This window comes from Streptomyces sp. NBC_01471 (assembly GCF_041438865.1).
GTDB lineage: Bacteria > Actinomycetota > Actinomycetes > Streptomycetales > Streptomycetaceae > Streptomyces.
In genome coordinates this window covers 5,705,597-5,762,360 of the sequence record NZ_CP109450.1, presented here as the reverse complement: position 1 = coordinate 5,762,360, position 56,764 = coordinate 5,705,597, and the positions used below count along the sequence as shown (strand labels likewise).

49 protein-coding genes and 2 pseudogenes (1 of these 51 only partly in view) are annotated in these 56,764 nt (G+C 71.3%); 21 read left to right on the top strand and 30 right to left on the bottom strand.

The features are described from left to right. Positions 1-65: 65 nt before the first annotated feature. Positions 66-941, bottom strand: a complete 876-nt coding sequence (locus OG285_RS25795; RefSeq protein WP_356825485.1) for an NAD(P)-dependent oxidoreductase — start codon at positions 939-941, stop codon at positions 66-68. Between the two features lie 63 nt (positions 942-1,004). After that, positions 1,005-1,499, bottom strand: a complete 495-nt coding sequence (locus OG285_RS25790) for a DUF3145 domain-containing protein (RefSeq protein WP_164260465.1) — start codon at positions 1,497-1,499, stop codon at positions 1,005-1,007. A 289-nt stretch (positions 1,500-1,788) separates the two neighbouring features. Here OG285_RS25790 and OG285_RS25785 point away from each other — a divergent pair, with 289 nt between their 5' ends. Further along, positions 1,789-2,685 (top strand): SGNH/GDSL hydrolase family protein, encoded by an 897-nt coding sequence (locus OG285_RS25785; RefSeq protein WP_371792371.1) that lies wholly within the window; start codon positions 1,789-1,791, stop codon positions 2,683-2,685. A 9-nt stretch (positions 2,686-2,694) separates the two neighbouring features. Continuing rightward, the gene (locus tag OG285_RS25780; protein WP_356825489.1) at positions 2,695-3,675 is read left to right on the top strand and encodes an aldose epimerase family protein; all 981 of its coding nucleotides are present in this window, start codon (positions 2,695-2,697) and stop codon (positions 3,673-3,675) included. 45 nt (positions 3,676-3,720) lie between these two features. Here OG285_RS25780 and OG285_RS25775 read toward each other — a convergent pair whose 3' ends face one another. Further along, the gene (locus tag OG285_RS25775; RefSeq protein ID WP_371792370.1) at positions 3,721-6,174 is read right to left on the bottom strand and encodes a glycoside hydrolase family 3 protein; all 2,454 of its coding nucleotides are present in this window, start codon (positions 6,172-6,174) and stop codon (positions 3,721-3,723) included. 191 nt (positions 6,175-6,365) lie between these two features. On the opposite strand from OG285_RS25775, the gene OG285_RS25770 reads away from it, so the two are divergent. Continuing rightward, positions 6,366-6,941, top strand: a complete 576-nt coding sequence (locus tag OG285_RS25770) for a TetR/AcrR family transcriptional regulator (protein ID WP_356825493.1) — start codon at positions 6,366-6,368, stop codon at positions 6,939-6,941. 21 nt (positions 6,942-6,962) lie between these two features. On the opposite strand, the gene OG285_RS25765 is transcribed toward OG285_RS25770, so the two are convergent. The 3 genes from OG285_RS25765 to OG285_RS25755 all read right to left on the bottom strand — a co-directional run bounded on the left by OG285_RS25765 (position 6,963) and on the right by OG285_RS25755 (position 9,572). Beyond that, positions 6,963-7,823 (bottom strand): EI24 domain-containing protein, encoded by an 861-nt coding sequence (locus OG285_RS25765; RefSeq protein WP_371792369.1) that lies wholly within the window; start codon positions 7,821-7,823, stop codon positions 6,963-6,965. 236 nt (positions 7,824-8,059) lie between these two features. Continuing rightward, on the bottom strand, positions 8,060-8,488 hold the full coding sequence (locus tag OG285_RS25760; RefSeq protein ID WP_356825497.1) for an organic hydroperoxide resistance protein: 429 nt from the start codon (positions 8,486-8,488) through the stop codon (positions 8,060-8,062). 64 nt (positions 8,489-8,552) lie between these two features. After that, on the bottom strand, positions 8,553-9,572 hold the full coding sequence (locus OG285_RS25755; RefSeq protein WP_371792368.1) for an NADP-dependent oxidoreductase: 1,020 nt from the start codon (positions 9,570-9,572) through the stop codon (positions 8,553-8,555). Positions 9,573-9,681: 109 nt separating this feature from the next. On the opposite strand from OG285_RS25755, the gene OG285_RS25750 reads away from it, so the two are divergent. From OG285_RS25750 to OG285_RS25735, 4 genes are all read left to right on the top strand, one after another. Then, positions 9,682-10,113: a MarR family transcriptional regulator gene (locus OG285_RS25750; protein WP_356825501.1), complete on the top strand. Its 432-nt coding sequence runs from the start codon at positions 9,682-9,684 to the stop codon at positions 10,111-10,113. A 67-nt stretch (positions 10,114-10,180) separates the two neighbouring features. Further along, on the top strand, positions 10,181-10,759 hold the full coding sequence (locus OG285_RS25745; RefSeq protein ID WP_356825503.1) for a hypothetical protein: 579 nt from the start codon (positions 10,181-10,183) through the stop codon (positions 10,757-10,759). 139 nt (positions 10,760-10,898) lie between these two features. Continuing rightward, a complete protein-coding gene (locus OG285_RS25740; RefSeq protein WP_356825505.1) occupies positions 10,899-11,936 on the top strand; it encodes a rod shape-determining protein in 1,038 nt (345 codons plus the stop codon). Positions 11,937-12,016: 80 nt separating this feature from the next. Continuing rightward, entirely contained in the window at positions 12,017-13,423 is a 1,407-nt protein-coding gene (locus OG285_RS25735) for a GAF domain-containing protein (RefSeq protein WP_356825507.1), read from the top strand. A 34-nt stretch (positions 13,424-13,457) separates the two neighbouring features. On the opposite strand, the gene OG285_RS25730 is transcribed toward OG285_RS25735, so the two are convergent. The 7 genes from OG285_RS25730 to OG285_RS25700 form a co-directional block, all read right to left on the bottom strand. Beyond that, on the bottom strand, positions 13,458-14,726 hold the full coding sequence (locus OG285_RS25730; protein ID WP_371792367.1) for an MFS transporter: 1,269 nt from the start codon (positions 14,724-14,726) through the stop codon (positions 13,458-13,460). 75 nt (positions 14,727-14,801) lie between these two features. Further along, positions 14,802-16,148: a hypothetical protein gene (locus tag OG285_RS25725; RefSeq protein WP_371792366.1), complete on the bottom strand. Its 1,347-nt coding sequence runs from the start codon at positions 16,146-16,148 to the stop codon at positions 14,802-14,804. A 25-nt stretch (positions 16,149-16,173) separates the two neighbouring features. After that, the gene (locus tag OG285_RS25720; RefSeq protein WP_356825513.1) at positions 16,174-16,821 is read right to left on the bottom strand and encodes a TetR family transcriptional regulator; all 648 of its coding nucleotides are present in this window, start codon (positions 16,819-16,821) and stop codon (positions 16,174-16,176) included. A gap of 206 nt (positions 16,822-17,027) precedes the next feature. Next, the gene (locus OG285_RS25715; RefSeq protein WP_356825515.1) at positions 17,028-17,414 is read right to left on the bottom strand and encodes a hypothetical protein; all 387 of its coding nucleotides are present in this window, start codon (positions 17,412-17,414) and stop codon (positions 17,028-17,030) included. 350 nt (positions 17,415-17,764) lie between these two features. Next, entirely contained in the window at positions 17,765-19,768 is a 2,004-nt protein-coding gene (locus OG285_RS25710) for an ABC transporter permease (RefSeq protein ID WP_371792365.1), read from the bottom strand. A gap of 141 nt (positions 19,769-19,909) precedes the next feature. Continuing rightward, entirely contained in the window at positions 19,910-20,719 is an 810-nt protein-coding gene (gene modA, locus OG285_RS25705; protein WP_356825519.1) for a molybdate ABC transporter substrate-binding protein, read from the bottom strand. A 172-nt stretch (positions 20,720-20,891) separates the two neighbouring features. Continuing rightward, positions 20,892-21,287, bottom strand: coding sequence for a molybdopterin-binding protein (locus tag OG285_RS25700; protein WP_371792364.1), 396 nt, complete (start codon positions 21,285-21,287; stop codon positions 20,892-20,894). Positions 21,288-21,466: 179 nt separating this feature from the next. On the opposite strand from OG285_RS25700, the gene OG285_RS25695 reads away from it, so the two are divergent. Further along, positions 21,467-21,886 carry a TOBE domain-containing protein gene (locus tag OG285_RS25695; RefSeq protein ID WP_356825523.1) on the top strand — a complete coding sequence of 140 codons (420 nt, stop codon included), beginning with the start codon at positions 21,467-21,469 and terminating at the stop codon, positions 21,884-21,886. Positions 21,887-21,916: 30 nt separating this feature from the next. Here OG285_RS25695 and OG285_RS25690 read toward each other — a convergent pair whose 3' ends face one another. From OG285_RS25690 to OG285_RS25680, 3 genes are all read right to left on the bottom strand, one after another. Further along, positions 21,917-22,411, bottom strand: a complete 495-nt coding sequence (locus OG285_RS25690; RefSeq protein ID WP_371792363.1) for a molybdopterin-dependent oxidoreductase — start codon at positions 22,409-22,411, stop codon at positions 21,917-21,919. Between the two features lie 173 nt (positions 22,412-22,584). Next, on the bottom strand, positions 22,585-25,557 hold the full coding sequence (locus tag OG285_RS25685; protein WP_371792362.1) for a molybdopterin-dependent oxidoreductase: 2,973 nt from the start codon (positions 25,555-25,557) through the stop codon (positions 22,585-22,587). Beyond that, a complete protein-coding gene (locus OG285_RS25680; RefSeq protein ID WP_371792361.1) occupies positions 25,554-26,378 on the bottom strand; it encodes a xanthine dehydrogenase family protein subunit M in 825 nt (274 codons plus the stop codon). The genes OG285_RS25685 and OG285_RS25680 overlap by 4 nt, the downstream gene beginning before the upstream one ends. Before the next feature lie 351 nt (positions 26,379-26,729). On the opposite strand from OG285_RS25680, the gene OG285_RS25675 reads away from it, so the two are divergent. After that, positions 26,730-28,280, top strand: a complete 1,551-nt coding sequence (locus OG285_RS25675; RefSeq protein ID WP_371792360.1) for a PucR family transcriptional regulator — start codon at positions 26,730-26,732, stop codon at positions 28,278-28,280. 65 nt (positions 28,281-28,345) lie between these two features. Here the strand turns inward: OG285_RS25675 and OG285_RS25670 are convergent, their stop codons facing one another. Further along, positions 28,346-28,741, bottom strand: a complete 396-nt coding sequence (locus tag OG285_RS25670) for a TOBE domain-containing protein (RefSeq protein ID WP_356825533.1) — start codon at positions 28,739-28,741, stop codon at positions 28,346-28,348. A 155-nt stretch (positions 28,742-28,896) separates the two neighbouring features. On the opposite strand from OG285_RS25670, the gene OG285_RS25665 reads away from it, so the two are divergent. Then, complete coding sequence (locus tag OG285_RS25665) at positions 28,897-29,493, top strand: helix-turn-helix domain-containing protein (protein WP_371792359.1); 597 nt, start codon at positions 28,897-28,899, stop codon at positions 29,491-29,493. A 135-nt stretch (positions 29,494-29,628) separates the two neighbouring features. Next, positions 29,629-30,537, top strand: coding sequence for a trans-aconitate 2-methyltransferase (locus OG285_RS25660; RefSeq protein ID WP_371792358.1), 909 nt, complete (start codon positions 29,629-29,631; stop codon positions 30,535-30,537). 112 nt (positions 30,538-30,649) lie between these two features. On the opposite strand, the gene OG285_RS25655 is transcribed toward OG285_RS25660, so the two are convergent. Next, complete coding sequence (locus OG285_RS25655) at positions 30,650-31,513, bottom strand: hypothetical protein (RefSeq protein ID WP_356825539.1); 864 nt, start codon at positions 31,511-31,513, stop codon at positions 30,650-30,652. A gap of 8 nt (positions 31,514-31,521) precedes the next feature. Further along, positions 31,522-32,199 carry a papain-like cysteine protease family protein gene (locus OG285_RS25650; protein ID WP_371792357.1) on the bottom strand — a complete coding sequence of 226 codons (678 nt, stop codon included), beginning with the start codon at positions 32,197-32,199 and terminating at the stop codon, positions 31,522-31,524. 405 nt (positions 32,200-32,604) lie between these two features. On the opposite strand from OG285_RS25650, the gene OG285_RS25645 reads away from it, so the two are divergent. Together OG285_RS25645 and OG285_RS25640 are read left to right on the top strand one after the other, a co-directional pair. Beyond that, complete coding sequence (locus OG285_RS25645; protein ID WP_371792356.1) at positions 32,605-35,565, top strand: AAA family ATPase; 2,961 nt, start codon at positions 32,605-32,607, stop codon at positions 35,563-35,565. Continuing rightward, a pseudogene (locus OG285_RS25640) lies at positions 35,562-36,430 on the top strand (methyltransferase domain-containing protein). Before OG285_RS25645 ends, OG285_RS25640 begins: the two are co-directional and overlap by 4 nt. Here OG285_RS25640 and OG285_RS25635 read toward each other — a convergent pair. Together OG285_RS25635 and OG285_RS25630 are read right to left on the bottom strand one after the other, a co-directional pair. Continuing rightward, complete coding sequence (locus OG285_RS25635; protein WP_371792355.1) at positions 36,411-36,833, bottom strand: hypothetical protein; 423 nt, start codon at positions 36,831-36,833, stop codon at positions 36,411-36,413. The pseudogene OG285_RS25640 and the gene OG285_RS25635 sit on opposite strands and share 20 nt — an antisense overlap. Before the next feature lie 79 nt (positions 36,834-36,912). Further along, positions 36,913-37,500, bottom strand: a complete 588-nt coding sequence (locus tag OG285_RS25630) for a TetR/AcrR family transcriptional regulator (protein ID WP_356825549.1) — start codon at positions 37,498-37,500, stop codon at positions 36,913-36,915. Between the two features lie 186 nt (positions 37,501-37,686). Here OG285_RS25630 and OG285_RS25625 point away from each other — a divergent pair, with 186 nt between their 5' ends. Then, positions 37,687-39,450, top strand: a complete 1,764-nt coding sequence (locus OG285_RS25625) for an FAD-binding protein (RefSeq protein ID WP_371792354.1) — start codon at positions 37,687-37,689, stop codon at positions 39,448-39,450. On the opposite strand, the pseudogene OG285_RS25620 reads toward OG285_RS25625, so the two are convergent. From OG285_RS25620 to OG285_RS25595, 6 genes and pseudogenes are all read right to left on the bottom strand, one after another. After that, a pseudogene (locus OG285_RS25620) lies at positions 39,416-40,294 on the bottom strand (PP2C family protein-serine/threonine phosphatase); the annotation flags it as partial. The gene OG285_RS25625 and the pseudogene OG285_RS25620 sit on opposite strands and share 35 nt — an antisense overlap. A gap of 16 nt (positions 40,295-40,310) precedes the next feature. Next, positions 40,311-41,324 carry a SpoIIE family protein phosphatase gene (locus OG285_RS25615; RefSeq protein ID WP_371792353.1) on the bottom strand — a complete coding sequence of 338 codons (1,014 nt, stop codon included), beginning with the start codon at positions 41,322-41,324 and terminating at the stop codon, positions 40,311-40,313. Beyond that, positions 41,321-41,785, bottom strand: a complete 465-nt coding sequence (locus OG285_RS25610; protein ID WP_356825555.1) for an ATP-binding protein — start codon at positions 41,783-41,785, stop codon at positions 41,321-41,323. The genes OG285_RS25615 and OG285_RS25610 overlap by 4 nt, the downstream gene beginning before the upstream one ends. Next, positions 41,769-42,176, bottom strand: coding sequence for an STAS domain-containing protein (locus OG285_RS25605; protein ID WP_356825557.1), 408 nt, complete (start codon positions 42,174-42,176; stop codon positions 41,769-41,771). The genes OG285_RS25610 and OG285_RS25605 overlap by 17 nt, the downstream gene beginning before the upstream one ends. Further along, the gene (locus OG285_RS25600; RefSeq protein WP_371792352.1) at positions 42,173-43,048 is read right to left on the bottom strand and encodes an STAS domain-containing protein; all 876 of its coding nucleotides are present in this window, start codon (positions 43,046-43,048) and stop codon (positions 42,173-42,175) included. Before OG285_RS25600 ends, OG285_RS25605 begins: the two co-directional genes overlap by 4 nt. Before the next feature lie 167 nt (positions 43,049-43,215). Then, positions 43,216-43,749: a MarR family winged helix-turn-helix transcriptional regulator gene (locus OG285_RS25595; RefSeq protein ID WP_371792351.1), complete on the bottom strand. Its 534-nt coding sequence runs from the start codon at positions 43,747-43,749 to the stop codon at positions 43,216-43,218. 90 nt (positions 43,750-43,839) lie between these two features. Between OG285_RS25595 and OG285_RS25590 the strand changes: the two genes are divergently transcribed. The 4 genes from OG285_RS25590 to OG285_RS25575 all read left to right on the top strand — a co-directional run bounded on the left by OG285_RS25590 (position 43,840) and on the right by OG285_RS25575 (position 49,803). Next, a complete protein-coding gene (locus OG285_RS25590; protein ID WP_356825563.1) occupies positions 43,840-45,009 on the top strand; it encodes a PP2C family protein-serine/threonine phosphatase in 1,170 nt (389 codons plus the stop codon). Between the two features lie 241 nt (positions 45,010-45,250). Next, on the top strand, positions 45,251-45,805 hold the full coding sequence (locus OG285_RS25585; protein WP_356825565.1) for a MarR family transcriptional regulator: 555 nt from the start codon (positions 45,251-45,253) through the stop codon (positions 45,803-45,805). Continuing rightward, positions 45,798-48,374: an MFS transporter gene (locus tag OG285_RS25580; protein WP_371792350.1), complete on the top strand. Its 2,577-nt coding sequence runs from the start codon at positions 45,798-45,800 to the stop codon at positions 48,372-48,374. Before OG285_RS25585 ends, OG285_RS25580 begins: the two co-directional genes overlap by 8 nt. A gap of 271 nt (positions 48,375-48,645) precedes the next feature. Continuing rightward, positions 48,646-49,803, top strand: a complete 1,158-nt coding sequence (locus OG285_RS25575; RefSeq protein WP_371792349.1) for a permease — start codon at positions 48,646-48,648, stop codon at positions 49,801-49,803. Positions 49,804-49,887: 84 nt separating this feature from the next. Here the strand turns inward: OG285_RS25575 and OG285_RS25570 are convergent, their stop codons facing one another. The 3 genes from OG285_RS25570 to OG285_RS25560 all read right to left on the bottom strand — a co-directional run bounded on the left by OG285_RS25570 (position 49,888) and on the right by OG285_RS25560 (position 53,207). Continuing rightward, complete coding sequence (locus OG285_RS25570) at positions 49,888-51,240, bottom strand: lipase family protein (protein WP_371792348.1); 1,353 nt, start codon at positions 51,238-51,240, stop codon at positions 49,888-49,890. Positions 51,241-51,383: 143 nt separating this feature from the next. Further along, positions 51,384-52,049: a hypothetical protein gene (locus tag OG285_RS25565; RefSeq protein ID WP_371792347.1), complete on the bottom strand. Its 666-nt coding sequence runs from the start codon at positions 52,047-52,049 to the stop codon at positions 51,384-51,386. Positions 52,050-52,349: 300 nt separating this feature from the next. Beyond that, positions 52,350-53,207 (bottom strand): oxidoreductase, encoded by an 858-nt coding sequence (locus OG285_RS25560; protein ID WP_371792346.1) that lies wholly within the window; start codon positions 53,205-53,207, stop codon positions 52,350-52,352. Positions 53,208-53,329: 122 nt separating this feature from the next. On the opposite strand from OG285_RS25560, the gene OG285_RS25555 reads away from it, so the two are divergent. The 3 genes from OG285_RS25555 to OG285_RS25545 form a co-directional block, all read left to right on the top strand. Then, on the top strand, positions 53,330-54,172 hold the full coding sequence (locus tag OG285_RS25555) for a helix-turn-helix transcriptional regulator (protein ID WP_356825577.1): 843 nt from the start codon (positions 53,330-53,332) through the stop codon (positions 54,170-54,172). A gap of 1,788 nt (positions 54,173-55,960) precedes the next feature. After that, positions 55,961-56,761 carry an ABC transporter ATP-binding protein gene (locus tag OG285_RS25550; RefSeq protein ID WP_371792345.1) on the top strand — a complete coding sequence of 267 codons (801 nt, stop codon included), beginning with the start codon at positions 55,961-55,963 and terminating at the stop codon, positions 56,759-56,761. After that, on the top strand, positions 56,755-56,764 hold the 5' portion of the coding sequence (locus OG285_RS25545) for an ABC transporter permease (protein ID WP_371792344.1). It continues 1,286 nt past the right edge of the window; the window shows 10 of its 1,296 coding nt (coding positions 1-10); the start codon lies at positions 56,755-56,757; its stop codon lies beyond the right edge, outside the window. Before OG285_RS25550 ends, OG285_RS25545 begins: the two co-directional genes overlap by 7 nt.

The following is a 56,764-nucleotide window of genomic DNA, read 5'->3' as shown; positions in this document are numbered from 1 at the left end:
GCCCGTAACGCACAGGCCCGCCCCTCCCCGTCCGGGAGCGGCGGGCCTGTGCGTTCCGCTCCGCCTCAGGCCTCGAAACTCGCGAAGTACGACGCGGCCATGTCGTCGTCGCCGTGCCCCAGCGCCTCGGCCCGGCGGAAGCGCTCGCCGCCCGCGGCGGCCACGTCCAGCCGCACGCCCGCCGCGCGCCCCGCCTCGACGATCAGACGGGCGTCCTTCGCCGCCGTGGTGACCGAGAAGCTCGGGGTGTAGTCCTCGGTGAGGATCGTCTGCGCCTTGAGGTGCAGATAGCCGCAGTCGAGCGAGCCGCCGCCGACCGCGCCCAGGAAGCTCGCGGGGTCCACGCCGAGACCGGCCGCCAGCGCGAGTGCCTCGGCCGTGCCGTGGGTGAGGGCCAGCACCCAGCTGTTGCAGACCAGTTTGAGGCGGGTGGCCGCTCCCGTCGTGCCGTCCTCGCCGACCCAGACCGTACGGGAGCCGACGGCGTCCAGGACGGGAGCGACGTCGTCGCGTACGGAGCCGGGTCCGGCCGCCAGGACCGTGAGCTGCCCGCTCTCCGCCGGGGCCTTGGTGCCCAGGACCGGCGCGTCCACGAAGACCAGCCCGTGCTGCCTGGCCAGCGCCGCCAGCGGAAGGAGCCCCTCGGTGCCCGCTGTCGTGGACTGGAGCCAGACCGTCCCGGCGCTCAGTGAGGGCCCGGCCGCGGTCATCGCGTCGAGCGCCGCCGCGCCGTCGTACAGCATGGTGATCACGACGTCCGCGCCCGCGACGGCCTCGCCGGGCGTGCCGGTGACGCGTGCGCCCACGTCGGCCAGGGGCTCGGCCTTGGACCGGGTCCGGTTCCAGACGCGGACGTCCAGCCCGGCGCGGCAGAGGTTGCGGGCCATCGCGGCGCCCATGATGCCCGTACCGAGGACAGCTACTGAGGTGTTGTCAGCCATGCCCCCACCGTAAGGCGGATCGGGGCCTGTCGTCCGGACCGGGCCTGGTCCAAACGCATGGCCTCAGACGACCTGGTGCAGCCAGCGCACCGGGGCTCCCTCGCCGGCGTACCTGAAGGGCTCCAGTTCGTCGTCCCACGGCTTGCCGAGCAGGCGGGCGATCTCGGCCTCCAGGTCGCTCTCGCCGCCCAGTGAACGGGCCAGTGCGGCCCGCAGCCGGTCCTCGGGGATCAGGATGTCGCCGTGGATTCCGGTGACGGCGTGGAAGATGCCCAGCTCGGGCGTGGCGCTGTAGCGCTCGCCCTCGGCCGAAGGGCACGGTTCGGACGTCACTTCGAAGCGCAGCAGATTCCAGCCACGCAGTGCGGAGGCGAGCTGGGACGCGGTGCCCGTGCCGCCCTTCCAGGAGAATTCGGATCTCCAGGTACCGGGAGAGGCGGGCTGCCTGATCCAGTCGAGGTTCACCCGCGCACCCAGAACGCCCGCCACGGCCCACTCAACGTGCGGGCACAGCGCGCGTGGTGCGGAGTGCAGATACAGAACTCCACGTGTCGTCACCGGGACCTCCAGTGCGGTTCGAGGTACGCCTTCCCCAGCGGCCTCTCGCCCGTTCTGCCCCGGGGTGCAACAGTAAACAGCATCGGGAGTTAATCTCCTGAAATGGGACAGTATGTGACGTGATGTAATTTACCGGAGTCGCTGGTGGGCGAAGTTGCCACTGGTTCGACGTGGAAAAACTACCGTGCGGCGGCCTCACTCGTGTGACGTACTGTCGGTCCGAGCCCCGTTGAACACACAGCTTTCACTCGGCAGGACGCCCGGGTCGGCCACTTGGAGGGTGCAGAGGATGCCGGAATCCCGCCGGAGCCGCCGTGGCCGCACCGCTGTCGCGGCGCTGACGGCGGCGCTCGTCCTCCCGCTCGGCGCGCTGGCCGGCTGTGACTCTTCCGACAGTGGCGCGAATCGTGCGCAGGCCCATCGCAGCGCGTCGCCCCCACCCGCCCCGACCTGGGACAGGTCCCCCCGCTCGGTCGCCGCGGTGGGCGACTCCATCACCCGGGGCTTCGACGCCTGTTCGGTGCTCTCGGACTGTCCCGCGGTGTCCTGGGCGACCGGTTCGGACGCCCGGGTACGGAGTCTGGTCTCCCGGCTCGGTGTGAAGAAGGCCTGGAACGACGCCAGGACCGGGGCCCGGATGGCCGATGTGCCGGGCCAGATCGCCGCCGCGGCGGCGCACCGGCCCGAGTTGCTGACGATCATGGCAGGTGCCAATGACGCGTGCCGGGACTCGGTTTCGCACATGACACCGGTGGATGAATTCCGAACATCGTTTGCGACGGCGCTGAAACGTTTTCGCACGGCACTGCCCATGAGCGAGGTCTATGTGTCGAGCGTTCCGGACCTGAAGCGGCTGTGGTCGCAGGGGCGCGGCAACCCGCTGGGCAAGGAGATCTGGAAGCTGGGGTTCTGCGCCTCGATGCTGCGGGACGCGGACGCGGTGGACCCGGCGGCCGTGCGGCGGCGGGACGCCGTACAGAAGCGGGTCGTCGCGTACAACACCGTCCTCAAGGACGTGTGCGCCGCCGACACGCACTGCCGGTACGACGGCGGGGCGGTCTTCGGGTTCCGCTTCACCGGGGCGCAACTGAGCCACTGGGACTGGTTCCACCCGGGCAGGGACGGCCAGGAGCGGCTGGCGGAGATCGCGTACCGCGCCATCACGGCCGTGCGGCCCCCGGCGTAGGGTCCGCTCATGAGCAGCGCGCAGCCGGAGCCCTTCGGCCGTCTCGGTGACGGCACACCAGTCCACCGCTGGACCCTGGAGCGCGGCGGTACGCGGGTGCGCGTGCTCACCTACGGCGGGATCGTGCAGTCGGTCGAGGTGCCCGACCGGGCGGGCGCGGTGGCCGCAGTGGCGCTGGGGTTCCCGGACCTGGCCGGGTATCTGGCCTCCCCCGGGCCGTACTTCGGGGCGCTGATCGGGCGGTACGCGAACCGCATCGCGGGCGGTTCCTTCGAGCTCGACGGGCGGAGGTACCAGCTGCCCCGCAACAACCCGCCGCACAGCCTGCACGGCGGCGACCGGGGGTTCGACAAACGGATCTGGGAGGCGGAGGCGACCGGGCACGGGGTGCGGCTCTCCCGGGTCAGCCCGGACGGCGAGGAGGGCTTCCCTGGACGGCTGGCCGTCTCCGTGACGTACGGCCTGACGGAGAGCGGTGCGCTGCGGATCCGGTACGAGGCGACGACGGACGCGCCGACCGTGGTGAGCCTGACCAACCACTCGTACTGGAACCTGGCCGGCGCGGGCTCCGGCAGCGCGGCCGGGCACGAACTGCGGATCGGCGCCTCGCGGGTGACGCCCGTGGACGCGGAGCTGATCCCGACCGGCGGGACGGCGCCGGTGGCGGGGACGCGCTTCGACTTCCGGCAGGCCCGGAAGGTGGGCCTCGGCTACGACCACAACTACGTGCTCGACGGTGACGGCGCCGAGGCGGCCGAACTGTCGGACCCGGTGTCGGGACGGGTACTGACCGTCACGACCGGCGAGCCGGGCCTCCAGCTCTACACCGGTGACCACATCGACGACGGGCCGTACGGGCCGGGCGCCGGGATCGCGCTGGAGACCCAGCGCTTCCCCGACGCGCCCAACCGGCCGGAGTTCCCCGGTGCGGTGCTCCGGCCGGGGGACGCGTTCGTCTCCGAGACGGTGTACGGGTTCTCGGCGCGGTAGGTGTCCGTACGGCGGCGCTCCCCCGTGCGGAGGAGCGCCGGTCCGTCAGGACGTGACCGTGGCCCTCAGCCTGGTGTCCGTGAGGGAGCGGCCGGTGCGGATCTCGTAGCTGCCGGGGCGCTGCTCCCAGGCGTTGGCCTTCTCGTCCCAGGTCTCGAAGGCCCGCGCGGAGAGTGCGACGGTCACCTCCGCCGTCTCCCCCGGCGCGGCTTCCACGGTGGCGAATCCGGCCAGCTGACGGGCGGCCCGGTCCGTACCGGGGTCGGCGGGGGCGGCATAGACCTGGACCGTTTCGCGTCCGGTGCGGGTGCCGGTGTTGCGGATCCGGACGGTGGCGGCCGTGCTGGTCACGTCCAGGGACTCGTAGCTCCACTCCGTGTAGCCCAGGCCGTGGCCGAAGGGGTAGGCGGGCGTGGTGCCGGCCCGGTCCCAGGCCCGGTAACCGATGAACACACCTTCCTCGTAAGGGAGTTCGCCGCCTTCCGGTTCGATCCTGCTGACCGGGGCGTCCGCCAGGACAGCCGGCCAGGTGGTGGGCAGGCGCCCGCCCGGCTCCGCCGCTCCGAGCAGGACGTCGGCGAGGGCCGAGCCGCCCTCCTGGCCCGGGAACCAGCTGAGCAGCACCGCCGCCACGTCCCCGCGCCAGGGCAGCTCCACCGGGGAGCCCGCGTTGACGACGACGACCGTGTTCGGGTTGGCGGCGGCCACGGCGCGGACCAGGTCGTCCTGCCGGCCGGGGAGCCTCAGGTCCGTGCGGTCGAAGCCCTCGGACTCGACCTCCTCGGTGGTGGCCACGACCACGACGGCGGTGTCCGCCTCGCGGGCGGCGGCGACGGCCTCGGCGATCAGCTCGTCGGGGTCGCGCTGCGGGTCGCGGTGCATGAGCGAGAAGCCGATGGCCTGGAGCCGGGAGCCGGCGCTCTTGAACACGGTGTACTCCAGGGCGATGGCGACCGACTCCCCCGCGGTGAGGGTGGCGGTGCCGCGCTCGACGGGGGCGCCGAAGACCGCGGCGAACGGGTCGCCCTCGTCGGCCGGCAGCTCGTTCCCGTCGAAGAGGACCTGGTCGCCCACCGTGAGCCGGAAGCCGCCGAGCCCCCGGGTGCCGAAGGTGTGCTCGCCGCTCTCCCTGGGCGTGAACGTGCCCTTGACCTCGATGGTGTGCAGCGCCTCGTGGGTCACTCCGTCGGGCAGGTCGCTACCCACCCACTGGATGCGTCCGCCGGGCACCGATGCGGTGCCGAGGATCCGCCCCGCCTTGTCGCGGCAGACGGCGTGCAGGGCGAAACCCTGCCCCGCCGCGGCCAGTTGACCGCTCGGGTCGGCGCCCAGGGCGTAGCTGACGGCGCCCTCGGGGAGTGCGGCGGCCAGCCCGTCGAGCGGGGAGACCACCCGGGTCGGGAAGACGGTGGCCGAGCCGCCGCCGAGGATGCGGGCGTCGCGGGCGGCGGCGCCGATCAGCGCGACCTTGCGGGTCCTTGACGCGTCGAGGGGCAGCGCGCCGCTCTCGTTCCGTACGAGGACGAAGGCGCGCCGGGCGATCTCGCGGGACAGCTCACGGCCGTCCGTCTCCGCCGGGAGGTCGGTGACGACCGGCGGGGCGCCGTCGAGGATGCCGACCCGGGCGGCGAGCCGCAGGACGTTCCGTACCGCGTCGTCGACCGCGCTCTCCGGGACCTCGCCCGCCCGCACGGCGGCGGCCAGCGGTGCGCCGTACGGGGTGGCCGGGCCCGGCATCGCGACGTCGAGGCCGCCGACGATGTCGCCGGCGGTGGAGCGCGCGGCCGTCCAGTCCGAGACGTTGAACCCGTCGAAGTGCCACTCGCCGCGCAGGACTTCGTTCACGAGGTAGCGGTGCTCGGTCATCGTCGTGCCGTTGACCGAGTTGTACGCGGTCATGATGCCCCAGGGGTGGGCGTTCCTGACGATGGCCTCGAAGGGGGCCAGGTACAGCTCGCGCAGCGGGCGCGGGGCGATGAGGTTGTCGACGGTGAAGCGGTCGGTCTCCGCGTCGTTGCCGACGAAGTGCTTGACGGTGGTGCCGACGCCGCCGCTCTGCACACCCCGGACGTAGCCCGTGCCGATCTCACCGGTGAGGTACGGATCCTCGGAGTAGCACTCGAAGTGCCGCCCGCCGAGCGGTGAGCGGTGCAGGTTGACGGTCGGCGCGAGCAGGACGTGGACCCCCTTGCGCCGCGCTTCCTGGGCGAGCAGCACCCCGGCCCTGCGGGCCAGCTCCGGGTCCCAGGTGGCCGCGAGGGCGGTCGGTGACGGCAGGGCGATGGACGGGTCGTCGGCGGTCCAGCGCACACCGCGGACCCCGATCGGGCCGTCCGACATGACGAGGGACTTCAGTCCGATCTCCGGGATCGCCGGGAGGCTCCAGAAGTCCTGCCCGGAGAGCAGCCGGGCCTTGGTGTCGAGATCGAGCGTGCCGAGCGCGGCCTCGACCGCGGCCTCGCGGACCGGGTCCGCGTCGTTGATGGGGTTGGCTGCCACCGTCGTACCTCCGCCTTGAAGTGTGGGAGCCCCGGGTCCCTGAGACCCCGATGTGCTCAGGCTCCGCAGTCCGGTGCGTGATGTTTCCATCCTGACGCCCATACCGGTAGATCGGTAGGTTTCGTTACGCCTTCGTGATGTGCGATGTCGTACGGTCCTCGGAGAACACGTGCGGGGAAAGGAGCCGGTGGATGGGGAGCGCCAGGGGGGAAGGGCGGCGGGCGGAGATCCTCCGTGCGGCCCTTGAGGTCATCGCGGAGCGCGGCTACCGGGGGACGACGCTCGGCGCCGTCGCCGAGCGGGTGGGCCTCAGCCAGCAGGGGCTGCTGCACTACTTCCCGAGCAAGGACGCCCTGCTCGTCGCCGTGCTGGAAGCACGCGACCGCTGGGACCCGGGCGCGTCGGCTCGCTCCGGTGAGGCCTGGCCGCTCGAACTGCTCGGGTCGCTGGTGGAGTACAACGCCATGCGGCCGGGGATCGTGCAGACCTTCGCCGCGCTGCTCGGCGAGAGCGTGACGGACGGGCATCCGGCGCGGGAGTTCTTCACGCGCCGCTATGCGCAGGTGCGGGGGTCGATGGCGGCCACCCTGCGCGGCGAGTTCGGGGACCGGCTGCCGAGCGGGCTGACGCCCGAGGAAGTGGCGCCGCTGCTGGTGGCGGTGATGGACGGCCTCCAGTACCAGTGGCTGCTGGACCCGGAATCGGTGGACATGCCCACCGCTTTCCGGGCCTTCACGACGCTGCTCGGCGGTGGTGCGACGGGGTGATGCGCGGGCGGCGGCCCTGCGCTACCAGGTCCGGGAGGGGGCGGCGGGCGGAGGCGTGGGCGCCGCGGGTGCCCCGTCAGCGCCGTTCACGCCGTCGGCGGGCGGTTCCGGCAGAGCGTCCGGTACGGCGTCCGGTTCGCGCGCCGTCTCCCCCGTCAGGTCGCGCACCATCAGGGTCGCTCCCGCCACCGCGCCCGGCATGAGGAAGACCGCGACCAGCGGCACCAGGAAGCAGAGGGTCAGCGGGACCCCGAAGCCGAGGGTGAGCAGACGACGGCTCTTCAGCAGGGCCAGCCGCTCCCGGAACTCCATGCCCCGGCGTTGCAGCGCCACCGCCGTCAGCTCCTCGGCGAGGAAGAAGCCGGAGACGCAGAAGCCGATCGCCGGGACGACGGTCTGGCCGACGACCGGGAGGAAACCGGCGGCGAAGAGCAGCAGGCCGTAGAACGCCACCCGTACCAGGATGCGGAGGCTGTCGCGGGCGGAGATCCACAGTTCGCGCCAGAGGGAGAGGCCGGATCCGGGGACGTCGGCGCCCTCGGACGCGTCGACCCGCCCGGAGAGCGCCTCGTAGAAGGGCTGGCCGATCAGCAGGGTCACCGCGGTGAACGAGACGACGGCGAGCAGCAGGGCCAGCGCCCACAACAGTACGGTCAGACAGCCCCGGAGGAGTCCCGGCCAGGGCGTGCTCCAGGTGTCGGCGAACGGTGTCGCCCAGGTGACCGCGTCGTCCGCCCAGAACGCGAGCGCGACCAGCGCCACCCCGTAGAGGACGAGCGTGATCAGCCCCGGCAGCAGCCCGAATCCGTACTGCCTGCCGCGCCCGCCGACCCAGCGCTGGCCCTTCACCAGATAACCGAAACCCGCCCCGAGATCACCCATGCGCCGCAGCCTATCGGGGGCCGGCGCAGCCGGGTGCCGCAGCGTCCGGCCCCCGGCCCGGCCGGCGAACGGCGGGAACGGGGCTGTCGGCGCAGGCCCGTTGACCTTGCGCGCGTCACCCCATTGCAAGGTCGGCACGGTCGGCAAGGTCCCTGGAATACGGACAGAGGACCGCCCCCGCCGGAGCGGGTGCGGCCCTCCCTGTCCCGGCCGGAGCCGGGATCAGCCGTTCATGATCAGGCGACGGCCAGGTCGACCTTGATGTTGCCGCGGGTGGCGTTCGAGTACGGGCACACCTGGTGCGCCTTCTCGATCAGCGACTGCGCGGCGGCCGCGTCGACGTTCGGGATGGAGGCCGTGATGGTGACCTCCAGGCCGAAGCCGCCCTGCTCGGTCTTGCCGATGGAGACGGCCGCGGTCACGGTCGAGCCGGAGATGTCGGCCTTCTCCTGGCGGGCGACGACACCGAGCGCACCCTGGAAGCAGGCGCTGTAACCGGCGGCGAAGAGCTGCTCCGGGTTGGTGCCCGCGCCGCTTCCGCCCATCTCCTTCGGCGGGTTGACGACGACGTCGAGGTTGCCGTCGCTGGAGGAGACCCGGCCGTCACGGCCGTTCTCGGCGGTGGCGACTGCGGTGTACGCGACATCGATCTTCTGGATTGCCATGAGAGTTCCTTCTGTTGTGTACGCCGCATCTCGCGCCCACGACCGCGGCGGCCTGGGGGCGAGCCTACTGGTTGACGGCGACGATCATCTTCCCGGTGTTCTCACCGCGGAGCAGCCCGAGAAACGCCTCGACGCCCTGTTCGACACCTTCGACGACCGTTTCCTGGTACTTCAGCTCGCCCGAGGCGATCCAGCCAGCGACGTCCTTCACGAACTGCGGCTGGAGCGCCGCGTGATCGCCGACGAGCATGCCCTGGAGCCGCAGCCGCTTGCCGATGACCAGCGCGAGGTTGCGCGGGGCCGGGGTGGCCTCGGTGTTGTTGTACTGCGAGATCATTCCGCAGATCGTGGCGCGGCCGTGCACGTTGAACGAGTTGATGGCCGCTTCGAGGTGCTCGCCGCCCACGTTGTCGAAGTACACGTCGATGCCGTCGGGGGCGGCCTCGCGCAGCTGCTGCGCCACGGGGCCGTTCTTGTAGTTGAACGCAGCGTCGAAGCCGAGGTCGTCGACGAGGTGCCTGACCTTCTCGTCGGAGCCCGCGGAGCCGATGACGCGCGCGGCACCCCTGATCCTGGCCATCTGGCCGACCTGGCTGCCGACGGCGCCCGCGGCGCCGGAGACGAAGACGGTCTCGCCCTCCTTGAAGGCGGCGACATCGAAGAGGCCGGCGTAGGCGGTGAGGCCCGTCATACCGAGCACGCCGAGGTAGGCGGAGAGCGGGGCGGCCGCCGGGTCGACCTTGGTGGCGTGCTGGACGGGCACGTGTGCGTACTCACGCCAGCCGAGGCCGTGCAGCACGTGGTCGCCCACCGAGAAGCCCTCGGCGTTCGACGCGATGACCTCGCCGACCGCGCCGCCGTCCATCGGCTTGTCGAGCTGGAAGGGCGGTGTGTACGACTTGACGTCGTTCATCCTTCCCCGCATGTACGGGTCGACCGAGAAGTAGAGGTTGCGGACCAGGATCCGTCCCTCGGCGGGCTCGGACACCGGGACCTCGCGCAGGGCGAAGTCCGCCGGGGTGGGCCAGCCGCTCGGACGGGCGGTGAGATGCCATTCGCGGCCGGTCGTGGGGAGTGCGGACATCGGTGTACAACCTCCTGAGCAAAGCTTCATGACGTGAAATATCTACCGTCTTAAACAACCATGCGCCTGGATATTTTAGATTGTCAAGCATGCGGGTACGCTGGGAGGCATGGCCACTCGTACAGACCCGCTCACCCTGGAAGTCGTCGAGCTGATCGGTGACGTCGTCGCCCGGTACTACCAGGAGTACGACGAGGCCGCGGCCGTGCACTCGCTCACCGGCGCCCAGGCACGGGTGCTGGGTCTGCTGTCCATCGAGGCGATGCCCATGCGCCGTCTCGCCGGGCATCTGAAGTGCGAGCCGTCGAACGTCACGGGCATCGTCGACCGGCTCGAAGCGCGCGGCCTCGCCGAGCGCCGCCCCGACCCCGCCGACCGCCGGGTCAAGCTGGCCGCGGCCACCGAGGCGGGCCGGCGGACCTCCCGGGAGCTGCGCGCCACGATGGACTTCGCCCGTGAACCGCTCGCCGAGCTGTCGGCCGGGGAGCGGACGGTGCTGCGGGACCTGCTGAAGCGGATGCTGGGGCGCACCGACGGGTAGGGCCACCCGTCCGGAGGTGCTCCACCCGCCGGGCCCGGTGCGCGTGCCGTACGGGCAGGATGGGTGTATGCCGCGATCAGGGAGCCCGTTCGGGCCGCTCGACTTCCAGCTGGTGCTGCTGCGCCGGATGGCCGACCATCAGCCGGACCTCGTCGAGGACGCCCGGCGCGAGCTGGGCGTCACACTCGCCGAGATGCGCGAGGCGAACCGCCGCTGGCAGGCGATGGTCCGCTCGCCCCGCTCCCGCGGGGCCGCCCAGCGCTACCGCTCGGTGCTCGGCGAGCCGTCGGCCACCGCCCGCCGGACGATCGGCGACCTGGAGTGCGACGCCCTCCAGTGGCCGGTGCCGCTCTGGCCCGGCCTGCGGTTCGAAGTGCTGACCGCGCCCGGCGGCGCGGTGTGGAACGAGTGGCTGGTCCGCGCCCCGGGCGCCACCGCACCGGCCCTGCACTCGGCGGACGACCTGCGGCCCTGGTCGTGCACGGTGGACGAGGTGGCCCGCGCCTTCGCCCCCGTACGGCCGATGGAGGGCACCGCGCCGACCCGGTGGCGGCTCGCCCTCACCCTGCCCGGCGGGCGTCCCGCCGTCGCCGAATTCACCTGGGGGCTGCTCCAGGACGTACGGCCCAGCGACACACCCCTTTAGGAGCTTGCTTTCTGGCGAGGCGTCAGAACACCACCCGGGCGGCTCAGCCCAGCGCGCGCACCGGTCGCGGCCGTCGCACGATGCGATGAGGACCGGCTGCCGCCGGTGCTCCACCCAGCGTCTCTCGGGAGATCGTGCCGTGACCGTCAGTCTTGATCAGTTGCGCCGTTGCCAGGTAGCCGTCGACCTCGGGGCCTCGCGGACCCGGGTGTTCGTCAAGGGCATGGGGCTCGTCGTGGACGAACCGAGCGTCGTCGCGGTGAACAGCCGGACGGGCGCGCTCATCGCCGTCGGTTCCTTCGCCGAGCAGATGACCGGCCGTACCCCCGCCTACATCCGGGTGGCGCGCCCCGTCACGGGCGGCACCGTCGTCGACATCGACCTGGCGCGGCGCATGCTGGGGCAGCTCCTCGGCGACAAGCTGCGGCGCAGACTGCGCCGCACCCCGATGCTGCGCGCCGCCGCGTGCACCCCGCACGAGTCCGACCCGCTGGCGCAGCGTGCCACGGTCGAGACCCTGGTCGGGCTCGGCGCCCGGCGGGTCGAGCTGGTCGACACCCTCATCGCCGCCGCCGTCGGCTGCGGGCTCCCCGTCGAGCAGCCGACCGCCACCATGATCATGGTCTGTGGCGCGGCGACCACGCAGATCGCCGTCCTCTCACTCGGCTCGATCGTCACCGCCGAGCGGATCCCGGTCGGCGGTGAGGCCATCGACCGGGCCATCGTGCAGCACATGCGCCAGCACCACGAGCTGCTGCTGCCGAGCCAGTCCGTACGGCCGCTGCAACTGGCGCTCAGCGGCAACGGGCTGGCCCTGGACGGGCCCGAGTTCACCGAGATCCACGGCAGGGACGTGGCCACCGGCCTCGCCCGTTCGGTCCAGGTCGAAACCGCGGCCGTACGGGAGGCCATCCACACCCCGCTGACCGCCGTGCTCGACGGCATCGGCCGGGTGCTGCGCGGCTGCCCGCCGGATCTGGTCGCCGACCTGTCGGACCGCGGCATCATGATGGTCGGCGGGAGCGCCCTGCTGCCGGGCCTGGAACAGATGGTCCGCAACGCGACGAGGATGCCGGTGCACATCGCCGAGCGGCCCGACGTCTGCTCGGTCCTCGGACTCGGCGCGATGCTGGAGGGAAAGATCCAGCCCATGACGCTGGCTCCGCTGAGCGGCTGACGGACCGCTGACGGGCGGCCACCCGACAGGACCCGAGCGGCACCGCGGGGCCTGCGACGATCGGACCGGGGGACCACACGATGACCGGTGACACACGGCTGCCGCTGCTCCTGGAGGCGGTGCTGAGCGTCGGTACGGATCTCGAACTGCGCGGCACGCTCCAGCACATCGTGGACTCCGCGACCCGGCTGACGGGCGCGCGGCGCGGGGCGCTCGGGGTGGTCGACCCCGAGCGCGACCGCCTCAGCGACCTGTTCGCGACCGGCGCCGACGGCGACGCGCTGATCGGCCTCCCGGACGACACCCCCGGTCTGCTGCGGTTCCCCGTCCGGGTGCACCAGCAGGTCTTCGGAACCCTGCACCTGGCGGGCAAGCGCGAGGGCAGCTTCGACCGGGACGACGAGGCGCTGCTGCGGGTGCTCGCCGCGCAGGCGGGCATCGCGATCGGCAACGCCCGGCTGTACGAGACGGCGAGGCTCCGGGAGCGCTGGATCAAGGGGGCGGCGGCCGTCACCAACGCGCTGCTCACCGGCGAGAGCGCGACCGACGCACTGACCACCGTCGCCGAACAGGCCAGGAGCCTCGCCGACGCGGTCGCCGGCGTGGTGCTCCTGCCGACCGGCAGCGGCGGCATGGAGATCGTCGCCGCCTCCACCTTCGAGGACCCGGGCGACCTCATCGGCGCCACGATCGCGCCGGGCTCCCCCGTGCTGGTCCAGCTCCTCAGCGGTGACCCGGTGTACATCGAGGACTCGTCCACCGATCCCCGGATGACCACCCATGTACGGGCCCGTTTCGGGCCGAGCATGATGCTGCCGCTCCAGAGCGGCGGCAAGCTGATCGGTACGCTCGCGCTGCCCCGGCGGCGCAGCGGCCGCCCCTACAACGCGGCGGACCGGACACTGGCCCTTCAGTTCGCCTCGCAGGCCGCGCTCGCGCTCGTCCTGGCCGATGCCCAGCAGAACCGTGAGCAGCTCGCGGTGTACGAGGACCGCGACCGGATCGCCCGCGATCTGCACGACCTCGTCGTCCAGCGGCTCTTCGCGACCGAGATGATGCTGGAGTCGACCCGGCGGCGGGCGGCCGGCACGGAGCTGGGTGAGCTGCTCGGCCGGGCGGCCGACGAACTCGACTCGACCATCCAGGACGTCAGGACCGCGATCTTCGCCCTCCAGCAGCCGCCCGCCGACGCACCGTCGACGCTGCGCGGCCAGGTCCTCCGGGAGACGGACGGCGCGCGGGTGCTGCTGGGGTTCGCCCCGTCGGTGCACTTCCTCGGCCCGGTGGACTCCCGGATCACGGAGCAGGTCGGCGAGGACCTGCTCACCGCCCTGCGCCGGGGCCTCGCCCGCACGCACCGGCTGCCGGACGTCTCGCGGGTCGCGGTGGTGGTCGACGCACGGGAGGACCCCGTACGGCTGACTGTCACGCACGACGGGACGCCGGAGGGCGAGGACGGGAACGCGCTGGTGTGGGAGGCGTCGTGACCGGCGCCACCCGCGCGTACGTGCCCGGCTGCGCCTACGGCACCGGCGACCGCGCGTCGTAGCGGAGGAAGCCGCGCCGGGTCAGGCCGAGCAGGGAGACCGCGACGACACAGGCGAGGCCGCCGCCGACCACCGCCGCGGTCGGGGTGGCGAGGTCGCCCGCCGAGCCCGCGAGGAAGTCGCCGAGGCGCGGGCCACCGGCGACGACCACGATGAAGACCCCCTGGAGCCTGCCGCGCATCTCGTCCGGCGCCGCCACCTGCATCATCGTGTTGCGGAAGACCATGGACACGGTGTCCGCCGCACCGGCCAGCGCGAGGAAGAACAGCCCGAGCCAGAGGTTCCTGGTCAGGCCGAACACCGCGATGGCGAGTCCCCACCCGGCGACCGCGAGCACGATCGCGAGACCGTGCCGGTGGATGCCGCCCAGCCAGCCGGAGAAGACCCCGCCGAGCAGCGCGCCCACCGCGGGCGCCGCCACCAGCAGCCCCGTGGTGCGGGCGTCGCCCCCGTACCAGAGGACGGCCACCGCCGGGAAGAGCGCCCGGGGCTGGGCCAGGATCATGGCGCAGAAGTCCGAGAAGAACGTCATCCGGAGGTTGGGGCGGGTGGCCAGGAAGCGCAGCCCGTCCAGGACCGAGGCGCGGCTCTTCGATCCGGCCGCCCGGTCGGGGAGCATCGAGGGCAGCCGCCACATCGCGTACAGGGCGGCCACGAAGGAGACGGCGTCGATCAGATACGCGGCCTGGTAGCCCCAGAAACCGACGATGAGGCCGCCGAGCATCGGTCCGATCAGCGTGCCGAAGGTGCTCGTCATCGAGGACAGGGCGTTGGCCGCGGGCAGTTGGTCGCCGGGCAACAGCCGGGGGATCATCGCGGACCTGGCCGGGGCGTTCAGCGCGGCGCAGACGGACTGGAGGGCCACGATGCCGTACAGGAACCAGACATGGTGGAAGCCGGCGAACGCGGCCGACGAGAGGCCGACCGAGAGGACCGCGGACCCGAGGGCGCTGTAGAGCCCGAGTTTGCGCCGGTCGAGGGTGTCGGCGACGGCCCCGCCGTAGAGGCCGAACGCGACCAGCGGCACCAGCGAGAAGAGACCGACGAGACCGACGGAGAAGCTGGAGCGGGTGAGGTCGTAGACCTGGAGCGAGATCGCCAGGGCGGTCATGCCCTGCCCGACCCAGGAGACGGTGTTGCCGAACCAGAGCCGCCGGAAGTCGGGGGATGTGCGCAGCGGGGTGAGGTCGGCGAGTATGCGCCGACGTATCGGCTTCTCCTTGGGCGGGCGTATCGGAGTCACAGGGGATGCTAACCGGCCTCGCCCCCGGCCTCCGCTCCCGGCCGGGTGAGGCCGGTCACCACCGGCTCCCCGCGGTCAGGGGGCCCGCGTCACCCAGCGGGCCAGTTCCGCGTCGGACGCCTGCCGCACGCTGGTGCCGCCGGGGATGTCCACCTTCAGCGGCATCACGTACGGGCGCCGGTGGCTCGCGTCGAGGCGTCCGCCGGACACGAGCGGGGCGTCCGTCGGCAGGTATCCGGCGAAGTACAGGTACCACTTCCCGCCGTTGTCGACGACGGAGGGCACGCCCGGTGCGACGACACGGTCGGCCACGTAGTCCGGCCACGCCTTCTCCTGGGTCTGCAGGAGATAGTCCACGTCCGTGCCTCCCGGCTTTCCCCACACTCCGGCCGTGTCCTTGCCGAGGATCCTGCGGTACGAGGAGCCGTGCGGCGGTATCAGGGTGTCGGACCACGCCAGTCCGGACTTGTAGTCGCGCTCGTTGAACGCCCCGGTCGAGTAGGCCATCACGTATTTTCCGTCGATCCTGGTGATGTTGCCCGTCTCGATGAGCTTGAACTTCTTGGGCTGGTCCAGGCCGAAGAAGTACTCCGAGCCGTACCCGCCGTTCGCGTCCTCCGGGCCCAGGAGCAGCGTGGATCCGGAGGATGCGGGGCGGGAGGGAGATGTCATCCGCTGCGCCACGATCCCGTCGTGCAGGGGCGATGCGGTGAGCATCCTGCTGTAGATGAGGTACAGCTTTCCGCCGTCCTCGACGTACTTCCCGTCGTAGTTGGCCTTCTCCGGATGCGCGAAGGATCCGGCCAGCAGGGTGTCGGCGACCCACGTCGTCGGGACGTCGGAGGGTGCCGGGTGCCGGGCGTGCGCGTGGACCACCACGGTCCACGGGGCGGCTCGGGGGTGGGCGGGGTTCTTCACGTACATGGTCGCCGCCATCTCCCAGGCGCCGGAATCCAGCTGGTAGATGTTGGTGTTGTCGACGACCGTCGTCCGGGATCCGTACCGCTTGGCCGCCTGGGTCAGGGCGGGACCCGCCGTCACCCTGACCTTCTTCCCGGCCGTGCAGCGGGCGGTGGTGCCGGTCGGGCAGTCGAGGAGCGACTTGGTGGTTCCGGAGAAGTACTGGCTGCCGGTACCGCGATAACGCGCGGCCCGGTGGATGGGGTAGGGGTCCGAGTAGTAGACGCCCTTGTCCTTCGACGCGGGGTCCGTCAGTGGCCGGATGCCGCCGTCCGCGGTCGGGGCGTTCGGCGCGGTGGACGGCGCGCCCGATGTTCCGGACGGGTTCCTGGACGGGGTTCTGGACGAGGTGCATCCGAGGGCGGACAGCCCGACGGCGACGAGTGCGGCTGTCAGCCGGAGGAGCGGGCCGTACCGACGGCCGGTGCCGGTGCGTGTCGTCGCCGCGGGTGTGTGCTGCACTGCGTGCTCCTTCTGGTGACCGGCGTCAGTCCTTCTTCACCTGGTGCGCTGCGCTGATTCCGCTGAACAGCCAGTGGACGGCGTCGCCGTAGAGGTTTTCGGGAACCAGCTCCGGATCCATCCGGCGGAGCTGGACAAGTCCTTGGAACAGCGCCATCACGACCGTGGCGACGCCGTCGAACGGGACCTCGCCGGACTGGCCCCGCGCCTTTGCCCGGTCGGCCAGCACGGTGGTCAGCGCGTCCCGGTTGGCACGGAACTGCGAGGCCATGCGCTCCTGGAACTCGGGACGGCGGATCGCGTACAGCCAGAACTCCGCCTGCAGCGGGGCGAGATCCATGTCCTCGCCCGCGACGTCGACCAGCAAGCGGGACAGCAACGCCTGGGCGTCCTCGATGCTGCCGCTCCGATCGGACACGATCGCGGCGGCCTCGGCGAGACGGCTGCCGCTCCGCTTCGAGAGGAGCTCGACGAACAACTCGTCCTTGCCGGCGAAGTTCGAGTACAGAGCGCCGGTGGAGAACCCGGCACTCTCCGCGATGTCGTCGACGGACGCTCCCGCGAAGCCCTTGCGGGCGAACACCTGCGCGGCGGCCTCCAGAAGAAGGGCCCGGGTGCGTGCCTTGGTCTCCGCCCGGGTCAGGCGCCGTGGACGTGACTCGTCATCTTTCATATAGCGAACTTTATCGAAATAGCACGAATTACGTCAATTGCCTTACGGGCGGCCAGGTACACGGTCCCCTGCGACACCAGACCCCGTCCGCGATCAAGTCGCCGTGGAAGCCGGCTCGCCGGGCGCGCGGTCCGCACCGCGGAACCAATGGCGCGATTCCGTGCGCGGGTTCGGTCCGTTGCGCGCCCGCGCAACGGCAGGCGCGGCTACCGGGCGTGCGGCATGGGGTGTGCGGCCGCGGGCGCTGCCGTCGAGGTGAAGAAACGCCTGTCACCCAGCGGGCCGAGCAGCATCACGGCGAGCCCGAGTCCGATCGCGACGACGAGCGAGGGGTTGCCGATCGAATCCTTGAGCTGATCCTCGACCACGGCCGCGATCACGACCAGGACGGCCTTCGACGCGACCAGGGGCACCAGGTGCACCTCGACGGACTGACGCTTGAGCCGGGACTTGAGCAGGAACATCACCACGGCGAAGACAGCGATGGTACGCAGCGCCTCCTCCCACACCGGCCTGCCGCGGTTGAGGTACCAGAACCCGCCGATCAGCAGGCCGCCGAGCACGTAGCGGATGACTTTCGATGAGGACGTCATTTCTTCACTCCGAGAGATGCCCGAGAGAGGTGTGGAGACCGGTAACGGCCGAGCGGACAGCCGCGCCGCAGAACGCGCAGGGGACCGGCGAAACCCGTGCGAACCGGCGCCCGGCCAAGTGCCGCGGGTCCGGCTCATCCGCTTTCGTATAGACAACGTTATTCGGATAGTGCCGACTATGTCAATCGCTGGGGCGTCCGGCCACCGGCACGTCCGGTCAGGAGCATCCGCCGGGGCAGCAGGCGGACAGACAGGCAGACAGACAGACAGCGGAAAGCACCCGACCCCGCCGGGGCGGGGTCGGGTCGGGACGGGACTGCGGGCGGAGGGAGGAGGCGGTTCGGGAGGTCCTAGACCTCGACCAGGGTGATCTCGGTGGCCTTGATGCTGGTCCACACCGGTACGCCGTCAGCGAGGCCGAGTTCGAGTGCGGCCTGCGGAGTGATCTCCGCGACCAGGTCGGGCGCCTCGGGCGAGGTGATGAGGACACGGAGCCTGCTGCCCGCCGACGTGATCTCCCGTACGGTGCCGGGCCAGATGTTGCGCGGGCTGCCCGACGGCCTGTCCCGGTGTACGGAGACGGCTTCGGGCGCGATGATCGCCAGCGCCCTGACGCCCTCGCCGGGCCCGTCGGCGACGACGAGGTGCCCGCCGCCCGTGAGGGTGAGGCCGTCCCCGGACCCGGTCCCGGTCCAGGCGTTGCGGCCGAGCATCCGGGCCACCCACGGCGACCGCGGGTGCAGGGTGACCTCGGCGGGCGGGGCGTCCTGGAGGGTGCGGCCGTCGTCCAGCACGAGGACCCGGTCGGCCAGCGAGACCGCCTCGACCGGGTCGTGCGTGACGATCAGGCAGACACCGGCGAAGCCGCTGAGATGCGTGCGCAGGGTGTGCCGCACGTGGGCCCGGGTGGTCTGGTCGAGCGCGGCGAGAGGTTCGTCGAGAAGCAGCAGCCGGGGGCGGGCGGCGAGCGCCCTGGCGAGCGCGACGCGCTGGGCCTGGCCGCCGGAGAGCTGCGAGGGCTTGCGGGCGGCGAGGTGGCCGACGCCGAGCCGCTCCAGCCACAGGGAAGCCTCCCGGCGCGCCTCGGCACGCGGCACCCGGCGCGACCGCAGCCCGTAGGCGGTGTTGGTGAGCGCGCTCAGGTGCGGGAAGAGCGCCCCGTCCTGCGGGACCCAGGCCACTCCCCTGCGGTGCGGCGGCAGCGGGCCGACGTCGATGTCACCCAGCCGCAGCTCCGCCCGGGCCCGCGGGGTCAGCCCGAGCAGGGCGCGCAACAGGGTTGTCTTGCCCGCCCCGTTGGGGCCGACGACCGCGATGGTGGTGCCCGGCTCCGCGTCGAGGGTCAGTTCGTTGAAGCCGGTGACCACCGCGTGCAGCGGCCAGCGTTCCTGCGGGGCCGGAGCGGGAGCATCGGGCGCCCCCGTGGCGCCGGACCCGTCCGTGCCCGGTGCGCCGACGGTCGCGGTACCGCCCGGTCCGAAGCCGGGGAGCGGCTGGTCGGTGTCGTCCGTGTCGTCGGCCGCGAACGCCGGTTTCGCGGTGCGCTCGGACGTCCCGCCGGTCCAGCGCCCGCGCAGGGCGATCAGGACCGCCATCGCGATGACGAGCAGCAGGAGCGAGACGGAGGTCGCGGCCTCGGGCGAGTCCTGGAGCAGCAGATAGACCTGGAGCGGCAGCGTCTGGGTGGTGCCGGGCAGGTTTCCGGCGAAGGTGATGGTGGCCCCGAACTCACCGAGTGCACGCGCCCAGGTCAGCGCGGCGCCCGCGGCAAGACCCGGCGCGACCATGGGCAGGGTGACGGTGCAGAACACCCGGACCGGCGAGGCCCCGAGCGAGGCCGCGGTCTCCTCGTAGCGGGGGCGCAGCCCGGCGAGCGTGCCCTCCAGGCTGATGACCAGGAACGGCATCGCCACGAAGGTCGCCGCGACCACCGCTCCGGAGGTGTGGAAGGGCAGGACGATGCCGAAGTTGTCCTCCAGGAAGGGCCCGAGCAGCCCCCGGCGCCCGAACCCGAGGAGCAGCGCCACACCCCCGACGGTGGGCGGCAGCACCATCGGCAGCAGGACGAGGGAGCGTACGAGGGTCTTGCCGGGGAAGTCGACCCGCGCGAGCAGCCAGGCCAGCGGCACCCCGAGGAGCAGCGAAAGACCCAGGGCCCAGAAGGAGACCAGCAGGGAGAGCCGCAGCGCCTCAGTCGTGTCCGGGCTGGTCAGATGTGTCCCGAGCTCACCCCACGAGGTGCGGGCCAGGATGCCGATCAGCGGCATCAGCAGGAACGCGATCGCGATCAGCGCGGGCACCCCGAGGGCGAAGGGGGTCCGGGTGCGCGGTGTACGGGCGCGGGTGCTTCTCATCGGGGTTCCTGTGATCGGGATGCCGGACACCGGCGACCTGAGTGCCGGAGCCGTGGCCGCGGGTCCGTACAGGGCGAACCCGTACGGGGCTGTCCACCGTCAGCACGGAAAGAACAGCCCCGTACGGGGGAGTTGGGCCTGTTACGGCTTCTGGAAGCCCGCGCCCTGGAGGATCTTCTGCGCCTCCGGGCTGTCGAGCCACTTCACGAACGCGGCGGCCGCCGCGGAGTGCTTCGAGTCCTTGACGGTCGCCGCCGGGTAGGAGGCGACGGCGTTCTGCGCGTCGGGGATGTCGACCGCGACGACCTTGCCGGGGGCCGTGGCCGCGTCCGTCTTGTAGACGATGCCCGCGTCGGCCTCGCCCAGCTCGACCTTGGACAGGACGGCGCGGACGTTCACCTCCTGCGAGACCGGCTTCACCTTGATCTTCTGGGCGTCCAGCACCTTCTTGCTGTAGTTGCCGACGGGCACCTCGGGTGCGGCGAGGACGACCTTCAGCTTGGGGTTGGCGAGGTCCTTCAGGTTGTGGACCTTGTCCGGGTTGCCCTTGCCGGTGACGATGACGAGGCGGTTCTTGGCGATGATCTCCGGCGTACCGACGTCGGACTTCAGGCCGTCCATGGTCTTGGTGTCCGCCGTGACCAGCGCGTCGGCCGGGGAGCCCTGCTTCACCTGGGTGGCCAGCTCCTGGGAGCCGGCGAAGGAGTAGGTGATCTTCGTGCCGGGGTGCTCCTTCTCGTACACCTTCTTCGCGGTGCCGAACACATCGGTCAGCGAGGAGGCAGCGAGGACGGTCAGGTCGGCCTTCGGCGTACCGGAGGCGGAGGCCTTGGCGCCGGCGCCCGTGTCCTTCTTGCTGTCGTCCTTGCCGCCACAGGCGGCCAGGGGCAGCAGCAGGGCGGCCGTCACGATCGCGGTGGCGGTACGGCGGCGGGTGAAGATGCGAGACATGAGGGTGGAACTCCTTGGGGGACGGGCGGCACGGTTGCTGCCCGAGCGGATGGGGATGAGCCACGCCGAAGGGGGGCCTCCCGGCTCGGGTGGGTCCGAGGATTCGGGGAAGGGCGACGCCGCTGTGGAGGAGAGCTGCTTACGGGAGCGGGCGGCTGAGCCGGCACGGGGCTCAGGTCCGATCGATGTGCACACTGGTCGACTTGACGCGGGCGGTGGCCTGCATGCCGACCTCCAGGCCGAGTTCCCGGACGGCCTCCGTGGTGAGGAGGGAGACCAACCGGTGCGGACCGGCCTGGATTTCCACCTGGGCCGCCACGTCGCCCAGTTTCACGGCGGTGACGATACCCGGGAAGGCGTTGCGCGCCGAGGTGTAGGACGCATCGTCCTCGCCTGCGGCGCTCTGTCCGATCTCGATCGAGAAGGCGGCCAGATCGCGTCCGCCGATGAGCCGGCGGCCGGCTTCGTCGCGGTGGGTCGCGACCCTGCCGGCATCCGCCCAACGACGAGCGGTGTCGGGGCTGACGCCGAGCAGACGAGCTGCCTGACCGATCGTGTAGGACTGCATATGCGGAAAGATATGCCCAGTTGGCTCGCATTTGCAATTCATCGGGCGAAGCTATATGGCAGATGCCATAACGCTTGGAGGAAGACCCGAAGTGCCGTTCATCGACAGGGGGCGCACACGACAGGAGAGGGACGTAATATCGCAAATCCGACATCCCACTCTGCGTGCGAGGTTCCTCCATGTCTCTGAGCATCCGCAACCAGCTCCCCGGCACCGTCACCGGTGTCACCGACGGAGCGGTCATGGCGACCGTCAAGGTGCACCTCGGCGGCGGCCAGGAGGTCACCGCCGCGATCACCCTGGAGGCCGCGCGGGAGCTGGGCATCGCCGAGGGCGTCGCCGTACGGGCCCTGATCAAGTCCACCGAGATCTCCCTGGCGACCGGCCCGGTCACCGGGCTGAGCATTCGCAACCGGCTTCCGGGCACGGTCACCGACGTGGCGACGGGCGGAGCCATGGCGAGCGTCAAGGTCTCCGTCGAGGGGGCGGAACTGACGGCGGCCATCACGAAGGAGTCGGCGGCCGAACTCGGTCTCGCACCGGGCTCGTCCGTCATCGCACTCATCAAGTCCACCGAGGTCTCCCTCGCCACGGTGTGACGGCGGGCACGGTGAGAACCGTGCCCGCGGCTACAGCCCGGCAAAAGCGCAGGTGCCGACCCAGACACTCGTGATCGCGCTGATGTAGCGGGCCCCACAGCGGTCGGACGGGACCACCAGCTGGCTGCCCGCCATGTCCAGGCCGCGCCCGTCCATGGCGGTGGCCAGCAGGATCGGCGAGTCCGCGAAGTCCGCGTCGATCTCGGCCCAGGACAGCACCGTACGGTGGCCGTCCCCGCCGGTGACGGCCAGCAGGAAGCGGGAGCGGTCCTTGCGCCGTGCCGGGTCGAAGGCCGGCCGCGCGTCGCCGACGACATCGCGCAGCAGGGGCCCTTCGAAGGTGTGGTGCTGCGGGCCGTTCTTGGCGCAGTCGAAGACCACCTCCGCCCGGCGCTGCCCCCACCGGGCCCGGAGATCCGCGACCGTCAGCGCCGCGGGGCGCACCAACTCGCCCTTGAGCACCAGGCTTCTGGGTGCCACGGAGGCAGCACGGACGGAGCGAGACGGTGCGCTGATTCCACTCATGGGGTTCCCCCTCCAGGCGGGCCACTCGGCGTCCACCCTTGCCTGGAGCCCATGATGCCCACCGCATCAGCGGCTGAACCACATATGCGGGCCGATATGGCCCATCGACCTCGCTGATAGGAGTGAAAAGACCCGAGAGAGGCAGTAGAAGCGAGATTTCCGGTGCGGTGGCGCTACTCATCCAGGCCCCGCGCCCGCCGGTCCATGGCGCGCCACACGCGGTCGCGGGTGACCGGGAGTTCGGTGAAGCGGATGCCGGTGGCGTCCCGCAGCGCGTTCGCCAGGGCCGGGGCGACCGGGTTGAACGGGCTCTCACTCATGGATTTCGCGCCCAGCGGTCCGATCGCGTCCGCGGTCTCCATGAAGTGCACCTCGGTACGCGGCACATCGGCGTAGGCGGGCAGCCGGTACATACGGAAGGCCGGTGTGGTGACCTGGCCGCGGTCGCCGATCCGTACGTTCTCGAAGAGCGTCGCACCCAGCGCCTGCGCCACTCCCCCCTCGACCTGGCCCCGGCACTGCATCGGGTTCATCACCTTGCCCGCGTCCGCCGCGTGCACGCTGCGCAGGATACGGATCTCCCCGCTGCCGGGGTCGACGGCGATCTTGAACCACTGGGCGTTGAAGGCCACCGAGCGGGGCGTGCCGCCGAAGTGCCCGTCCTCGGCGAGTTCCCGGCCCGCGGCCTGCGCGGAGGCGTACAGCTCCTTGAGCAGCACCCGGCGGTCACCGCACTCGACGGCCTCCTCGACCAGCCGGCAGTCGGCCGCGGACACGCCGAGATGGGCGCCGGCGAAGCGCAGCAGCGATGCCGCGAGGGCCTCCGACGCCCGCAGGGTCGCCTTGCCCGCCACCACGGTGCCGGTCGAGCCGAAGGCGCCCGTGTCGTGGCGCACCACGTCCGTGTCCGACTGCCGGATGGTGATCTGGTCGACGGTGGTGCCGAGTTCGCCCGCCGCGATCTGCCGGTGCACGGTGGTGGTGCCGTTGCCGAACTCGGCCGTACCGACGGCGAGGTCGAAGGTGCCGTCGGCGAGCAGTGTGACGCGGGCGTCGGCGACATGGCCGCCGGGCGGCCCGGTGGCGATCATCGAGAGGGCCGAGCCCTCACCGACGAGCCACCCGTCGGGCACGCTCAGGGACGTGGCCTTCGGGTCGTTCCGCACCTCCCACTCCTTCTCCTGCTCCTGGGCCGTGCGGACGATACCGAGGCACTGGTCGAGCCCGTAGCTCGCGATGTGCAGGTCCTCCTCCTCGCCGTCGGCGGTGACCATGGGCTCGCCCGCCTTGATGATGTTCCGCGCCTTCAGCACCATCGGGTCCATGCCCAGCTGTCTGGCCAGCTCGTCGAGCACGGACTCCATGCCGAAGACGACCTGCCCGAGCCCGTACCCGCGGAACGCGCCCGCCGGGACGGCGTTGGTGTAGACCGAGTAGCCGTCCGCCTTCTTGTTGGGGCAGCGGTACACCGAAAGGGACTCGCCGCAGGCGTGGAACATCACCGCGGGGCCATGGTTCCCGTACGCCCCGGTGTTGGAGACGACCCGCAGCTGGAGCGCGGTCAGGGTGCCGTCCCGACGGGCCCCGGCCTTGATGCGGATACGGAACGGGTGGCGGGTGGTGGCGCCGTAGAACTGCTCGGCGCGGGTGTACTCCAGCTTGACGGGGCGGCGCAGCCGCATCGCGGCGAGCGCGACGATGTCCTCGACGATCATCTCCTGCTTGCCGCCGAATCCGCCGCCGACCCGGCCCGCGACCACGCGCACCTTCTCCAGCGGCAGTTCGAAGAGGACGCAGAGCGCGCGCCGGGTGAGGAACGGGGTCTGGGTGCTCGACCGTACGATCAGCCGCTGCCCGTCGGCCGGAGCGGGAAGCCCGCCGGTGCGGCCGGCGGCGGCTTCCGCCCCGGTGCTTTCGGCCTCGGCTTCCGCTTCCGCCCCGGTGCTGTCGGCGTCCGCTTTCCCTTCGGCGCTCCCGGCCGGGGCGGCCTCGTCCTCTTCGCCGGTGATCCGCCTGTCGACACCCACGGCGGAGCCGACCTGGCCGTCCGTCCCCTCGTACATGTCCTCGAACCAGGCGACCGCGCCGTGGGTCTCCAGGCTGGCGTGCTGCACCCGCTGGGTCTGGAAGTCCTGCTCGTACACCACGTCGGCCTCGGCGAAGCCGGCCTCGACGTCGCCGATCTCGCCGTGCGTCTCACCGACCACGTTGTCCTGCGGGCGGCTGATCCGGGACTGCTTCCCGTCCTTGGCGTGGACCACGGGAGCGCCCGGCAGCATCGCCTCCTCGGGGTCGAGCACCGCGGGCAGGACGTCGTACGTGACCTCGATCCGGCGGCAGCCCTCCTCGGCCGCCCCCTCGCTGTCGGCGACGACAGCGGCGACGCGCTGGCCGACGTAGCGCACCGTGTCGTCGAGCAGCCGGGTGTCGTCCGGGTCCTCCTCCGGGTGTTCGTGGCGCGCCGTGGAGTAGAGCCGCTCCGGCGCGTCGTAATGGGTCAGGACGAGGTGGACGCCGGGCACCCGCAGCGCGGCCGCGGTGTCGATGGAGACGATCCGGGCGTGCGCGTGCGGGGAGCGCAGCAGCTTCATGTGCAGCAGGCCCGGCACAGCGATGTCGAAGGTGTAGCGCGCGGTGCCGGTGACCACCTTCGGCCCCGCCGGGGCGGGCAGACTGCGGCCGACGGCCTTGCCCGCGCAGGGCGCCTCCGCGTGCTTGACCCCCCGGATGGAGTCCTCGATCGCCCGGTAGCCCGTGCAGCGGCACAGGTTTCCCTTGAGCGCCCTGGGCAGGTCGGTCAGCTGGTCCTCGTCGAGCTTCGCGGTGGTCATCAGGAACCCGGCGGTGCAGAACCCGCACTGGAAGCCCTGCGCGTCGAGGAACTTCTGCTGTACGGGGTGGAGTTCGCCGTCCTCCGCCAGCCCCTCCACCGTGGTGACCGAACGGCCTTCGGCCCGTACGGCGGGATAGAGGCAGCTGTGGACGGGCTCGCCGTCCACGTGCACCGTGCACGCCCCGCAGTCCCCCGCGTCGCACCCCTTCTTCACACCGAACCAGCCGCGGTCCCGCAGATAGGTCCGCAGGCACTGTCCGGGGCGGGGCTCCGCGTCGAACTTCTTCTTGTTCACTTCGATCGCGTAGGTCATCGCGCACCGCCCTCGGTGAGTTCCGAACGGATCTCCTCGGCCAGCCGCAGCGCCATGTGGCGGCGCCACTCGGGGAGCCCGTGAATGTCGTCGAACCACTCCTCGTCCTGGACCCTCCGCAGGATCGCGGCGCGCAGTTCGGCCGCCGTCGGCGGCAGCGGGAACCAGAACCGGAAGGGCCGTACGGTCGCGGCCGTGACGGTGATCGCCAGCGAGCCGTCCAGCGGGTCGAGTGCGCCGATGATCAGGGCGCCGGAGCGGCCGAGCCCGTAGAGCGACGCCTGGCGGAACGCCGTACGGGAGGCGAGCGCGCGGGCGGGCAGGGTGACCGAGCGCAGCAGCTCCCCCTGGCCCAGGTTCTTGACCCCGGCGCCGATGACGAACTCCTCGACCGGCAGGCGGCGCAGCGAGCCGTCCTGCGCCCGGAGGAGGCAGACGCCGTCGAGCCCGGCGGCGAGGGAGATCATCGGGCCGGCCGGCAGACCGTTGCAGAGGTTCCCGCCGAAGGTCGCCATGTTCCAGATCTTGAACGAGGCGAGGAACGCACGGCAGCACTGTTCGACGAGCGGCGCCGCGGTGACCGGCCAGGCCTTCCCGAACCGGGAGAGCTGCGCGATCGTGCAGGTCGCCGCGATCTCCAGATCCCCGTTCGGCAGTTCCTTCAGCGGCTCCCAGCCCATCCGGCTGAGATCGATCAGCCGCCGCAGCCGGGGCTGGGGCTCGGAGAAGAGGTAGGTGCCGCCGCCCAGCCAGTAGTCGCCGGGCCGCCAGACCGGTCCGGTGCGCGCGTCGCACACCTCGGCCACCGTATTGAGATCCATACCGCTCCCCCTTTTTCCTTCTCCGGGTTCTTCGTGCTCCCGGTTCGTGCTGCGCGGGGTTCCTGCTTGTCGGGCCGCCGCCACCGCGGGCGGCGCTTCGCCGGCCGCCGATGCTCCGTCCGGCGCCCGCACCGGCCGGCAGGTACTCACGCCAGTGAAGCAACGCGCAACGGTCCGGCACGACTGGTTTCAGCCACGGAAAACAGGCGGGCCGCCCGCACCATGGTTGGACGATCAACCAAGGGGCATTCCGGCATCGCCCCCTGGCATTTACGATGGCTTCACTCGCACTCGCCTCGTGAATGTGAGAAGCCGGATCTTCAGGTCGGGCGCCGCACAAGGAGCCAGAGCATGCACGTCGAACAACTTCTCCAGCTCGAATCGCTCGATCTGGCCCTGCTCTGGGGGGAGCACCCCCTCCTCACCCGGGAAATCAGTGGTGTCACCGCCACGGACCTGGAGGACCCGGCACGCTTCCTCCAGCAGGGCGAGATCGTGCTGAGCGGACTGGTCTGGTGGAGCCCCGACGCCGGCCCGGACAAGACCGACCGCTTCGTCTCCGCACTCCGCTCGGCCGGGGCGACCGCACTCCTCGCGGGCGAGGAGACGCACGGCACCGTCCCCGGCGCCCTGATCGACTCCTGCCGTGAACACAGCGTCCCGCTCCTCTCCGTGCCGGCGCAGACCAGCTTCCGCGCCATCACCGAGGCGGTCTATCTGCGCCAGTGGGGCGACCTCAGCCGCCGCCCGGCCCACCACTACGCGCTGCCCGCGAACGTCCGGACGGAGCTGGCACGGCTGCTCGCGGACGGCGCGGGCCCCGCCGAACTCCTGGACCGCGCCTTCGCCCACCTCGGCCGGCTGCCCTGCTACCTGCTGACGGCCGGGGGGCGCACTCTCGGCCGTACGCCGTCCGCACCCGAGCTGCCGGTGCAGCGGGCCGCCGCGGTACTCAGGGACACCGTGAGGGACACCACCCGGGTCGCCCTGCGCGTCGAGGCGGACTCCGGCCCCTACGACACCTGGTACCTCTACCTGCCCGACCCGGCGGAGGCCCCGCCGCGCGTCCTCCACGAGATCGCCGACGTGATGGCCCAGTACCGCCACGCCCTCCACCGCCGCCGGGCGACGGAGCGGCGGGCCGCCGACGAGCTGGTGGCCCTGGTCGACTCACCGGTCGCCGACGCGACGGCCCTGGACTCCGCACTCGCGGCCTGCGGCCTCCCGGCCCGTGGGCACTACCGCGTGATCGCCGCCGGGTTGGGCACCTACGGCGCACAGCAGAACGAGGGCACGGGCGCGCGGGCCGCTCTCACCGAGGCGCTGAGCCAGGGCGCGGCCGGCCCGTTCGCGGTGGGACTGCGGCCCGGCGAGGAGGCGGTGGCCGTCCTGCACACCGGCCGGGACGAGGACTCCGGGCGCCCCGCGGTCGACCAGGCGTGGTCGCTGCTGCACGCCTGCGCCCCGGAGACACCGCTGCACGCCGGTGTCAGCGACAGCACACCGGGGCCCAGCGGGCTCAACTCGGCTCTCGGGCAGGCGCGTTACGCCATGGCCGCGGCCGCCACAACGGCCGCCGGGGCCGACCGGGTCACCGCGGTCGACGACCTCACCTCACTGGACGCGCTGCTGGCGGGCATCCCCACCGACGTACGCACGGCCTTCAGCGCCAACACCCTGGGCCCCCTGTCCGACAGCTCCAGCGGTTCGCACCGCGTGCTCCTGGAGACGCTGGAGGCCTTCCTCGACCACAACTGCTCCTGGACCCGCACCGCGGAGGCCCTGCATCTGCACGTCAACACGGTGCACTACCGCATCCAGCGGGTGGAGGCCCTGACCGGTCGCGGGCTCTCCAACCTGGACGACAAACTGGATCTGCACGCCGCGCTGAAGTGCCGCTGACGGGCCGCAGGTCCCGGGCGACAGGCACTCCGCCCGTCCACCGCCTGCTGCCTGCTGCCTGCTGCCTACGGCCTGTCGATATGGACATTCGTCGACTTCACGCGCGCCGTCGCGGTCACCCCGACCACGATCCCCAGCTCGTCGACGGCCTCCCGGCTCACCAGCGAGACCAGCCGGTGCGGCCCGGACTGGATCTCGACCTGGGCGACCACGTCGTCGACGGTGACCCGGGTGACGATCCCGGCGAAGGAATTCCGTACGGAGGTGTGGACCTCCCCCGGCACCGGATGCAGACCCTCGGCCCGCCCCTTGGCGAACGCGGCGAGGCTCACCCCATCGATGACGCGGTTGCCCGCACCGTCCCGGTCCATGGCGATCTGTCCCCCGTCGGCCCAGCGGCGGACGGTCTCAGGACTCACACCGAGCAGTCCCGCTGCCTGGCCAATGCTGTACGACGGCATTTTTGCACTCTAGAGCCTCCCGTCCCGACGGGTGACGACGGCATCGCGGGACGGTGGCGTCGTCGGGTCCGGCGCTCAGCTGCTCCGCGTCACCCGCCCCCTCGACGGCCGGTGGGCCCGAGCGCTGTTTGCGCATGAGGCATACTCTTTTGCCCATGACGCAAGGTGATGGGGAGTTCGACAGCCTGGTGCGCCAGCGGATCCGCGGTCTGCGCGTGGCGCAGGGCTGGTCCCTGGACGAGCTGGCCACCCGCGCCCGGCTCAGCCCCTCCACGCTCAGCCGGATCGAGAACGGGCAGCGCCGCCTCGCCCTGGACCAGCTCTTCACCCTCGCCCGCGCCCTGGACACCACGCTCGACCAACTGGTCGAGACGGCCACGGACGACGTCATCTCCAGCCCGGTGATCGACGCCGCCCGCCGGCTGATGCGCTGGCCCGTGCGGGCGGACCCGGGCATGAGCGTCGTACGCCGGCGCCTGACGGACCCACCGCCCGACACCCCCTCACGCATGCGCGCCCACCCCGGCCACGAGTGGTTCGTCGTCCTCTCCGGCACCGCCGTCCTGCTCCTGGGCAACCGGCGCTTCCGGGTGGAGACCAACCAGGCCGCCGAATTCCCCACGATGGTCCCGCACGCCATCGGCACCGCGGGCGGGCCGTGCGAAATCCTGGGCATCTCCGACCGCGACGCCCGCCGCGGCCACCAGCGCGACGACGAAAGCACCGGGGGCGCGGGCGGCCCGTCGAGCTGATCGAGGCCCCGCCCCACGGCTCTCCCCCGCCAGGGCCGCCCGCTGCTTGCGCGTCGGGCAGGGAAAGCACCCGTCCTCTTGCTCTTCCGGGAAGCGACCGGGCCGCACGCTCGTGGTCCTCGTAGCGTGGGCGTCATGACACCCACATCCCCGCACCCGGCGCACGACCACGGCGCCCACGCGGTCCACGAGCCCGAGCACACACCCGACCGCAGAGCCGGGCACGACACCGAGCACGACACCGACGGGCAGGCGGAACTCCTCGACCTCGACGCCGAGGTGCTCGCCGAACACATCGCCTCCATCACCGCATGGCTGCCCGTCACGGCAGCCCCCCGCCGCATCGTGGATCTGGGCTGCGGTACCGGGACCGGCACCCTCGCACTGCTCACGCGCTTCCCCGGGGCCGAGGTGACCGCCGTCGACACCTCGGCCGACCACCTGCGGCGCCTGCGGCACAAGGTGGAGGCAGCGGGTCTCGCCGACCGGGTGCGCACCGTTCAGGCCGACCTCGACGGGGTCTGGCCGGAGCTCGGCACGCCCGACCTGGTGTGGGCGTCAGCCTCCATGCACCACATGGCCGACCCGGACCGCACCCTGCGCCAGGTCCACGGCACGCTCGCCCCCGGCGGGCTGTTCGCCGTCGTCGAACTGGCAGGCTTCCCGCGCTTCCTGCCCGAAGACGCCCCGGCGGAACGTCCCGGACTCGAAGAACGCTGCCACGCCGCGCTCGACCGCCTCCATGCCGAGCACATGCCCCACCGCGGCGCGGACTGGGGACCGAAACTGACCGCGGCCGGCTTCACCGTCGAAGGCGAACGCGTCATCACCGTCGACCTGGGCCCGACCCGCGCCGAAGCCGTCGGCCGCTACGCGCTCAGCAGCCTGACCCGCCTGCGCGGCAACGTGGCCGACGAGCTGGCGGCCGAAGACGTCACCGCTCTCGACCAGCTGCTCGACACCGGCGGTCCGCACAGCATCCTGCGCCGCGACGACGTGACGGTACGCACCGAGCGAATGGTGTGGGCCGCACGCCGCACCTGAGTACGCCGGTGCCGCGGCGGCTGAACGATCCCCGCCGCCACGCCTGCTCACCGCGGCGCCCCGCTCCCCCACCGGCAGGACGCGGAGGGGAAGCGGGGCGGTGACGCACCGGTCAGACGGACGTCCGGCGCCTGCGGTGGATCAGCCAGGCTCCACAGCCCGCGACGGCCGTGGCCAGACCGCCGCCCGCGAGCGCGGCCGGTGTGCTCGACGGGTCGCGGTGATCCGGGCTCGCCGGGGAGGCCGAGGACCCCGTCGGGAACCCGCCGATCCGGCCCGCCTTCTGGTAGGCGGAGCCGGGGAGTTTGTCTGCGTACCGGCCGTGGACGAGCTTCCGGTAGGCGGCGAGCGGGACACCCTCCTTGCCGACTTCGGCGCGTGCCGGGCCGTTCAGCGGCAGGACCTGCCCGCCGTGGACCCGGTACCAGGCCGTGGTCTGCGGCTCGGAGAAGACGAGATCGCCGTGGGCCCTGCCGGGGTACGCGACCTCGTCCGGGCCCGAGATCGTATTGATGACGGACCAGTGGCCCGAGTGCTGGTCCCGGCCGATCCAGACGCTCGCCGACGCACCCTTGGCCGAAGTCGCCCGGACGGCCGCGAAGGCGAACCGGGCGACCGGCGTGGACGCCGAACCACCCTTGACGAAGGCCGGGTTGAGGACGTACACCGCCTGAGCCGTACGGGAGACCCGGGGGTTCTCCTTGGCGGCGGCCTTGGCGAGCGCCTTCTCGGCGTGCGGTACCAGGCCCTTGTCGCCGGCGGCCCGCGCGTCGAGCTGGGCGAAGAACGTGGCGAGGCCGCTGACCGCCGGACCGGCCGACGCCGCCGAAGCGGCACCGGCCAGATCGGCCGGGGAGGGACCGGCCGGAGCGGGCGCCGCGAACGCCGTCCCGGAGGCCAGGGCGAGAGCGATCACGGCAAGCGGCGCGGCGAGCAGCCGAGCCCGGACACGGGAATTCGAATCGGTGGTGTTCATGGCGCGCCTCACCTCTCCCCGTACAGGGACTGGCCCCACTGGAACTGGGAGTTGCTGACGTAGCTGCTGTAGTTCATCTGCCCGTAGCGGGGGTTGGACGGCCAGGGGTCGGCGTAGAGGACGGTCCGGCTGTTCGCGTCGTACCCGTACAGGACGTTGGCGTGCCCGCCGCCCGCGGTCCAGTAGATACCGGCCTCCACGGGCGAACCGGCGTCGATCGACCGGGCGACGGTGCTGAAGGACGCCGGGCCGGTGACCTGGCCGACGTTCTGCATCCCCGTTCCGGCCCAGCCGTTCTGCACATCGGTCAGCTCGCCGGGCTGGTTGGGGCAGGGGTAGCCGGCCGGGAGCCCGCGGGCGTAGTCGCAGAACGCGTTCTGGCTGACGCCGCTGCCGTAGCCGAGGAACTGCGCGATGGACAGGCCGGTGGCATCCCAGCACCACTCGTCCTGCTGCTGGGTCAGCTCGGCGAAGTCGAGCTGACCGGAAGCGCCGTACGACGTGCCGTGCCCGGCGGTCACCGGGGAAGCAGGGGCGGCGGATGCGGATGCGGCGCAGGGTATGAGCAGGCCGACGGCTGCGAGGGCCGCCAGGAGCAGGTTCCGGGTACGGCGGCCGGACAGCCGCGCCACCGGGGGCGCGGAAGTGGCCCGGTCCGGTGGGGTACCGCGTTTCTGGAGGTTCATCGTCACTCCTGACTCGATCGACTCGACGCCCGGCGGGCAGGCGCTTCGTGGGGGGTGCGGGTGAGGAACGCCTGGACCCTAGGAGCGGCCGGCCCCGCGCAGCACCCCTCCCGACCGAGAGCAAGGGGTTCCCCTGCACCCGACGGCTTGCGCACGAGCGGCATGTGACAGGTCATCACAACGGCCGGCCGGGCCGGCCACGGGACAGGACGGTGGCGCCTGCCCGTGCCTCTTGACGCCCGCCATGGGGCGGGCCACCATGCTCCCCACCGGGCCCGGCACGGACCCGTCCGGCAGCGACGGCCCGCCCCATCAGCAGCCCGTCCACCCGCACCCCGCCCGGCAACGGTGCGTCCGGCAGCGGTGCGTCCGGCAGCGGTGCGTCCGGCGACGACGAGGAAGCCCATGCCCAACACCGTGCAGGGGGAGCGCCGGGAGATCGTCGACCGGCTCGACAGCGAACTCGGCGCCCACGGTGGCGTCCTGCTGCACGGCCCCGCGGGCATCGGCAAGACCTTCGTGGCCCAGCAGCTCGCCGACCGCGCCCGGGCCCGCGGTGACCTGGTCCTCCTCACGGGCCCCGAGGAGGCGGAGCGCCTGCTGCCGTACGCGGCGGTCGCCGATCTCTTCCGTACGCTGACCGACGGTCTGCTGCACACTCTCCCCGCCCCGCAGCGCTCGGCCCTGCGAGGGGTGCTGCGCCGTGAACCGGTGGCTCCGGAGGGGCCCGATCCCGTGGCTCTGCGGCTGGCCGTGGTGACACTGCTGGTATCGCTCGGCTCGGGCCGCCCGGTGCTGCTGGTGATCGACGCGGCGCACCTGGTCGACGCGGCCAGTGCCCAGCTCCTGGCCTTCGCCGCCCGCAGGACCGACCCGGCACGGGTGCGGACCCTCGTCACCGAGACCACCGCGCCCGGCGCCGCCCCCTCCGCCGGGCCGTCGCTCTGTCCGCGGACGGCGCGGGAGTTCGTACTGCCGCCGCTGTCCCTCACGGAACTGTCCGGATGGCCCGGGAGCCACGGGCTCCCCCACTGGCTGCTGCGCAAGGTGTACGGGACGAGCGCGGGCAACCCGCTGTTCGCGCTGGAGCTGATCCGCGCCGCCACCGCCCTGCCGGAACCGCCGGCCAGGGACGATCCGCTGCCGCTGACGGAGCGGTTGCGGGCGCTGCCGGCGCGGCGGCTGGACGGTCTCGGCCCGGACGGCCGGTGGGTCCTGCTGCTGGCGGCGGTGGCGGCGGAGCCGACGCCCGGCCTGCTGCGCCGGGCCGTCACCGGCCCCGTCCCGGTGCGGGGCACGGGCCCGGCGGCGACCGGCGGCGTCCTCATGCTGCGGGACGGCGGCACGGAAGCGGCCGGAAAGCGGCAGCTGTCCACGACCGGTACCGGTACGGAAGCCGCCGGAAGGCCCCTGTCCGCGCCGGACATCGATCCGATCGTCGCCGGGGCGCGGCGGGCCGGACTCCTCACTGTGGACGGGGACGCACTCCGGTTCGCCCACCCGATGGTCGCCGCCGCGCTGCGGACCTGCTCCGCCGCCGAACTCCGCGCCGCGCACGCCTGCCTGGCCGGAGCTGTCAGCGATCCGCTCGAACGCGTACGCCATCTCGCGCTGGCCGCCACCGGCCCGGACGGGACGCTGGCGGACGCGCTGGCCGCAGGCGCGGAGCAGGCGCGCCGCCGGGGGGCCAAGGAGACCGCGGCGCAGCTCGGTCGGCTGGCCCTCCTGCGGACTCCGCCCGCGCGGGGCGCGGTGCTCGTCGGGCGCGCCCTCGCGGGAGCCCAGCTGGCCTACGACGCGGCCGACTACGAGCTCACCCGCGAGCTGGCGCGTTCCGCGCTCCGGGGCACGGCGTCTGCCGCTCAGCGCGTCCAGGCGTGCCTGCTCGTCATCCACGCCTCCAACCAGGCGCTGCACGAGGCGGCAGAAGTCTTCGACGAGATGCTGGTGAGCGTCGGGGACGACCTCGGGCTGCATGCCCAGCTGCACTACGCGCGAGCGCTGCGGGCCCACATCACGGACGGCGAGACGGCGTTGGCCCGGGTCGAGGCGGCGCGGGCGGCGGCGCTGGCCCACCGGGCCACGGACCGTACGACCGAGCTGATGGCACTGTCCCTGGAGGCGTTCACGGCGGCGGTGCTCGGCCGGGCCGACGCGGCCGAGCCCCTGGCGCGGGCGCTGTCGACCCCGCAGGACAGCGGACTCTCGGGCGGTCACAACGGCCCCCGGGCGATCAAGGCGAGGCTCGACCTGTTCGCCGACCGCCACCGGGAGGCCGCCTGCGCACTCGGGCTCCTGCTCCGGCGGGCCAGGGACAGCGGCACGGTCGAGGACGTGATCTTCCTGCTCTGCGCGTCGATCGACGTGGACCTGCGGGCCGGACGCGGTGCGGCGGCTCTGGCGTCGGCCGGTGAGGTGACCCGGCTCAGCCGGGAGATCGGGGTCCGGCTCGGCCCGGTGCCGCACAGCCTCGCGCTCGCCGAAGCCGCGGGCGGCGAGCTGTCCCGGGCGGCCGCGCTGGCCCGCGAGGGCGTGGCGGTCGCCCGCTCCCGGCACGACCAGATCTTCCTGCCGCTGGCGCTCTGCGCACTGGGCCATGTGCAGCTGCGCTCGCAGGATCCGGCGGGTGCCGTCGAGGCCCTGGGCCAGGCGCGGGACATCGCCGAACGGCGGGGAATCGTGGACCCGTCGGCTGTCCCCTGGGCCGTCGACCTCACCGAGGCGCTGGTCGCCGTCGGGGACCACGAGCGGGCCGAGTCCGTGGCCGATGAGGCGCTCCGGACGGCGGGCCGGCTGGCGCGGCACGGGGTGTCGGCGTCGCTGCGCCGCGCGAGGGCGCTGTGCCGGGCAGCGGGCGCGGACCGGGCGGCGGCCCGCCAGGCGGTGTCCGAACTCCACTGGGCGGCCGACCGCCACCGCGCCGGCGGGCTGCTGATCGAACACGGCCGTGACCTGCTGGCACTGGGCACCGTCGAATGGCGCCAGCGGCACACCACAGCGGCGGCCACCGCCTGGCACCAGGCGGCGACGGTCTTCCGGGAGTGCGCCGCGCACCCCTGGCTGCGCCAGGCGACGGCCGAACTGTCCCGGATCGAACCCCCCGCCGGCGGCCCGCACGGCCGCACCGCGGACTCCCCCGTCCCCGCGCTGACCGGCATCGAGCACCGGATCGCCACCATGGTCGCCGCGGGCTCGACCAACCGGGAGGTCGCCACCAGCCTGTTCCTGGCGGTGAAGACGGTGGAGTCGAGCCTCACCAGGATCTACCGCAAGCTGGGCGTCCGGTCCCGCACGGAACTGGGCGTACTGCTGAGAACTCCACCGGACGGCCACGCGGTTGGTGGACGCCGTAGGTTGGGCGGGTGACGACCACCGCATCGCAGGAGGCATTCCTGCAGGCCTTCCACGCCGAGCACCCGGCGGTGACCGCCGAGGCGTTCGGCGGCGGCCGGGCCCCGGACGGCCGGTCCAGTTACGAGATCCTGTGCGACCGGGTGGCCGGAAGCAGGCGTGTACTGGACCTCGGCTGTGGCGACGGACTGCTGCTGGAGTGCCTGGCCCGGACCGACGGGAGACAGCTCGCGGGGGTGGACCTGTCTCCGGAGTCACTGGCGCTGGCGCGGCGCAGGCCGGCGCTGTCGGGGGCGAGGCTGGAAGAGGCGCGGGCCAGCAACTCCCCTTCGCCGACGAGAGCTTCGACGCCTGTGTCTCCCACATGGCCCTGATACTGATGGGTGAGATCGAACAGGTCGTGGCCGAGATCGCCCGCGTGCTGTCTCCCGGAGGGGTGCTGGCCTGTGTGGTGGGAGCAGGGCCGCTGGGCGGCGAGGCGTACGAGCGCTTCATCGGACTGCTGCGTTCCACGATCGAGGAGCTGCCGGCGTCGCGGCGCATTCCGCCACTGGGAGACCGGCGGACACGCGGGCGCGAGGGGCTCGACGGCATCCTCGGGCCGGCGGGCTTCGCAGCGGTGGACTGGGAGACCGTTCCCATCGATCTGAGTGGTCCGGCGGAGCAGGTATGGGCCTCCGTGTCCGGCCTGTACGACCTCGGGCCCCTCGACCGGGCCACCATGGAGCGCCTGCGGGCCGCCTTCTTCGCCGAGGTGAGGGAGATGACGGCGCCGGACGGGCAGGTCCCCTGCACCTTCAGGATCCACGTCGCCACGGCGCGACTGCGTGAGAGGGGACGCCGGGGGGCCACCGGGCTCGTCAGGCCCGGCTGCGGCTGAACACCGGGCGCAGCGTGGTGGCGTAGCCCACGACTCCGATGAGCAGGAGTCCGCAGACGCCTTGTTCGATCTTCATCCACTCGGGGAAGCCCCCGGGCAGCGCGATGATGACGACGATGACCGCGACCATCACGGACGAGATCACCGTCAGGCGGCGCCAGGCTCCCCGGGCGCCGCGCGCGGCGCGGACGGCGAAGGCGTAGAGCAGTACGGAGCTGACGGCCACGATGGATCCGCGGATCCACACCGCGGAGTTCACCGCCGCGTGGTCGTTGCGCAGCAGCACGACCGCCAGGAGCGTCAGCACGCTCACGCCGAGGTAGGTGCCGACCAGCAGCTTGATTCTCCGGAACGCCTCCTTGGTACGAGGCTGCTCCAGGCTCCGGGAACTGGGGGTGTTCATGGTGCTCGACCTCCTTGAGGTCTCTGGGTCCGGTCGGGTTCCGCCCGGCTGAGAGGTGCCGCCGGGCGCCGACCCGGGGTCATTCCGTACGGGCCGCCGGGATCATCCGGTCGATCAGCCGCACCAGGTGCTCGGCCACCTCGGGACCGTCCAGGTCCGGGTTGGTCATGAACTGCTCGGAGAGCGCGTCGATGGTCGCCCGCAGCAGTACCGCCGCCGTCCAGGTGTCGAACTCCCCGAACTCACCCGCCTGTTGGCCCGCCTCAAGCAGCTTCTGGGCGACGGCGACGAGGCCGTCATTGCCCTGGCTCGTGTACCGCAGCCTGCCGTCGTCGTCGCGCAGGTTCCGGCTGATCTCCAGCACGGCCTGCGCCTCCTTCTGGTGGGTCCAGGTGAAGTTCACGGAGGAGCGCACGTAGATCTGGACGCGCTCGCGCTCGGTGGACGCGGCCTCCCGCGCCGCCCGCAGCGGGGGCACGGCGTCGGCGTACACCTGCTGCATCACGGCCTCCATCAGCTCGGAGCGGGAGGTGAAGTGGTAGAGCACCACGCTCTTCGACACCCCGGCCCGCCGGGCGACCTCGGCGATCGTGGTCGCCGCGTACCCCAGCTCGACCAGGCCGTCGATCGCGCACTCGACGAACTGGAGCCGACGGGCCCGGTTCACGAACGTTCCTTCGTCCTGACCGGCTACACTCTTTTTCGACCGCATGGTCGAAAAGTAACACGCACGGATGACAGATGCCATTCTTCCTGGTCGGGCAGCCCGGCGGTGCGCCGACGCATGTCTACGATCCGGAACGGGGCCAGTGCGGGCCAGGGACGAGAACCGCGCCGATGTGGGAGGTCACAGATGGACGAGCCGAACCGCGCCGAGCCGCACCGCACCGGGGCGAGCCGCGCCGAACCGAACCGCACCGGGGTGGACCGACGTGGGCTGTTCGCCGCCGCGGGAGCCCTGGCCGCCGGCGGGACGGTCACGGCACTGGCCGCGGGCGGGACAGCGGGCGCCGCCACCGCCGCGGGAAGGGCCCGGCCGGCCGGGCCGGTATCGGTCCGGCCGGCTGACGCCCGGTACGGGAGTCTGCTGCGCGGCGACAACTGGCGTTTCGTGGGACGCCCGGACGAGATCTGCGTGGCCGCGTCGACCGAAGAGGTCGTGCACGCGGTGTCCGGGGCGGTGCGGACCGGCCGCCGGCTCGCGGTGCGCAGCGGCGGGCACTGCTTCGAGGGCTTCACCGCCGACCCGGCCGTGCGTCTGCTGCTGGACCTGTCGCCGATGAACGGCGTCGGCTACGACGGCGAACGGGGCGCGTTCGTGGTCGGGCCCGGGGCGACGCTGGGCCAGGTGTACCGGACGCTGTTCACGCGGTGGGGCGTGACGATTCCCGCGGGCGGCTGCCCGGAGGTCGGGGCGGGCGGTCACTTCTGCGGCGGCGGGTACGGCCCGCTCTCCCGCAGGTACGGCTCCGTGGTGGACCATCTCCACGGTGTGGAGGTGGTGGTCGTCGACGGCGACGGCACCGTACGCACGGTGGTCGCCACCCGCGACCCGGACGATCCGCACCACGACCTCTGGTGGGCGCACACCGGCGGCGGTGGCGGCAACTTCGGGGTCGTCACCAAGTACTGGCTGCGCGCTCCGGGCGCCACCGGGTCCGACCCCTCCCAGCTGCTGCCGGCCGCACCCGCGCGGCTCCTGGAGTGCGTGGTCGGCTGGGCGTGGGACGAGCGGATGACCGAGAAGGCGTTCACCGGGCTGCTGCGCAATTTCGGGGTCTGGCACGAACAGCACAGCGCGGCCGGCACGCCGCAGGCCAACCTGTACGCGATCCTTCAGGCGGCGCACCGCAGCGCGGGGAGTTTCCGCATGATCGTCCAGATCGACGCGGACGTCCCGGGCGCGAACGACCTGGTGACGGGCTTCGTGTCCGCGGTCACCGCCGGCACCGGAGCCGAGCCGGCGGTCGACGCCCGGCGGACCGTGCCGTGGCTGCACCCGATCACCTGGCCGGGCGCGGGCGAGGCGGGCGACGTGATCACCCGCCGGTACAAGATCAAGGCCGCCTATCTGCGCCGTTCGTTCACCGGCCCCCAACTCACCACGGTGTACCGGCATCTGACGAACTCCACCGGCACCCCGGACGGATCCCTGGAACTGATCGGGTACGGGGGCCAGGTGAACACGGTCCGGCCGACGGCGACCGCGGTGGCCCAGCGCGACGCGGTCATGAAGGCCGACTTCCACACCGTCTGGGCCGACGCGACCGACGACGCGGCCGGCCTCGCCTGGGTCCGGGACTTCTACCGCGACGTGTACCGGGACACCGGAGGTGTTCCCGTACCGGGCAGGACCAGCGACGGTTCCTACATCAACTACCCCGACACCGACCTGGCCGACCCCGCGTGGAACACCTCCGGAGTGCCGTGGCACACCCTGTACTACAAGGGCAACTACCCGCGGCTCCAGCGGGTGAAGTCCCGCTGGGACCCACGCGACGTGTTCCGCCACGCCCTCGCGATCGAGCCCCCGAAGGCCCGGCCTCCGCGTCGCGCCGACGGCCCCGCGACCGCAACTCCGTTCAGCAGTCGCCCAGTTGTTGATCCGGGCCGCTGATCCGTGCCGTGAGGGCCAGTGTGTCGTCGGGATGGAGCACGACCGTGAGCATGTCGCTCGCGATGGCTCCGGGGATTTCCGTTATGGGCCTGCCCAGGTGCCGGCCGGCCGCGGCGCGGAGGCGGACCTCGCCCTCCAGCGGGTCTCTGCGGCTCTCGGTGAGACCGTCGGTGTAGAGGACGAGCAGGTCCCCCCGGTTCAGCCGGGCGTGGCAGATGTCCTCGCTGCCGGGCAGCGGATAGCCGATGCCCCGGCCGCGGGCTTCGAGGTACTCGGAAGTCCCGTCGGTCCGTACGAGCAGGGCCGGCGGGTGGCTGCCGTTGGCCAGTCGGAGTTCGCCCGTCGCGGGGTCGAGCCGGGCGAGCAGCACCGTGGCCATCAGTTCGCGGTCCAGGGGCATGAGGATCTCGTTGGTGCGCGCGATGATCGACTGGAGGGGGTGGCCCTCCAGGGCGAGTGTGCGTACGGCATGGGTGACGTTCAGGGCGCTGCGGGTGCTGGTGATGCCGTGGCCGAGGGCGTCCACGACGGTGATGTGGACCGTGCCGTCCGGCAGGGCCAGCCAGTCGTAGAGGTCCCCGCCGGTGGGGGCGCCGGTGTCCGCCGGTTCGTAGTGGACGGCGAGTTCGAGGCCGTCGACCTGGATCGGCTGCGGGCGCAGCGCGTCCTCCAGTTCCTGGAGGATCCGGCCGTGGGCCCTGCGGAGCTGCTCGTCGCGTTCTTCGAGCTGGACGTAGAGGGCGAGGACTCCGCTGTTGGTCTCGGCGAGTTCGTGCTTGAGACGCCGGTGTTCGGCCTCGAAGGCGTCCGCGCGGGCGAGAGCCGCCCGCAGCTCTTCTTCCATGGCGTCGCGGGTTTCCTCAGGCATGGGGGTGTCCAGGGGCTCTGGCGACGACGACGCCCGCGTCGTCGCGGATGCGCCGGTGGTTGTGGGCCAGGGCCACGGCCAGCAGGGCAGGTGGAAGGCGCAGCAGGAAGCGGGACGGGGCGTGTGTCCAGCGCTCGTCGATGCCGTCGGAGTGGAGTACGAGCACGGCGCCCGGCTCCAGGGCGATGCGGTGTGTCCGGGGGGTGGGCAGGGTGAGGCCGACGACGCCCGGCTGGCCGCTCAGCCGGTGGTGGACGGTGTCCTGGGACAGGACCGAGGCGCGGACGTTGCCGATACCGCAGTACTCGGCGTGCCCGGACCGCAGGCGCAGCATGCCGACGGCCGCGCCCCGGGTGTGGCGCAGGGCACGGTGCATGGCGGTGAGGGTGTCGGGCAGCGGGCGGTCCGGCGCCCGCTGGAAGACCCGCAGGGCTGTCTGCGCGGCCTCGGCCGCCGGGGAGCCGTGGCCGAGGCCGTCGACGACGACGACCGTACGGGCGTCCGCCGTGTCGGCGGCGGCGCAGGCGTCGCCGCAGTCCTTTTCGGTCTCGACGGGCAGGCAGAGCGAGCCGATGTCCTGGCGTACGTCCGCACCGCCGGGTGCGGAGAGCCGGGCGCAGGCCAGCGTGCCGGTGTCGACCTGGGTACGGATGGTGAAGTCCGTCGCGATGCGGCTGACCGCCCCGAGTCCCGCGCCCAGCGTGGCCGTCGTGGTGTAGCCGTCCGTGAGGGCCTGCCGGAGGTCGGCCATGCCGGGCCCGCAGTCGGCAGCCAGGATTTCCAGGCCGCCGCCGAGCAGCAGCGGCTGGAGGTAGAGCGTGCCGTCGCTCGCGTGCTTGTCGAGGTTGCTGGCGAGCTCGGATGCGAGGACCGCGGCCTGCTCCGGCAGGGCTCCGGACATCCGGCACGTCCGGGCGAGCGTGCGGGCTGCCGCGGCGGCGAGGTCGACGGCGCTGTAGTGATCGATCCGGATCTGCGCCGTCGGCACCGCGGGTGACCCCGTCACGGAGCCATCCATCGGGTCGCCGTCACCGTGGTTCCCCCGCCCGGATCGGTGTGGACGTCGAACTCGTGCATCAGCCGCCGCGCACCTCCCAGGCCGTGCCCCAGTCCCGCGCCCGTCGTGTAGCCGTCGGTGAGCGCGCGCTGCAGGTCCGCGATACCGGGACCGTTGTCCCTGATGACCAGCCGCAGACCGCGGCGGCGGGACTGGTGGACGTGCTCGACGGTGAGTGAGCCGCCACCGCCGTGGATGTAGGCGTTGCGGGCCAGTTCACTGGCGGCCGTGACCACCCGCGTCTGGTCGACGATGCCGAATCCGGCGGCCAGGGTGGCGGCGCGTACGGCGTGGCGGGTCGCCAGCAGGTCCTCCTCCGTGCGTACCGGGAACGTGGACGGTCCGCCCGCGTCGTCCGCAGGGCGGTGACGGGTCGCCGGGGCGCCGGCGTGTTCAGCGGAAAGTGTCATGGGGCCCCCCTTCGGGGAGCTGTGGGTTCTGGTGCCAGCCGAGCGATGCCATGCCCTGTTCGGCGTTGAGGGCAGTTTCCACCCCGGCCAGTTGCAGGCCCAGTTCGACCAGGGTGATCGCGACGGGAGGCCGCATGCCGGCCACGATCACCCGCGCGCCCAGCAGCCTCGCCATGGTGGTCAGTTCGGTCAGCATGCGGGCGACGAAGGAGTCGATGAGCTCCAGCCGGGAGATGTCGATGAGCACACCCCGGGCCTCGTCCGCGGCGATCCGCGCGGTCAGCTCGTCGGCGAAGAGCCGGACTGCCTTGTCGTCCAGCTCATCGAGCACTCCGGTGACCAGCACGTCTCCCAGGCGCAGGATCGGCACACCTGCCGTCGGGGTACTCATCGGACCGCTTGCCCTTCGCTCTGCGGCGACGCGTTGCCGGTGATCCGGATCGCCTCGGACAGGGCGTCGGACAGCGTCCCCCTGGTGATGATGGTGGACAGGTCGATGCCGAGCTGCGCGATCGTCATGGCGATGGGCGGACGGATGCCGCTGATGACGCAGTCGGCGCCCATGAGACGCACCGCGTTGACGGTCTGCATCAGATGCTGCGCGACAGCGGTGTCCACGGTGGGGACAGCGGTGATGTCGATGATGGCGACGAGCGCCTCGTGGTCCTGGATCGCCTGCAGCAGGTTCTCCATGATCACCTGCGTGCGGGCGGTGTCGAGCGTCCCGATCAGCGGCACGGCGAGCACGTGCTGCCACAGGCGCACGACAGGGGTGGAGAGTTCCAGCAGCTGCCGGCTCTGCCGCCGGATGATCTCCTCCCGGCCCTCGACGTACGTCTCGAACGACAGCGCACCCGCGGCGTCCAGAAGCCGGTTGATCAGCAGAGCCGCCGCGTACAGCGTCGCGTTGTCCCCTGCCGACTCCTGTACGGACTCCAGCAGCGCTTCCTTGAGCGCCAGCACCGCCAGCGACGTGGCCGTGGGAGAGGCACCGCCGCGGGCTCTGCGCAGCGAGAACTCAGTCACCGCACTGGTCAGCTCGGGGTGCGCGGCGACGACACGGTCCACGGGCAGCCCGCTGTCCAGGCCCGACGCGAGAGCGACCACCAGGGCGTCAGCTTCTTCCCGCAGCTCCGCTTCACCGATACCGCCGGTTTCGCTCTGCCGCAGCTGCAACTGGACCCAGCGGTCGGCGATCTTGTCGCCGCGGTCCTGCAACGCGGTGCTGACATGCTGCCGCACTGCGCTCTCGCCGATACTCACACAGATACCCTTCGCTCGCGGGACCCGGCCCGGACGGGTCAGGTCTGCCGGGCCGTACGGTGGGAGTACTGGCTGCCATCGGGCCCGGGGCAATCGTTGTCGTTCGACAAATGTTAGCGATCCCTGTCAACCCTGCCGAGCCCAGCCCACCTTCACCACCAGCGGGGTCAGGCCGAGCGTGAGGTGTCCCACACGGCCGGCTCGGACTGCGGCGGCAGCCCGGTCGCCTCGGCCGGGGCCCGCAGCCCCGTCCCGACCGCGGCCCGGAAACCGGTGAGACCGTACAGCAGGGCTTCGCGCGCCGCGGGCTCCATCTTGGACACTGCGGCGTGCAGCGCCTCCTCGCGGCGGGCCCGCAGACCGTGGAGATAGGCGGAGCCGTGGCCCGTGAGCCTGAGCTCGACCTCCCTGCGGCTGGCCGGGTTGGACCCGCGCCGGACATATCCGAGCGCCTGCAGCCGGTCGCAGAGACGGCTCACCGAGGACGGCGTCGCCCCCAGCATCTCGCCGAGCGTACGGAGGTTCATGCCCTCATCGCGCTCCAGGCTGTACATGACCCTCAGCTGTGAGGAGGACACCGGAGCGGAGGAGACCGCGTCGCGGCCGCGTTCCCACAGGACTTCCAGCAGCTCGATCACCTGGCCGGCCACCGCAGCAGCATGCTGGGACTGCGCGGGAGAGCCCGGGGGATCAACGGCCATACTGTGACACTCCCATTCGAACTCGCAGCTCCGGAACCCGGACGGCGTCCAGCGCCCTGGACACGCCCTATGAGAAAGCAGTCGCATACGGTGGACAGATTTTCGGCTGCAGAGCGCGCACTGCGCACTGCGGCCCCCCACGAACTCCTCGACGCGGTACGCCACGCGCTGATGAAGCACTACGCGGCCACCACCGTCGATCTGCTGATGGCCGACTACGCCATGACCATACTCCAACCGGTCTCCGCGCTCCCCTACACCGAGGAACCGGTCTCTGTCCACAACACCGGCCCCGGCAGGGCCTTCGGCGCCCAGGAGCCATACGTCAGGTCGAGCGACTGCCCGCCCGTGGTCACGGCGCACCTGCCCGTCTCCGTACGCGGCGACCGCCTGGGTGTGCTGTCCGTCACCCTGCCCGCGGGAGCCGGGACCCCGGACGTACTGCGCGAACTCGGCAGCATCGCGGAGGTACTCGGCCACGAGATCGTGGTCGCCGAACGCGACACCGACCTCTACCTCCAGGCCCGCCGGGCGGACCGGCTCACCCTCGCCGCGGAGATGCAGTGGCAGCTCCTGCCCGGCCGCTCCTGCTCACGCCCCGAGTACGATCTCGGCGCCCAGCTGGAGCCCGCGTACGCGATCCACGGCGACAACTTCGACTGGTCGGCATCGGGCGACCACCTCACGCTGACCGTCACCAACGGCATGGGCGAGGGCATCGAAGCGGCCCTGCTCACGAACCTGGCCGTCAACGCCCTGCGCAACGCCCGCCGCGCCGGCCTCGGCCTGGCCGGACAGGCGGGCCTCGCCGACCAGGCCGTCTACGGGCAGCACGGTGGCCGTGTCCATCTGTCCACGCTCCTCCTGCACTTCGAGCTCCCCACCGGCCTGGTGGAGATCGTCGACGCGGGGTCGCCGAAGATCTGGCGGATGCGCAACGGCGTCACCGAGCACATGGCGCTCGAACCACAGCTGCCGCTGGGCATGTTCGAGGACACCGTCTACACGGTGCAGCACCTGCAGGCCCTCCCCGGCGACCGGCTGTTGTTCGTCAGTGACGGTGTCTACGACGTCGCGTCGCCACAGGGCGAGCGGTACATCGAGAGGGCACTGGCCCGAGCCGCCATGAACACCCGCCTGCTGCCGCCCTCACAGGTCCCCCGCGCCATCCTCCAGGAGGTCTCGGGACACCGCGGCCCCGCCAAGTCCGAGGACGACGCCATGGTCGTCTGCCTCGACTGGCACGGCCGGGACCGGTAGCCCGGCCGGGCTCAAAGGAGCTCTCCGCCAAGGCCGTGGCGTCCTTCCGCGCCGCCACGGCCTCCGACCTGCCCGATTGCCGCGGACCCGGCGGGGCGGGGCTCGCCGCGGGCCGGAGCGATGAGCGGCCGGCGGGGCGAGCGCCCGCAGACGCGGGGGAGGCCGTGTTCCCAGCACCGGTCCAGAACCGGTACTATAACTTGCTCTATACAAGCAACAATAAAAAATGGAGGCGGGAGGCATGGACAAGGGGACGGTCCATGACCGCCCAGCAGAGGCGATTCCAGTCACCGGAGACGCCAGTGCCGAGGAGGCCGCAGCCGGACTCGGGAGCCAGATCGTACGGTTCTCGCGGCTGCTCACCGCCCGCAGGCGCCGGGCCAAGTTCGAGCAGGGCGCCGGTGAGCGAGTGCTCCTGGCCCGACTGGTGCTCGACGGTGAACAGCGGGCCACCGACCTGGCCACGGACACCTTCCTGGACCTGTCGACCGTCAGTCGTCAGGTGCGGTCGATGGTGGAGCGCGGTCTGATCGCGCGGCGCCCGGACCCGGAGGACCGGCGCGGTGCCTTGCTGCACGCGACCGAGGCCGGGAAAGCGGCTTTCGAGGCGTACCGGCGGCAGCGCGACGCGGAGCTGGCGGAACTCCTCAGGCCATGGCCACCGGAGGACCGGTACCAGCTCATCCGGCTGATGGCACGCCTCAACGACGACCTGGCAGAGCATGAACACGCACGTCACTGCTCGGGACACCAAACCGAAGCGGCGGCGAAGCAGGGAGCAAGCAAGCATGAGTGAGGCCGTGTCCGCGCCACGCGGAGACACCGAGACCAAAGCAATACCCACCAACCCGGGCGGCCTGAGCCACCGGCAGATCCTGACCATCCTGAGCGGCCTCATGCTGGGCATGTTCCTGGCCGCGCTCGACCAGACGATCGTCTCCACCTCGATCCGCACCATCGCGGACGACCTGCACGGCCTGAGTCAGCAGGCGTGGGCGACGACGGCTTATCTGATCACTTCGACGATCGCCACACCGCTGTACGGCAAGCTGTCCGACCTGCATGGACGCAAGCCCTACTTCCTGACCGCGATCAGCGTCTTCATCGTCGGCTCGGTGCTGTGCACCTTCTCGACCTCGATGACGGAGCTCGCGTCCTTCCGTGCCCTTCAGGGCATCGGCGCGGGCGGTCTGATGTCGCTGGCCCTGGCGATCATCGGCGACATCGTGCCGCCGCGCGAGCGTGCCCGCTACCAGGGCTACATGCTGGCCACCTTCGCCACCTCCAGTGTCGCCGGACCGCTGATCGGCGGCTTCCTGGCGGGGCAGGACAGCATCCTGGGCGTCACCGGCTGGCGCTGGGTGTTCCTGGTGAACGTCCCGATCGGCATCATCGCGCTGTTCGTCGTCGCCAAGGTCCTCAACATCCCGCACGTCCGCCGCAACCGCCGTATCGACTGGTGGGGCGCGGTCACCATCGCCGTCGGCGTGGTGCCGCTGCTGCTCGTCGCCGAGCAGGGCCGTGAGTGGGGCTGGGGTTCGACGAACTCGCTGATCTGCTACGTCATCGGGGTCGTGGGCATCATCGCCTGGATCTTCGTGGAGCGCCGGATGGGCGACGACGCGCTGATCCCGATGCGGCTGTTCCGCAACGCGATCTTCAGCAAGACCAGCCTGCTGTCCGTGCTCATCGGTGCGGGCATGTTCGGCGGGATGCTGATGATCCCGCAGTACCTCCAGATCGTGAAGGGCGCCAGCCCCACCCGGTCCGGTCTCGAAATGCTGCCGCTGATGCTCGGCATGATCATCGCCTCGGTCGTGGCCGGTCAGCTCACCGCCAAGACCGGTCGCTACAAGATCTTCCCGATCATCGGCACCTTCCTGATGGTCGTGGCGCTGCTGCTCTTCCACTTCAAGGTCCAGTGGGACACCCCCCTGTGGGAGTCCATGGTCTTCATGCTCGTCTTCGGCCTCGGCCTCGGCGGCTGTATGCAGACGCTGGTCCTCGCGGTGCAGAACGCGGTGCCGCCGCAGGACATGGGTGTGGCGACCGCGTCGTCCACGTTCTTCCGTCAGATGGGCGCCACCGCCGGTACCGCGATCTTCCTGTCGGTGCTGTTCAGCAATGTCGGGGACAAGATCGGCTCGGCGTTCAAGTCGGCCGCGCGGACCCCGCAGTTCCAGGCCGCGCTCCACGATCCGAGTGTGCTCTCGAACCCGGCCAACAAGCCGGTGCTCGACATGGTCAAGAACCCCGGCGCGGGCGGCGGCGGGGCCAGCGTGCTGAGCGACTCCTCGTTCATCCAGCAGCTCGACCCGCGCCTGGCAGAGCCCTTCAAGCAGGGCTTCGCCGACTCCATGCACCTGGTGTTCCTGATCGCCGCGGGTGTCGTCGCGCTCGGCTTCCTGATTGTCCTGTGGACCAAGGAGGTTCCGCTGCGCAACGTGTCGGGCCTGCAGGCCCGCGCCGCCGAGGAGGGCGGCGTGGCGAGTGCCGCGGCCGAGGCCTCCGCCCCCGAACCGGCCACCGCCACCGTCCCCGCCCCGGGACGCCACGCGGCACCCCAGCCCGACCCGGTCGAGACAGCCGAAACCGCCGTGGTGGACGCCTCGGGCACCGGCGTCAGGGGATACATCCGCGACGCCGACGGCTCCCCCGTACCGCAGGCCGTGGTCACCCTGATCGACCTGGGCGGGCGACAGCTCGGCCGTACGACGACGGGGCACGACGGGCGGTACTTCGTCGCGGCACCCGCCGACGGGACGTACGTCCTGATCGGCTCCGGTGGCGCGCGGCAGCCGCAGGCGACGACGGTGACGGTCGGTGACGGACCTGTCGACTTCGACCTGATTCTCAGCGGTGCCGCGGGGCTCGCCGGGACGGTCCTGGCGGCCCCCGGCGACCGTCCGCTCGCGGGCGCCCTCGTCATCGCCACCGACGTGCGCGGTGACGTCGTCGCCTCCGGTACCAGCGACGGCGCCGGCGACTTCGGCTTCGGCGACCTGGTGCCCGGCAACTACACCCTCGCGGTGAGCTCCGGCGGGCACCGGCCGACGGCCGTGCCGGTGGAGGTCGTCAGCGGCTCGGCCAACCGCTACGAGGTCCGGCTCGAACCCGGTGCGCGGGTGCACGGCACCGTCCGCAACAGCGCCGGCGAGCCACTGGACGACGCCCGGGTCACGCTGCTCGACGCCGCCGGTAACACCGTCGGGTCGACCATCACGGGCGCGGACGGTGTGTACACCTTCAACGACCTGGACACCGGCGACTACACGGTGGTGGCCAGCGGATACGCGCCCAGCGCCCTTTCGCTGCTGGTGGACCGCAAGGGCGGGCACGACCTCGACCTGGACCTGAGCCACTGAGGCGGCCCGGACACTGAGACGAGGCCGGACCCGGCCGTAACTCCCTTCCGAGCCCTGCGAGTCGGGACGGGGTGAGGCGCGGGTCCGCCGGAGGCCGTGGCGCGACACGAGATGTCGCACCACGGCCTCCCGTGCGTACGGCGCCCGGCCGCACCCACGGCAGGCACCGCACAGCCGCCCCGAAGCACGCACGACACGGCCGCCTCAAGGCACGCGCCGCAAGGCCGCGTGTCCGCGGCCCGGAACGCGCTGCGGGAGGAAGGCTTCACGGATGCAAGCCGTACTGCACGCACTGTCGATCGCCGGCTCCATGACCTGGGAGATCACCTGGGCCCTGATTCTCGGCCTCGCACTGTCCGCTGTCGTCCAGGCGGTGGTCCGCAAGTCCACCGTCATCACCCTGCTCGGCGACGACCGCCCCCGTACCCTCGCCGTGGCAGCCGGACTCGGCATGGCCTCGTCCTCGTGCTCCTACGCCGCGGTGGCCCTGGCCCGCTCACTGTTCCGCAAAGGAGCGAACTTCACGGCGGCGATGGCCTTCGAGATCGCCTCGACGAACATGGTGGTCGAACTCGGCGTGATCCTGGCCCTGTTGATGGGCTGGCAGTTCACCGCGGCCGAGTTCGCCGGCGGTCCCCTCATGATCGTCGTGCTGGCGCTGCTCTTCCGGCTGCTCCTGCGGGACGGGCTGCTGCGCCGGGCACGCGAACAGGCCGGGCACGGCCTGGCCGGATCGATGGAGGGCCACGCGGCGATGGACATGTCCGTACGGGGGGAGGGTTCCTTCGCGAGGCGGCTGTTCTCGCGGGACGGCTTCACGGCGACCTCGCACGTCTTCGTCATGGAGTGGGCGGCGATCCTGCGCGACCTGGTGATCGGCCTGCTCGTCGCCGGCGCGATCGCCGTCTGGGTCCCGGACTCCTTCTGGCGCACCTTCTTCTTCGACGGCCATCCCCTGGCGGCCGAACTGTGGGGCCCGGTCATCGGCCCGCTGGTGGCCATGGCCTCGTTCGTGTGCTCCATCGGGAACGTGCCGCTCGCGGTCGTGCTGTGGAAGGGCGGCATCAGCTTCGGCGGCGTCCTGGCGTTCGTCTTCGCGGACCTGCTGATCCTGCCGATCCTCAACATCTACCGGAAGTACTACGGCGCGCGGATGACGGCCTTCCTGCTCGCCACCTTCTACGCGGCCATGGTCGTCGCCGGATACGTCCTCGAGTTCGCCTTCGGCGGCCTGGGGCTCATCCCCGACCGGGCCGACGCGAGAGTCCCCATGGACGGCGTCCGCTGGAACTACACGACCTGGCTCAACATCGCCTTCCTGTTCATCGGCGCCGCGTTTTTGGTGCGGTTCTTCCGGACCGGCGGCAGGAACATGCTCCGCATGATGGGAGGCCCGGACGAGCACGGCGAGCACGGCGAGCACGACTGAGCCGTCGGCCCGGCGGGCCGGGCCGGGGGTGTCGGCCGTGCGCCCTGCGGACCCCGCCCACAAGGCGCACGAAGCCCTCATGCGTCAGTTCCCTGTTGTCGGCACCTCCGGCGCGAGGGAGTTGCCCGCGGGGATCCGGCCGCAGTCCGACGGGGGCACCTTGCCCGCGAACCTGTCATTGAGCCAGCCGAGAGCGGCGGGCGCCCACGGCACGGCGGCCCCGACATGGCTGAGCAGGTCGTACTGCTGGTACTTGATCGAGGTGTTGCCCTTGTCGCAGTACTGCCGGGCCAGCGCGCGCACATCTCCCGCGACCATCACCCCGTCGCCCCTTCCGATGCCCGGGAGGTTGCTGGTGGTGCCCTCCAGCACGCCCCCGCTGCCCTGCACGATGTACCCGGGGGCGTCGGGGGTGGCGGCCGAGCCGAGGTTGAGTTTGTTCACCGCCTCGATGAAGGGGGGCACCGAATTCGGGTTCGCGTACTCCGGCTTCACCATCTGCTTCCACGTCAGTCCGGCGTACTGGCCCAGGGCGTTGGTGATCGACGCGTTCTGGAGCTTCTTGAAGACCTGTGCACCGTAGCTGTTCAGGTAGGGCGTGAAGTCGATGTCGTACGAACGGGCGGCCCCGATGATGGCCATGGGCGCGACCCCGGCCCAGGTGGAGCTGCCGCCTATGTACTTGAGGTTGTGCGCCGGGTCGACGAGCAGCCCGCCTTCGGCGAAGCCCACCAGCCTCTTGTCGACGTCCGGTGCATAGCTCGGCGCGAGCGCGGCCGCCCAGTGGGTGGCGATGGCTCCGCCCGAGTAGCCGGCCAGCCCGACCCGGGTGGCGGAGCTCAGACCGGTCTCCGGGGCCTGGCTCGCGGCCCGGATCGAGTCCAGCGTGTTCGTTCCGTACTCCGGGCCGGCCGCGAAGTCGGCGGTCTGTCCCTCGCTGTCCGGGATGATGACGTTGTAGCCCGCCAGCAGCAGCGGCACCATGAGGAGGGACTCGCCGTTCGCGATCAGGCCGCCGAGGGAGACGTCACCCGCGATCGCCCGCGACGGTGAGTCCGCGGGGTTGAGGGAATCGTAGAACGACTGGTACGACACGGCCTTGCCGCCATCGCCGTTGAGGCTGCGCACGATCGAGGTCACCCCGGCGGACGGGCGGCCCTGGGCGTCGACCGTGCGGAACAGCAGCTGGATCGCTTTGACCGGGGTCGGGATGCCGAGGACGTGGTACTGCAGCGTCCGCGTTTTGAGGACGGCGCCCGGTGCGTACGAGGACAAGGGCTTGCTGCCGTCGTAGGTGTAGAACGAATCTGCCGCCGTCACTGTCGACGAGGCGGACGGGGCGGAAGGGGCGGCCACAGCCGTGGCAGCTGGAACGGCGGTGACGGTCAGAGCAGTGACGACTGCGGTTGCCAGCTTCCCGATGGCGATGCGATGCATGGTTCCCTCGGATTCGTTTCATGGAACACAGCGATGACAGACGCGTGTTACCTAGCGGTAACAGCGACGCAAATTACCAGCAGGTAAGTGACTTGAACAGAGTTGCGGCACGGTCTTCCGGGCTCTGCGGGTGTCGACGGTGTTCACACCGGCGAGGGCAGATGCACCGCGGGCAGCAGCCCCAGTTCGATCTCCCTACGCGGCAGCGAAAGACCGAGATGCTCGCCCACCGCCGCGAACAGCCGCTTCGCCAACTCCTCATCCTCGCCCTCGGGATCCTCGCAGCCGGGGAAGGTGTCCCGCACCGCCCCGGCCCGGCGCACGGCCGCGTCCAGTGCGGCGAACGTCCCGAGCCGGTCCCCGGGCGGGACCGCGGTCTCCAGCAGGCTGTCACCGGGCTCGCCGGAACTCACTTCGCCGGCCGCGTCGACGTGCAACACCCACGGGGACTCGTGCAGGAAGCGGTCCAGGCAGACGAGTTCGTCCCCCTGCTCCACCAAGGTGTCCTGGCCCAGCCGGTCGAGGAAGACGAGGTGCCAGGTGGACCGCTCGACCTCCAGGACATACGTCCACTCCCCGCTCCGGCCGAACATCGCCACGCTGTCGCCCGGGCCTACGCTCCGCCGGCCGAAGTCCTTGAACAGTGGCGGCCGTTCGGCCATGCCGCGGTCGGCGCCGAGGCGCACCACGAAGTCCACCGGGTCCACGCCACGCACCGCCGTGAGGCTGATGTCCGAGAGCATCCCGCCCTTGACGATCGCACCGCTGTACCAGTGCTCGCCGATCCACGCCAAGCCGTTGTCCGTCACCGTGGCGCCCCTTTCCTCGACCTTCGCGCAGACGTTACTGACCTGGGCTCGGCCGGGTGATCCGGCGTGACGCCCGGTCCGCCCATGAGGCCGCTTGAGGCCGCTAGAGACCGCTAGAGACCGCTGCCAGAAACGGACCTACCGCCCCCTGAAGCACCTTTTTGCACAAGGCCGGAGCATCCCCACGGGCGCGGGGTCGACCCCCGGACACCCGGTCGACCCGGGTTCGACGGATTCTCCCCTCTCGGCCTCTCGCCGCCCACGGCAGGCAGTAGCTTTCCTCAGCGATATGGAGCCCTGTCATCCCTTCTCGTCGGTCTGCGGGAAGTCGGTGGAGAGAGTGAGGTCCTTCCAGGTGTCGAGGTCGTGGTCGACAGCCGCCCGCCCGGCGCGGACCAGGCGCAGGGCGTCGGAGCCGAGGACCAGGTGGGCGGGCGGATCGGGTGCGTCGAGGACGCGCAGGAGAGCGCCGGCGGCGCGGGCCGGGTCACCGGGCTGTCGTCCATCGGCCTCCTTGCGGGCAGCGCGGATGGGTTCGAAGAGGTCGTCGTAATCGGGGATGGTGCGCGGTGCGCGGATCATCGAGCGTCCGGCCCAGTCGGTACGGAAGGAGCCCGGCTCGATGGCGGTGACGTGGATGCCGAAGGCGGCGACTTCTTTGCCGATGGCTTCGAGGATGCCTTCGAGCGCGTATTTGCTGCCGCAGTAGGCGGAGACGCCGGGGAAGCCGGCCAGACCGCCCATGGAGGTGACGGCCAGGATGTGCCCGCGGCGCCGTCGGCGCATGAAGGGCAGAACGGCCCGGATGGTGGCTGCGGCGCCGAAGACGTTGACGTCGAACTGGGCGCGCAGGTCGGCCAGGGAGGTTTCCTCGAAGGTCCCTTCCAAGCCGTAGCCCGCGTTCGCGATCAGCACGTCGACGGGGCCGATGGCCTCCTCCACCTCTCCCGTCACGGTGAACACGGCTTCGTCGTCGGTCACATCGAGGATGCGGGCGTGCGCGCGTGCCGGGTGCAGGGCGGTGAAGGACGCCGCGTCGGCGCCGTTGCGGACGGTGCCGACGACGGTGTGGCCGGCCTCCAGGGCGGCGGTGGCGAAGGCTCGGCCGAGGCCGCCGCTGACGCCTGTGATCAGCAAGGTCTTGGTTGTGTGTGTCATGCCTGGTCCTCCTTGGTGTCTTCGGGCAAGCCTGTGCCGCGGCCGAGTCGGGAGAAAGGACAGGCTGTGCCGGGGTACGGCATGCCCAGGCACACCACCAGGAGGCGGCTTAGCCTGGACGGGTGACCAGCAACGATCTCGGAGATTTCCTGCGCGCCCACCGTGCACGCCTGCAACCCCGTGACGTCGGCCTCCCCTCCTACGGCGCCCGCCGGGTGGCGGGGCTGCGACGGGAGGAGGTCGCCGTCCTGGCCGGCATGAACAGCGACTACTACGCCCGGCTGGAACAGGGCCGCGAGCGCAGCCCCTCCCCGCAGATCCTCGACGCGATCAGTGGCGCCCTGCACATGGACGACGCGGCGCGCGAGCACCTGTACCGGCTGGCGGGCGCGGGACGGGACGGCAACCGGGACCTGCCGAGGGAAGCGGTCGGTACACCGCTGAAGCAACTCCTCGACGGCTATACGGACGCCCCGGCGTTCGTCCTGAACCCGGCGAAGGACTTCCTGGCGGCCAACGCCCTGGCCGAAGCGCTGTTCTCCCCGTTCGAAGCAGTGGACAACCTCGCCCGCATGACGTTCCTCGACCCAGCGGCACGGGGATTCTTCACACGCTGGGACAGATCGGCCGAGGCGGTCGTCGCCGGGCTGCGCCACGCCACGGGCCTCGGCCCCCACTACCCGCGTCTGTACGAGCTGATCGACTTCCTGACCGGGGCGAGCGAGGACTTCGCCGCGCTCTGGGCATCACACACCGTCTACGGAAAGACCCAGGACGCCAAGGAACTCGACCACCCCGACGTCGGGCCCCTCTCGCTCACCTACCAGTCCTTCGATGTCCGCGGGGCGCCGGGACAGCTGCTGGTGATCTACCACGCCGAACCGGAAAGCGCCGATGCCCAGGCACTCACTCTGCTCGGCAGCCTGCACGCCACCCGCCACGGGCAGTCCACCGGAGAACGGTAGTCACGGCGAGCCCCGCTCCGGGAGCAGCTGCGCGAGCGCGCAGCAGAGACCGGGAGCCGGTCCGGGCGCAGAACCTCAACGACTGCTACCCGCAGGAGCAGCAGCCGTACTCCTCCGCTCACGCGCTTCACGGCCGCCCGCGCCGAGGACTCCGGCTTGGACTGTTGGATGCTGCCGACAGGTCCCCCTGCGAGGCCGCGCGCAGACCCGCTCGCCGGCTTCGAACAAGCGTCAGAAGGCGGCCTGGTGGCCACTTCGTTTCCTGAGCCGTCGCCGTGTCCCCTGTGTGTCCCCTGGATCTTGGTCCGGACGTGTGAAGGGGGCCCGCCACACTGGTGTGGCGGGCCCCCTTCTTACGTCTCCGCAGGTAGAAACGGTTCTTCTACCCGGGCTTTCGTGGGGCGGGTGGGACTCGAACCTAAACCGGTGACGCCTCTCACCTGCGAAGATGCCGAAGGAACGGACATAAACACCCACTTCCATCCGGCTACAACCTCCTCGATCCCACTCGATCGGGATCGGTTAGGCGTTCGCCACACCAGTTTCTCTCCGCCCAGCACGACCGCTGCCCCGAGCGGTAAGGCAGGCTCGGCGCCAGGGCCACAGATCACCTCTGCGCCGCAACGGCATTATTCGCGAGCCTCTTTCCGCACCATTACTCGCGGCGGGCGCGATGACCCTCCGTAGCGGGAGACCATCCGGCGGAAGCAGCCGTACGCGCACCGGTTTGCGCCTCCGCCCTACGCCTGACCAGGACCACGCCGGGGACGACGAAAACTGGACAAAACAGCATGACCACCGGAGTATCCCCGGAGCCGCGGCGCCGACGCTTCCAGGGTCAGCCCCACTGTCCGCGGGCGCGGGGTCGACCCGCGTACGGAGTCCTGTCCGCCCTTGGTGCAGGGACTATCCCCGCGGGCACGGGGTCAACTCGCCGAGCATGAAGTTACCCGGGGCCGCGTACGGACCATCCCCGCGGGCGCGGGGTCAACCATCGGCAGCTCTCCCACCACGCGCCTCCCGGCGGTCCATCCCCGCGGGCGCGGGGCATCGATCACCTGGCCAGTCTCGCCCCGCTCCTCTTCCGCTGACCTCTGCAGCGCCCGGTCGGCGCCCCCGGCCGGGCGCACCTCGTACGATCCGGAAACCATGCCCATGCCCGGTCCGACTCATCCGGACCAACACCATTGGCACAAACGACCCGAAACTCTGAAAAACAAAGTGCGCACCCCAACGATTTCGTTAATTATTCATCTAATTACGGCCCAGGCAAGTTCATCACCAGATCACAAACCCATATTCCACGGCCGCAGAACATGTTAGATTCCTGGTGCCGATGTCGAGGGGTGATCACATCAACCCTTGACCTTCTATCCCCAGGGGGGGAATGACTTCCTTTCTGCACCGAATAACTGCCACAAAGGCCGCGAAGGTCGGTTGCGTTGCCGCTTTGGCGGCTGTGTCTATCGGCCTTACGGTTCCGACAGCCAGCGCCAGTAACGAAAGCAGCTGGAGCGCCGGCTGCCGGGGCTACTGGTACACAACGTCCGGCCACGGCTACTGCAAAGATGCAACGGCCGCTCCGGACGGATACTGGGCGGACTACGATTGCAGTGCCGAGGTCGACACACAGAACTATAAGGTAGTGCCTTTCGGATTCGTGGGTTCGTTCAATTCTCACGAATGCACGTTCAAGATCAACAAGACTCACGTCCACTTGTGAGCAACAAGTAGTCTGCCGGTAGTTTAAGAGCACCATGGTGGGCCCACTGAAACGGTGGGCCCACCATGCATTTCCAGGGAATTCTCTTTATGCCGATTTCTTCCGTCGCTCGATTTACGGCGCTCACCCAGGGGTATGGTGGCCGACACATAATCGAAGATCTAAACCTATCCATCTATCCAGGTGTCACTGGATTGTTGGGCCCCAACGGAGCAGGCAAGACCACGCTGTTCCGCACTCTCGCCACGATTGCGCCACCGCAGAGCGGAGAACTGGAGCTCTTCGGTAAGTCCGTCATCAACGAACGGGACGTCCGGAAAGTCCGTCGTCGGATCGGTTACCTGCCTCAAGACTTCGGCTATTACCCAGCGTTCTCCATCACCGATTTCGTCCGTTACTGTGCCTGGTTGCGTGAGGTTCCGCCCAAGGAGGCCGAATCCGCGACAGCAGAGGCTCTGGCTGCCGTCGGACTAGCCGACCGAGCCCGCGACCGCATGAAGTCACTGTCTGGCGGGATGCTTCGCCGTGCCGGGATCGCTGCAGCCATCGTGGGTTCCCCTTCCCTGCTCCTCCTCGATGAGCCCACAGTCGGCCTTGACCCTGCGCAGCGCCTCGACTTTCGTGACCTCATTCGTTCCCTCGCGCGCGGGGGAGCTGCCATCGTGCTCAGTACACACCTGGTGGAAGACGTAGGCGCTGCCTGTGACGCTGTCCTTGTACTGAGCGATGGCCAGGTAGTTCACAGCGGTACTCCACAGCAACTGGCGGAAGCGTCCACACCGTCAGCTCCGGGAGACAGCCCGCTGGAGCGCGGCTACATGACCGTTCTGGGTAACAGTCGGCCGACAGAGGGAAGCACATGCTGAAGG

Excerpts from the sequence above, each read along its gene's own strand:
- OG285_RS25770 (WP_356825493.1), top strand. The coding sequence starts at position 6,366 with ATGGGGAGCGCCAGGGGGGAAGGGCGGCGGGCGGAGATCCTCCGTGCG.
- OG285_RS25785 (WP_371792371.1), top strand. The coding sequence starts at position 1,789 with ATGCCGGAATCCCGCCGGAGCCGCCGTGGCCGCACCGCTGTCGCGGCG.
- OG285_RS25780 (WP_356825489.1), top strand. The coding sequence starts at position 2,695 with ATGAGCAGCGCGCAGCCGGAGCCCTTCGGCCGTCTCGGTGACGGCACA.
- OG285_RS25715 (WP_356825515.1), bottom strand. The coding sequence starts at position 17,414 with ATGACGTCCTCATCGAAAGTCATCCGCTACGTGCTCGGCGGCCTGCTG.
- OG285_RS25655 (WP_356825539.1), bottom strand. The coding sequence starts at position 31,513 with ATGAACACCACCGATTCGAATTCCCGTGTCCGGGCTCGGCTGCTCGCC.
- OG285_RS25695 (WP_356825523.1), top strand. The coding sequence starts at position 21,467 with ATGTCTCTGAGCATCCGCAACCAGCTCCCCGGCACCGTCACCGGTGTC.
- OG285_RS25765 (WP_371792369.1), bottom strand. The coding sequence starts at position 7,823 with ATGGGTGATCTCGGGGCGGGTTTCGGTTATCTGGTGAAGGGCCAGCGC.
- OG285_RS25710 (WP_371792365.1), bottom strand. The coding sequence starts at position 19,768 with ATGAGAAGCACCCGCGCCCGTACACCGCGCACCCGGACCCCCTTCGCC.
- OG285_RS25660 (WP_371792358.1), top strand. The coding sequence starts at position 29,629 with ATGACACCCACATCCCCGCACCCGGCGCACGACCACGGCGCCCACGCG.
- OG285_RS25595 (WP_371792351.1), bottom strand. The coding sequence starts at position 43,749 with ATGGCCGTTGATCCCCCGGGCTCTCCCGCGCAGTCCCAGCATGCTGCT.
- OG285_RS25685 (WP_371792362.1), bottom strand. The coding sequence starts at position 25,557 with ATGACCTACGCGATCGAAGTGAACAAGAAGAAGTTCGACGCGGAGCCC.
- OG285_RS25665 (WP_371792359.1), top strand. The coding sequence starts at position 28,897 with ATGACGCAAGGTGATGGGGAGTTCGACAGCCTGGTGCGCCAGCGGATC.
- OG285_RS25625 (WP_371792354.1), top strand. The coding sequence starts at position 37,687 with ATGGACGAGCCGAACCGCGCCGAGCCGCACCGCACCGGGGCGAGCCGC.
- OG285_RS25760 (WP_356825497.1), bottom strand. The coding sequence starts at position 8,488 with ATGGCAATCCAGAAGATCGATGTCGCGTACACCGCAGTCGCCACCGCC.
- OG285_RS25605 (WP_356825557.1), bottom strand. The coding sequence starts at position 42,176 with ATGAGTACCCCGACGGCAGGTGTGCCGATCCTGCGCCTGGGAGACGTG.
- OG285_RS25585 (WP_356825565.1), top strand. The coding sequence starts at position 45,251 with ATGGACAAGGGGACGGTCCATGACCGCCCAGCAGAGGCGATTCCAGTC.
- OG285_RS25755 (WP_371792368.1), bottom strand. The coding sequence starts at position 9,572 with ATGTCCGCACTCCCCACGACCGGCCGCGAATGGCATCTCACCGCCCGT.
- OG285_RS25650 (WP_371792357.1), bottom strand. The coding sequence starts at position 32,199 with ATGAACCTCCAGAAACGCGGTACCCCACCGGACCGGGCCACTTCCGCG.
- OG285_RS25680 (WP_371792361.1), bottom strand. The coding sequence starts at position 26,378 with ATGGATCTCAATACGGTGGCCGAGGTGTGCGACGCGCGCACCGGACCG.
- OG285_RS25645 (WP_371792356.1), top strand. The coding sequence starts at position 32,605 with ATGCCCAACACCGTGCAGGGGGAGCGCCGGGAGATCGTCGACCGGCTC.
- OG285_RS25750 (WP_356825501.1), top strand. The coding sequence starts at position 9,682 with ATGGCCACTCGTACAGACCCGCTCACCCTGGAAGTCGTCGAGCTGATC.
- OG285_RS25675 (WP_371792360.1), top strand. The coding sequence starts at position 26,730 with ATGCACGTCGAACAACTTCTCCAGCTCGAATCGCTCGATCTGGCCCTG.
- OG285_RS25670 (WP_356825533.1), bottom strand. The coding sequence starts at position 28,741 with ATGCCGTCGTACAGCATTGGCCAGGCAGCGGGACTGCTCGGTGTGAGT.
- OG285_RS25560 (WP_371792346.1), bottom strand. The coding sequence starts at position 53,207 with ATGACACACACAACCAAGACCTTGCTGATCACAGGCGTCAGCGGCGGC.
- OG285_RS25580 (WP_371792350.1), top strand. The coding sequence starts at position 45,798 with ATGAGTGAGGCCGTGTCCGCGCCACGCGGAGACACCGAGACCAAAGCA.
- OG285_RS25745 (WP_356825503.1), top strand. The coding sequence starts at position 10,181 with ATGCCGCGATCAGGGAGCCCGTTCGGGCCGCTCGACTTCCAGCTGGTG.
- OG285_RS25735 (WP_356825507.1), top strand. The coding sequence starts at position 12,017 with ATGACCGGTGACACACGGCTGCCGCTGCTCCTGGAGGCGGTGCTGAGC.
- OG285_RS25690 (WP_371792363.1), bottom strand. The coding sequence starts at position 22,411 with ATGAGTGGAATCAGCGCACCGTCTCGCTCCGTCCGTGCTGCCTCCGTG.
- modA (WP_356825519.1), bottom strand. The coding sequence starts at position 20,719 with ATGTCTCGCATCTTCACCCGCCGCCGTACCGCCACCGCGATCGTGACG.
- OG285_RS25720 (WP_356825513.1), bottom strand. The coding sequence starts at position 16,821 with ATGAAAGATGACGAGTCACGTCCACGGCGCCTGACCCGGGCGGAGACC.
- OG285_RS25570 (WP_371792348.1), bottom strand. The coding sequence starts at position 51,240 with ATGCATCGCATCGCCATCGGGAAGCTGGCAACCGCAGTCGTCACTGCT.
- OG285_RS25700 (WP_371792364.1), bottom strand. The coding sequence starts at position 21,287 with ATGCAGTCCTACACGATCGGTCAGGCAGCTCGTCTGCTCGGCGTCAGC.
- OG285_RS25575 (WP_371792349.1), top strand. The coding sequence starts at position 48,646 with ATGCAAGCCGTACTGCACGCACTGTCGATCGCCGGCTCCATGACCTGG.
- OG285_RS25610 (WP_356825555.1), bottom strand. The coding sequence starts at position 41,785 with ATGACACTTTCCGCTGAACACGCCGGCGCCCCGGCGACCCGTCACCGC.
- OG285_RS25550 (WP_371792345.1), top strand. The coding sequence starts at position 55,961 with ATGCATTTCCAGGGAATTCTCTTTATGCCGATTTCTTCCGTCGCTCGA.
- OG285_RS25795 (WP_356825485.1), bottom strand. The coding sequence starts at position 941 with ATGGCTGACAACACCTCAGTAGCTGTCCTCGGTACGGGCATCATGGGC.
- OG285_RS25635 (WP_371792355.1), bottom strand. The coding sequence starts at position 36,833 with ATGAACACCCCCAGTTCCCGGAGCCTGGAGCAGCCTCGTACCAAGGAG.